Origin of the sequence: Paenibacillus sp. R14(2021), assembly GCF_019431355.1 — a bacterium.
Taxonomy (GTDB): domain Bacteria; phylum Bacillota; class Bacilli; order Paenibacillales; family Paenibacillaceae; genus Paenibacillus_Z.
This window is the reverse complement of sequence record NZ_CP080269.1, coordinates 2,475,560-2,533,230: the sequence shown is the minus strand read 5'-3', so window position 1 is coordinate 2,533,230 and position 57,671 is coordinate 2,475,560. Positions and strand designations below refer to the sequence as shown.

Below are 57,671 nucleotides of genomic sequence, written 5' to 3'. Positions count from 1 at the left end.
CTTTACAAGCTACAAAGAAATTCTGACCGACCGCGAAATATTGCATGCCGTGTGGGTGACGGTGGCGCGGACGCTCGTCGGCACGCCGTTGACGGTAATCGTGATCAGCTTGCTCGCCTATCCGCTGAGCAGCCGCGACCTCGTTATACGGCGGCCGGTAACGCTCTATTTCATCTTCACGATGTACTTCGGCGGCGGTCTCATTCCTTATTATATGGTGCTGAAGAACCTATTCCTGATCGATACCTTCTGGGTGTTCATTCTTCCGGGTCTCATGAATGTGTTCTATATGATTCTCATTCGGACCTTCATCGAGCAGCTCCCGCAGGAAATTACGGAATCGGCCAAGATAGACGGCGCCAACGACCTGCACATTTATTTCCGCATTATTCTGCCGCTTACGGTGCCGGTACTGGCGACGATTGCGCTGTTCACGGCCATCGGCCATTGGAATGCTTGGTTCGATTCTTATGTGTTCACCTACAAGTCGAGCTTGAAGACGCTGCAGGCGGTGCTTGTAAAAATCTTGAATCAGTATCAGACAGGCGCGATGGTGTCGGATGCCCAGAAGCTCGCCGATTCCAGCAAGCGGCTGGCCGTCTCGTCGGATACGATCCGGATGGCCGCGACCATGGTCGCTACGCTGCCGATCGTCATGGTATACCCGTTCCTGCAGCGCTATTTCGTGAAAGGCATGACGCTCGGCGCCGTGAAGAGCTGAGCTGGATCTTGTTCAGTTCCTTGAGAGGGGGGATGGCCGGCCAGCGTACGCACGGCCTGCTGCATGCGATCGTAAACAGCTGTCATCCAATATGCCAATAGGGGGAAATGTTCTATGAAGAAAAAACAAGTGCTGCCGCTGATACTGGCAATGGCCCTTACGCCGGCGCTGCTTGCCGGCTGCGGAAGCAATGGATCGAACGATGCGAACAATACGGGGAATACGGCTGCCGCGAATACGAACACGAAGAACGCGAATACGGGTACGGATGCGGCAAACGCGGATACGGCAAACGCCGATAAACCGTCGGAGCCGATCACGCTGACCTTCTTTGATAAAAATACAGGCGCCGCTTTCGACAATCCCGTGGCGCAGGAAATTATGAAGCGCACTGGCGTGAAGGTTGAAATTCAGCAGCCAACGGGCAATCCGTCCGAGAAGCTGAACCTCATGCTGGCCTCGAACGACCTGCCGGACATCATCCTGATGGACCGCGGCGGCGACATCGTGAACAAATACATCGCGGCTGGCGCGATCATTCCGCTTAACGAGCTGATCGACAAGTACGGACCTGACGTGAAGCAGCAGTACGGCGATATTTTGCAGAAGACGCGCTTCAAGGACGGCAAGAACTATTACCTCTCCAACTGGTACGGCATGGACAACGACCCTGTATTCGGCGTGCAAATGCGTAAAGACTTCCTGAAAGAGCTTGCGCCTGACAAGGCCGAGGGCGGACAGCCCTTCACGACAGACGAATTCGAGCAGCTGCTGAAGGATTTCAAGGCGAAGTATCCGAACATTGACGGCAAAGCCTCGATTCCGCTCATTCTGAACGCGGAGAACATGGGCGCCGTGCTGGGCTCCTTCAAGGGCATGTGGGGCATGAAGCCGTATTTCGAGGACGGAGACAGCCTGAAATTCGACGTGAAGGACCCGAAATACCGCGAGATGATCCTGTACATGAACAAACTGTACCGCGAAGGCTTGATCGAGCAGGATTGGGCCGTGAACAAAACGCAAACGTGGGAGCAGAAGATCTCGAACGGTATCGCCTTCTCGACCGTATCGGCGTACTGGGATCTCGGCGGCGCGAACGGCGCGCTTAAGAAGGGCGGCAGTGCCGACAAGCAGCTGTTTGCTTATAAAGTCGTAGCTCCTGGCACCGACCCTGCGAAGACAACGTACGGACCGCGCAGCCCGCTCGGGTGGGATGCCATCGCCATCACGAAGAAGAACAAGCATCCGGAAGAAACGATGAAGTTCATCAACTTCCTGGCGAGCGAGGAAGGCCAGTATCTGCTTATGTGGGGCGTTCAAGGCCAAACTTGGGACGCCAAGGACGGGAAGCACACGCCGAATGCGGATGTACTGAAGGGTCTGAAGGACGATTGGGCTGGGGAAACGAAGAAGACAGGTATTCGGACATGGACGTGGTTCATCAAGAACGGCCTTGGCTCCGACGGCACGCCGTACGATATTTCCAAGCTTAACAGAGGAGAGATCGAGCAAATGGCAACGAAGAACCTGCTCGATTCCGTCTACGACACGTCGCCGTACGACAATTTGAATCCGGAAGGCGGCACGCCGGTTTCGCTAAGCTACCAGAAGGTGCAGGATATTATGAAGCAGTCCCTCACCAAGATCATCATTTCGAAATCCGAGCAAGACGCCAATGCCGGCTTCGACAAGATGCTGTCGGAGATGAAAGCGGCGGGCGACGAACAAGTTGAGCAAGCGATCACGGACAATTACAAGGCCCGTCTGGAGCTTTGGAAATAGGTTGCAGCGAAGGGGGCAGTCATGCCCCCTTTCATCCATTTAACTGGGAGGATGGGGAAGATGAACGTGGAGCATGGCCCGATCGAAACGAAGACGGAAGAAACGGTATTGACGGTGGATAACGGTTTGCTGGCGCTGCATGTGAACACGGAAGCGGGAACCTACGAGGTCAAATGGCGCGACGGCTCGGCGCTCATCGGCGCAGCCTCGGCCTACGATTGGCAGGAGGAGCACCGGTTCACGACGGATTACCTCCAGCATGAGGCTGGGTGCGAGACTGTTCGGGAAGCGCTGGGTCATGGCAAGCGCGTAACGATCAGGCATTCGTCGCCGGAGCTGCCGCTTCTGATGCAGCATTTTACCGTATATGAGGGGAGGCCGTTTCTCACGGTATCCTTCGAGCTGGAAGCGCCGGAGGGTGAAGGGCTGGCATCCAGTTACATGGCGCCGCTCATCAGCTGCGAGGAAGCGGGGACGCTGAAGCTGGGAGCGGCTTCAGTCCAATCGGAGCTGCAGGCGCTGCTGGTGCCGTTCGATAACGACAAGTGGGTACGTTACGAATCGGTAGAGATGCCGGGCACTCTGGAGAGCTATGAGGTCACCGCTGTTTATGAGCCGCGGTCCAGAAACGGAATCGTAATCGGTTCAGTCCTGCACGACACATGGAAAACAGGGCTTAAATTATCGAGCGGAAGCGGCGCGGCCATCGAGCGCATCGAAGTGTACGGCGGAGCAGCGGGGGAGCTGACGCGGGACAGCATTCCTCATGGCACGGTGAGCGGAACGGTGCTGACGTCGCCGGTCATCTGGATCGGCGCTTACGGCGATTACCGCCGGGGTCTTGAAGCATTCGGGCAGGCCAATGCCGCGGTTACGCCTGCTCTAGCGTGGGAGCACGGCGTGCCTTTCGGCTGGAACAGCTGGTCCGCCGCAGCTGACAAGCTGGATTACGAGCTGTACGTGTCGACGTCGGATTTTCTGAGTCAGATGCAGAAGGAAGGCTTTCATAATCAAGGCGACGTATATATCAACTTCGACTCGTTCTGGACGAATTTATCGTCGGAGCAGCTGGAGCAGGCGGTAGCGCATGTCCATGGGAACGGCCAGAAGGCCGGCATCTACTGGACGCCCTTTGCCTTCTGGGGCAGGGATACCGGGCGTGCGGTCGAAGGTACGGACGGTCGCTACACGTATGACGAGCTGCTCCTGCGCGACCGCGAAGGAAACGTACTGCCGGACTTGGACGGCGGGCTCGCCATTGATCCGACGCATCCCGGCAGCGTGCTGCGGACAGCCTATTGTCTGGACCGTTTCGTGGAGCTTGGCTTCGCGTATGTGAAGCTCGACTTTCTCGGGCATGGGGCGCTGGAAGGCCGGCACTACGACAAGTCGATTCAGACGGGCATTCAAGCGTACAATCTCGGCATGGAGACGATTCGCCGGCGGCTGGATCCTGAACGAATCGGCCGGCCCTTCCATATTAATCTGTCGATCGCGCCGCTGTTTCCCTATCAGTACGGACATAGCCGGCGCATTTCATGCGATGCCTTCGGCATGCTGGCAGATACCGAGTATATGCTGAATTCGCTCACCAATGCCTGGTGGGCGAGCGGGGCGCTCTACCGGTTCAATGATCCCGATCATACCGTTCTGTACAAGAGCTTTAATCAAGAAGCAACCTCGGATCAGGAAGGAAGAAGCCGGTTGAACGCGTCCGTTATCAGCGGAACGGTTCTGCTGCTCGGAGACGATTTCCGCAAGGAAGAGGCAAGGGCAAGAGCGGCGGAGTGGCTGCCGAACGCGGAGGTCATAACGCTGGCGCGGCGCGGGGAAACCTTCTTGCCCATCGAGGGAGCTTACGGCTCGGGGGCAGCGGATATGTTCATGCTGGAAGCGAAGGAAGACGGGGAGCACGTGATCTATCTGGCCGTATTTAATTATGACAAAGGATCGCCTGCGCTTAAACGCGTCCTGCTCGATCGTGTCATTGCAGGCGGGAGCACGCATGCATATACGCTCAAAGATCTATGGGCGGGCACAGTTGCCGAGGGCAGCGGAGATATTGAGCTGCCGCTTGCGCCCGCGGAATCCGTCCTATTGAAGCTGACTGGATTGTCGTAAGCGCCGATGACGGCAAGGGGATTGACTAGGAGGGCGCCTCGGATTTACCGGGGTGCCCTTCTTGTTCTGCCCAGCAGGCCGCGTTCGGGACCGTATGTCCCGCAGCAATCGGCCTGCGCCCTTGGCGTGTCCGCTATTTTTTGTTACAGTAGTAGGTAATAAGGGATAGGAGAAACAGACAGGAGAGATGACGAATGAGCGATGAACATCATAACGAAGGCGATCATCTCCACGTTCGCGAACACTGTTCGACTTCGATCAGCGCAGAAGAGAACGCCAAGGAAATGCTCGCTGCCATGACGCGTAACGGCTGGCGGATTACGGACCAGCGCAAATCGATGGTCATGATCATCTCGGAGCATGGCGGTTATCTCTCGCCGAAGGACGTTTACGATAATATGGTACTTACGTATCCGAGCATGAGCTTTGATACCGTGTACCGGAACCTGCGGATGATGAGCGAAATGGGTGTGTTGGAGCAGTTCTATTCGATGGACGGCGGATTGAAGTTCAAGGCAAACTGCTTGTCGCATCACCATCATCATCTAATCTGCGTGAACTGCGAGAAAACGCTCAGCTTCGACTATTGTCCAATGGAGCAGGTCCATGTGCCCGGCGGCTATAAGATCTTGAATCACCGGTTTGAAATTTACGGCATTTGCGAGGCCTGCCAATAACGAAGGAAACCGGAGTACCTGAGGCACTTCGGTTTTTTTCATAATGTCGGCGCAGCCCAGCTGAATTTGAAAATATTCACGGGAGGGAACGAAACGATGAATACGAAACGTGTGGACAATGTGCAGCTGCTTGAGGAAGGCGGCCAATGGGTCGTTGTACTCGAGCAAACGCTCGAGCATGCTTGCGAGGAAGTCTGGGCTGTCCTTACCCAAGCCGAGAAGATTCCAAGCTGGGGACCGTTTAAGCCTAATAGGGATTTAACCGAGACCGGGGAGGTTCGTCTGACGCCAGTCGGCGTTCCGGAGGCAGAGGAAGGCGAAGGCCGCGTCATGGAAGTCCAAGCGCCGCATGTGCTCGTATTCAGCTGGGGAACCGACGTATTGCGCTGGGAGCTGAGCGGCGAAGGCACAGCGACAGTCCTTACGCTTCGTCACACCTTCACGGACCGCAAGCAGGCAGCTTCCTATGCCGCGGGCTGGCATCTCTGTCTGGACGGATTAACCGGCGTTGCTGCCGGCAAGGATATGCCCTCGATGGCAGGGCTTAATGCTTATAAATACGGCTGGCAGGAGCTCCACGATCGTTATGCGGAGCAGCTCGGTTTGAATTCGGCGACTTAAGCGTCGCGTAACCTAATAGAAGCGGCAGACGAGGACTTACAAGGTCCACGGCTGCCGCTTTTTTCGTGCTGCGTATTTCTTAGCCGGCCTCCGCCCTCGATGACGGTCATGCGTCTAATGGGATTCTTTCGCCTATCCCTATTTCTTTGGCCTATCTCTTCTCTATACGTTAAGCCATGCTTTGATTGTGAATAAGTATCCGCTTGAAGTGAGACAATGAACGTGAGAGTTGAAAATTGGAAAAGAGTGATCAGAATGGATGCAGTCCCCCGTTTATGGAAGGAGCTTAGTGAATCATCGGATTTTGTTTGCTACGAGCATCAAACGAAGAATGAGCCTTATTACATCGGCTATTATAAATCTTCTACAGAACCAAAAATCTTGCATCAACATATTCTGGGCTGCCTGAGCAGAGATTCGGACATCTCTTTCGCCGATTTGTATCAATCGATCCCGATTGCGGAAAAAGAAATATCCTTCGATTGGAATCATATTCAAAACAAAATCTTACGGGGAAATGTCGCTATTCAATATGGATATCAAAGCCATCGATGTATTCTAGTCAATGCCGCCGCATTCAACGGTCGCAGCGTAACGATACCTGAAATCGAGTTCACCGTGGAAGGACCGAAAGAAGCCTTCGTTGAATCATTGGACATCAATCTTAACTTGATTCGCCAGCGAATTTCCGTACCCGAATTGCGTATCAAAGAACTCAGTGTAGGGAGCATATCGAAGTCGAGAATTGCGGTTTGTTATATAGAGGGAATAACGAACGAACGATATATTCATACATGCATGCAGCGCATCGCGGGCGTGCAATTCGATCAAATCACGGATACCACCTTGCTGCAGCAAATGATTGAAGATAATGCCAACTCCATCTTTCCGCAGACGCTCGGAACCGAACGGCCTGACTACGTTGCCTGGGCCTTATCGTCGGGACAAATTTGCGTTCTCATGGACGGATCCCCAACTGCGTTTATGGCGCCAGTTAACTTGTGGTTATTTTTCATTTCGTATGAGGATTACTATTTACCGTGGATTATCGGGTCTATAATGAGGCTGATTCGCATGTCTGCAGTCATGTTCTCCGTCTTTGCCTCACCCTTATATGTGGCGGTCATGACTTATCACAGTCAGGGCATTTCGAACGTCTTTTTGCCCACGATCGTTTCTTCGCGGATCAATGTCCCGTTTCCTCCTGTCGTGGAAGTGCTCATTATGGAGCTTGCCATCGAATTGCTGCGAGAAGCCGGCGCCAGATTGCCTTCGAAAATCGGTCAAACCATTGGCATTGTCGGAGGTATCGTGCTTGGTACGGCCGCCGTTCAAGCTGCGCTTACAAGCAACTTTTTATTGATTATTGTGGCTTTGGCGGCGCTTGCTTCTTTCGCTACGCCTGTTTTTCGAATGAGCGCTACCATTCGGGTGATTCGGTTTCCCTTTATCTTCGCAGCTCAATTATGGGGATTATTGGGAATCTCAATTTGCACGCTTGCCTTGTTTGCGCATCTGCTGCGATTAACGTCTCTCGGGATGCCGTACTTGGTTCCGTTTTATCCTTTTCGCACTTCCGATTTGTACGATACCGTCATTCGCCCTCCATATGCCAAGTTTCATCATCGGTTCAGCTTCTTCCGATCGCCCAAGCCCGTAAGATTCGAGAAGGATAACAAAAGGAAAAAACGAGATATAGACGAATGAACCGGCTCGGGGGTGATGCAAAAATGAAATCAACGGAACATCTGCGTTTGACTATATCGCCTTTCCTGGTTTTTATCTTATTTAATTCGATGCAAATCGGAAACGAATACCTCTCCATGTCGAACAAGCTGATTCAAGCCGCCGGCCAAGATTCGTGGATCAGCGTCATTCTATGCGGGATTAGCTTCCACGTCATCATTTGGATGATATACGACATTCTCAACCATCATGAAACCGATCTATTCCGGATTCATCGCCTTTTTTTCGGAAAATGGGCAGGAGAGAGCCTGAACGTGATTTTTATCGCGTACTTCCTGACCGTTGCATGCTTTTATTTGCGGGAGTTTATCGAAATCATACAAGTATGGCTGTTTCCCGAGCTTGTAACATGGGCATTGGCATTGGTTCTGCTTCTGCTTGCTTATTACATCACAGCAGGCGGATTTCGAGTTATCGTGGGCATTTGCGTGGTTTGCTCCGTGCGTTATCTTACGGTGATCGTCGTGTTTTTTGCAGCCGGTTTTTTTCATTTCAACAATTTAACGCCCGTGCTAGATCATTCGCTTGGCGCGATCATCCAAGCAGGGAAGGGAATGACGTTTCCGTTTATGGGCGTGGAGATGCTTTTTTTCTGCTACACGTTCATTCGAACGCCGAACAAATCGCAAAAATGGGCACATTGGGCTAACTTGCTTACGACAGTGACTTACCTGATTATTATTTTCTTCTCCTTGTTATTGTTCAAGCCCGAACAATTATCGAAGGAAATATGGCCGCAATTAACCAAATATAAATTCGTCCAATTTCCTTTTATCGAACGCTTCGAATTCGTCGGCGCCGTTTCGCAGATCCTCTCGGTCATTCCGATCATCTGCTTCTGCTTGTGGGCTTCCAGCCGCATGTTGAAATTCATGTTTACCGTGAAGCAATTGACCGTCCTGCCGTTCTTGATCATTATGGTCTTTATTGCCGTATGTCTGATCCCGGACCGTCATCGAATCGAGGACGTGCAAACGACGTTAACCCAGTTCGGTTTTTATATGATTTATGCGTATGTTCCGTTCCTGTTTATCGTCAATAGAATCAGAATGATGGCGAGAAGAACGATATGAAGCGGATTCTCTTCCTCCTGCTTGCCATCTGTTTTCTGTTAACGGGGTGCGTGAAGCAGCAAATTGTCGATCGCATTTCCCTGTTCATGGTCTGCGCCATGGATGAGGCGCCGAACGAACAAATCGAATTAACGATGGCGATGCCCAAATTTCAAGCCGGGAAACCGGGTGCCGTGTCGAATCTATTGCAATCCAAGGTCGGCCACACGGCCAAGACGATTAAGGATTTAATGGACATGCAAGTCGATCGGCCCATTAATTCCGGTAAGCTATCGGTGTTGCTATATGGGAAAGATCTGGCGGCGAAAGGGCTGGCTATAAATTTGGATGTGGCTTTGCGAGACGCTCAAATTTCGCGAAGGATGTATTTGGCCATTGTCGATGGCAATGCAAAGGAGCTGCTGCAGGCGAATTTCAGTTCCGATGCGGAGAAAGGGATCTTTTTGTATAACCTGCTCGATACGAACGTGCGAAGCGGGTTAGTGCCGAGGCAAACCCTGCACGAGTTCGAGTACGCCTATTTGGGCAAAGGCATGGACCCTTTTCTGCCTCTCCTTAAATTGCAAAATAATCAAGTCATGATAGCCGGATTGGCTTTATTTAAGGACGATAAATACGTGATGGCGCTGAACGAGAAGCAGATGCGGCTCATGAAGCTCCTTCTAGGCAAGGTGAAGGAAGGTGTCCTGGAGGCCAAGCTGGACGATGGATCCTACGCTGCGCTTCAAGACGTGGGTTCGAACGTAAGTTATCACGTCAGTAAACAAACGAAGCCTCCGAAAATCACGATAAACCTGAGCCTAAGCGGCGAATTGATTGAATCGAGAGGGCTTCGATTTCCAATGGAAGCGAAGCAGCGAATCAAAGACCGTTACGAAAAGGATCTTACCGCGAATGGAATGGGTCTCATCCAATTGTTTAAAGAAGCAGGGATCGATCCGCTTGGATTAGGGGATTTCGTAAGGAGTAAAACGCGAAATTGGCATGAAGATGAATGGAAGAAAGAATATCGAACGGTAGACGTTAAATTGCATGTTAAGGTGAAGCTTAGAGAAATGGGAATCAGAAAATGAAGTCGTACAGCAAGGGCCGGGACACCGATTACGAGGTGCACCCGGCCCCTGCAGTGTATAGGGTTGTCGATGTTAATTATTTGAACAGGTATTTACCGATATTCTCCAAAGGGATCTGCAAAATGCTCATCGGATTAAACATGAGTTTTGCTTTCAGGGTCACAACGGCATACATGAACACGACAACAATCATTACCGCAATGTACGTCATGGATGTTTTCCGCTCGTTTTTGCGAATGAGTCTGCGAACTTGAATGATCGTCGCCGCGGAAACCAACGTAGAGAATAACAGAACGTTCAGGATCTCCTTCATTTGACCTCTCCTGAGCTTTCGTTTCGGTACAGCGGCATTTTCGCGAAGCCGCTGCCGATAACGGATATTTGGGTATGAACGGTTACGTCAACTTGCGGATATAGGGTTGACCAAGGAGCAGAGAGCTGCTTCCATTCCTGCGGATGCGCGGCGTGGAAAATACGTCCGAACCCGAAGACATCCGCCTTGTAAAGCTGCTGGGTTTTCTTCACGGAATTTTCGATGGATCGCTTCACTGTCGAAGAGAGGATATCATTCACGAGCTTTACGTTTTCAGGTCGACTAAAGTCGAGATCGGTACCATCTTCGATAAGCTCGCATTCACCTGATACAGAGACGTTCATTCTTATCGTCTTGCCTAATACTTTTGAATGAATGGCTCGCTTAGCCCCCAATATGTGCACGCTGACATTACCGTGTCCTTGCGGAATGTACGTGGTCAGGTAAGAATCGGTGATATTCCCTGTGATCCAGTTCAAGGCACGGGTTTCTTCGTCATTCAGATAACCGACCAGCTTCAATTTCTTGAATATCCCTACGCCGTAAAGTTTGATGCGCGGCTTGGGAGCCGTTGTTTGAGAAGTCGCCGATTCGTCAGAGGAATGTTCTTGAACCACCTCGAATGCACCCATAGTCGGATCGATGCCTTCGGAAGATGCCGTCGCATCGAAATTCATAATCGTTGTCGATCTGCCCGAGGGTTGTAAATGCAGATACCGAAACTGATCGGCTGGAATGGATTCAAGTGTTACCGGAGATTTCAGCATCGCAGCGGCATCCGTTCCTTTGGTTACGAACACCATGTTCCTCATCCGCATGTCAATTTCTCGATGAAAGCTGTCAAGCACTTGTTCCAGTCCGTTTCTCGCCATTTGCTCGCCGATGATGATCACTCTGCGATGCGAATAATACAGCTTAAGATGTATGGTTTGCTGCAAATGCTGGCGCGTATCGGCTAAGGTTTTTCCTTTGGCTGAGATGACGAAAAAAGTTTTTTGATCATTGCCGCCGCCGCTGGCTTGCGTCGTCGGTGACGGAATCGCGATCTGAACGCTTTGCGTATACGTACCGTCCTTGTTGTAGTCTAGGCCGGTTGCCGTAACAATCGCCAAATTTTTGACTTCTTGTCTGTCCCAGCACCCAGTGGTAATAAGCGAGCATACGACAATGATCGCACTCGCCGCGGCGCACTTGTTAATCATGTGCGACCCTCCAAGCTGAACGAATCCAATCAATGCCTAACAGAAGGGACGGAATTAGATTGGCAGCAATGAAGCTTGCGACGGGGAAGGAATAGAAGTAGAACTGCAAGAGAGCATCCATTCCCGGCGCGCTCTTCATCGTCCAAAGCGTTCCGACAAAAATGACGAGCATTACCGGCAGGGTAACCGTTCTCTGGTTGTTCACGTGGCAGATCCGACTGAGACAGAGACAAGTGACAAAAAGAAACGTAGCCAGTTTAAGGAATCCCGCGGAGACCCAAATCGGTAAAAAAACGGGGTCGATCCGTTCTAGCACGTCACCTAAACTTATGTAGCGGATAACCGCCGCGTAAGGGAACGGGAATTTCGAGACGAGCGGGCCTTCGACAAGCGTACATTCGAGTACGGTTTTCAGCATAAAAAGCGTAATGATAACCGTCGTGTACAGCGATGCCTTACGGGCCTTTCCGGGTTGGTTCAGCAGCGGAATCAAGAACGCCGTAAGCATGAGTTCGCCATGCCATCCGCTGGGCACAGCGGCACCCCGCAAAATCGGAAGCAGCCCGTGCTCCGCAACAGGGCGAAGATATAGGGAATCCCAATCTCGGATCGTAAACAATAAGATCAAGAGAGCGATGACGATCATGATCGGAAAAATGATCTCGCCGCATCGGCCGATGACTGCTATTCCATACCAAGCAGCGATTCCGCAGACACTGAACAGCATGATCAGTATGACAACATGAGGGGTGAGCGGATGGGAAATCAACACGATCAAATCGATGATGACCTTTGAAATGACGCAAGTGTATACGAAAAGCACGCTCAAATAGTACATTTCCACTATCTTACTTAACCATTTTCCTAAAATGCGCCTGCTGTACTCGATAATTGTCATGTTAGGGTAACGGGCAGCGAGCGAGGTTGTAACCAGTATGCACCAAACCCCCGAAATCGGGGCAATCAAGACGGACAACCATGCGTCCTGCTTGGCGAATTGTGCAGGGAAGGCAGCGATGTTAAAGATTTCCGTACCCAATACCGAGACACACGTTATAATGATAAATTGCCACGGCGAGAGCTTCTCTGTTTTCATATTACGGGCCCCCTCATTCTAATCCCCTTTGTTGCGTTGATCGGGCTGCTGTTCCGGCGGTATCCTTAAGAGGTTATTTTGAGCCGCCGAGCTTGGTCGTAAGTTCATACTGAACCACGCCTTACGAAGAAATACGTCCTTTAATCCAACCATCGACAGAGGTGCCACCGGAAAGAGGTAGGGCAAGCCAAAGGAACGGAGCGCAGCTAAATGAATGATAATCGCAATAATGCCAATCATTAACCCGAAGAAGCCCATGAAACCAGACAACAGAAGCAGCGGGAATCTTAACAAACGGAAAGCCAGTCCGAAATTATACCGGGGAATGATGAACGATGCGATTCCCGTAGTTGCGACAACGATAACCACCGGGGCTGAAATAAAGCCCGCCTGAACGGCCGCTTGTCCGATGACGATTCCGCCGACAATGGTGACTGCGGAGCCCACGCCTTTGGGAAGTCGTACCCCTGCTTCGCGCAAGGCTTCAAACGTGATCTCCATTAGAAGCGTTTCGATGATAGCCGGAAAGGGGGACAGTCTCTGCGACGATGCGATGCTAAGGAGGAGATTGGTAGGCAAAGCCGGATGGTCATAACTCACTAGCGAAACGTACATGGAAGGAAGTAATAAGGATACGGACGTAAATAATATGCGCAGCCAACGAATAGGCGTCGAAATGAACGATCTTTCGTAATAATCTTCGCTCGCCTGCAGCCCGGCCCAAAAAGTCATTGGCAGTATCAATGCGATGGGGGTACCGTCGGTTATAATGGCTACCTTTCCTTCAAGAAGACTCCCAATCACGACGTCAGGGCGTTCTGTGTTTTGAATTTGGGGGAACGGCGAGTACGGGGCATCCGCGATAAATTCCTCGATATATCCAGACTCCAGCACCCCGTCGATTTGGATACGATTTAGTCGGTCACGAACGTTGTTCACAAGCTCATCTTTCGCAATGTCTTTCAAATAAACGATTGCGACCTCCGTACGGGAGAGCTGTCCGATTTCAGACATCTCGATTTTTAAATTGGCGCTCCGCAGCCTTCTGCGCAACAAGCTTGTATTTGTCAATAAACTTTCCACAAATCCCTCGCGAGGGCCGCGAATGACCGGCTCCGAAGGCGGGTCTTCAATCGCCCTTCTTTCATTACCTTGAACGGATACCGCAAGGCCATGCTCTTCTCCCTCAAATAGAAAAACGACTTCGCCTCCTAAGACGCTATCAACGACGTCGGATAGTAATGCTACCTTCCTTGACATGCTGACAGGGGTAAAATTCTTGTGAAACGCCTGTTGCGGGCTCTGCGAGTCGGAGCCGATGAGGGAGTTCAGGATGATATCATCCAAATGCTTCGTATCGGGCAAGCCGTTGATGTATAGAGCGAGCGTTTCGGTATGCATGGGCGTTGGAGTGGAATGGAACACGACATCGGAGCAATTTTGGAAGATCCCTTTTAAGAGTTGTTCATTTTTCGAGAGGGTTGACACGATCGGAATATCGCAGCCGGCATGAGGAGCATGTAGAACAGGTTCTGTGGCAATCCTTGCGGAACGATATTTACGGAATTTCAATGAAATGCGCTCCTTTGGCTAAAGTAATGTTAATACCTTATCCAAAATCATCCGTTTTATCCAAAGATGTCCCCGGTAAACATTGTTGGTTAAGCGAACTGCTGGTTCGCGAGTATTCCGCGCTCAGCATCCAGGAAGAACAACAAATAAAGCCCGGCAATATCATGCCGGGCTTACGATACGTCCTGCTGCCATATCGGATCGGCATCATCCGAACAATCCGATTTACTTGCTTTGAATGTAATAGTTATTAATGGCAGTCAGTTCTCCGATTACAGAAAGCTCTTTAAACGGTTTATTTGCTCTTGGTTCATCCAATTCCCCACTACTATTAAAACCTAGGCCGTAAAGCTTTCCATTTTGTTTCATAAAGATCATATTATTGCTGCTATCCGGCTGCTCTGCAAGCGCCTTCCAATCATGATCCGTAGAGATGCTTTTGATTTGTACCCCAGAAAGCACGCTACGAGTAACACCTGCTTGCTTTTTTTCCATGCTTTGCTTTGTAATGGTCCATAATGTGCCGTCTTCCTTGATCGCATAGCTAGGTCTTCCGAATTCCGAAGATCCGACTGCAACGTCCTTCCATTTCTCATTGCTTATTCTAGTAAGATTATAGGCGCTGCGCTTATAATCGTATCCCCAGCCCCACAAAGTGCCGTCTTTCTTGATGAACATGGTATCTTGCGAGCCGATGGACATTTTTTTGTAATTCAGTTTATCCACTATTTTGAGCGGCTTCGTTACAGCCTTTTTACCCTTTGTAGCATATTCTGCATTTATTATGCTGGCCCAAGTATTCCCCCAGGCCCATACGCTTCCATCGCGCTTCACAGCTACGGTATTCCAGGTTCCGGTATATACTTCTATCCAATCTGTAGCAGTACCTACCCTCGTCGGGACATGTCTGTTCGTTAACGTGCCGTCGCCAATCTGACCTCCACCGTTCAGCCCCCATGTCCATAAGGAGCCGTCTTCGGCAATTGCCGCCGCATGGGCATATTCGCTCGTTACTATTTTCCATTTCTTGTTCTTCCCGATTTGTCTCATTTTTTGGCCCGTATCCGTATCGCCAGTTCCTAATTGCCCGACATCGTTAAATCCTGATGCCCACATCGTCCCGTCATTTTTTATGCCATATATCGCACTTCCCGAAGCCGTTATATCCTTCCAGTTGCTATTCCCGTTACTAAGCACGCCAAAGCCATGTTTATCGTAATGCTCAAGAAATCCTCCGCCTCTTATCACGAGCGTGCCGTCCTGCAGCAGAATAAGACTACGACCGCCTCCGGCAATCATTTTCTTAACGGGGTTTACCGCCTCTGCATATAATAGATTTGCCAATAGGGATGTTGCGAAGATAAGCATTAGTACAAGCAGACCTGTTCTTTTGATCGTTCGCATAAGTTCACTCCTGATGTTTGACTAGAATATGTACAGAAATAGGAAAAATATGACTGTAGCTTGGTTTAGCATAAGTGTTGGGGACGCTTCTGTAAAGCAGTTTTCGATCGTTCCCTCGTTGAGATCGTTCACTTTCGATGGCGATACTTCTGTAGTCGTTGTGGTGGCGTGCAGCTGCAGAATCAGCGTGGATCGGAGATCGAAGCAAGGAGCCCAAATGGCTCAATAGCTAAAAAGTTGCCAAGCATAGCTCTCCCCCGTTCGGCTAACGCTATTATCGGGCCGCATCAGTACGGTTCAGATGATGAAACGGAGGATGAGACGATGCAGCGGAAGTGGGCGATGCTGGCAGCGGGAGCGATGATATCGACGGTGCTGGCAGGTTGTAGCAGCAATCACGGCGAGCTTGGCAACCGAAATATTCGTGGCAACAGCGTGGAATACGACATGAACGGCAACCGGATTTTGAATACCCGTTTTGCCAATGATCAGATGAACGAAATGAACCGCGTGGATGGACACCGGCTGAACAGCAATAATTTGGTCGGTCTCCACAAAAATTATCGGCTGGAAATGAGCAGCGCCATTGCCGAACGTATTGAACGTATGCCGGAAGTGAACAAAGCTTATGTCATGCTGACCGACGATAATGCTTACGTGGCCGTTTCCTTGAAGGACCGGGCAGATGCAAAGGGACCTAAATCGATGAGCTTGACTGCGCCAACGCCGCTTAGCCGGTCGCAGCAGGCTTACATGCGGCCTTATATGTCGAATATGCATACAGGTCCGCGTGCAAGCTCCATATCGACCAATGTGCCAAGCGTCGGACGCATGCTGTCGAAGGGTATGAACGACATGGGCCGGGTGATCGCAAACGGCGTGAACGATGTGAACCGAGTGATCGGCAACGGCGTGAACGATGTGAACCGCATGACACGAACTGGCGTGAACGATGTGAACCGTATGACACGAAACGGTGTAAGCGACGTAAACCGCATGATGCGAAACGGCGTTAACGATGTCGGCAACGTGATGCGCACTGGTGAAAGGGATGTGAACCGTGTGACGGGAAACAGCCCGATGGTCGGCCGTTCTTTACCGCAAACGATGAACGGTACGAATAACGGAATGTATGGCAGCACGAACAATGGCCAGAATTACGGTACCAGCATGAACAGTGCGATGAACCGTGAGCTGCCGATGTCAAGAGGCATGTCAACGTACAGCGAGAACAGCACGGAGATGAGTAACGCGGCACCGGGGTCCCTTAAAGATCGAATCGCGCAGGAAGTGAAGCGCATGTCACCGCAAATCAAAGAAGTCTATGTATCGTCGAATCCGGACTTTGTTAATCGGATGACGGCATACATGAACGATGTGAGGCTTGGCCATCCGATTCAGGGCTTCATTGCGGAATTCAACGCCATGGTCGACCGGATCTTTCCCCATCGAGTCCAGCTGAAATAATGGCATCATCATCCTTACTATAAGCCAGATCCGAACAGTTGATTCACGGCCCAGCCGCGGATCGACTGTTTTTTTGTTACTAAAGCGACATACTTCGTTTGGCCGGTCACTTATACTTACAAGTATGAAGCATTCTAAATCGGAATGGGAGCGATTGCGGATGGGGCTGACCGATGTGAATTTACCGATTATCGATGCGCGACTACAGGCAAGCATAACCGAAGAACAGGCGCAGTTTTTCAGAGATAACGGCTTCTTGGTCATACGGAATGTGTTGGTCGGCGAAGAGTTGAAGCAGGTGCAAGCGGACATGCAGCGACTGTACGAGCAAGGAGCGGCAGGCGTGGCTGACGATCCGGATTATATGTACGGCATTGGTGTGAAATCAGGCCAATCGGTGCTGCGGCGGGTTGAATACGTCATAGATAAAAGCGATTCAATGAAGGTTATGCTCGCCCATCCGTTTATCCTGCGTTCCGTACAGATTCTGCAGGGCCGGAACTTTATCCCGACGTGGGATTCCATGGTGCTGAAGGCGCCGAACGAAGGCGTGATCGTTCCATGGCACCGCGATGCGGCCGTGCCTGCCGGCTGCACGGATCCGCGTCCAATCTTCAACGTGGATTTCTATCTCGACGAGGCCGATTTGCAAACCTGCTTATGGGTGATTCCGGGCAGCAACAAATGGACGAAGGCAGCGGCTGATTCACGCTGCGCACAGCCGGGCTTCATGACGGAAGATGCAATTCCGGTGCCGATGCAGCCCGGCGATGTCATCTTCCATGATATCGAGGTACTTCACGGTTCCCCAACGGGCGACGGCAATCCATTGCGCCGTACGATTTACTTCGAATTTCGTCCCGGCGAGATCGAAGCGGGCTTCGGTCCGCATACGCTGGAGTACCTGGCGCTGAAGCAGCATATGCTGCTGGACTGCATCGTGCGCCGCCAAGCTGCGGAGTACGCGAAGGATGAGACGCCGTTCGCATACAAGCCCGAAGGCGGATTCGCGATCTGTTCTCCGAAGCGGCCGGAGCAGTACCGCTACCCGCATGAAGCGTATTGGCGGCGGTAGCTGGTACAGGCTGAACATTGTTAATGAAGACGATAAGATTCCATATATGCTCTTACAAAGGGACGCCGACTCGTCATCGCAAATGACGAGTCGGCGTCCCTTTCGTATGCTGCAGCAGCATGTTTGCCCAAGAGCGTCCCGGTGAAGATATGCAGAGCGAACATGAGGATTCCCGCCCATTTTTACGGATAACCGCACCACTGCATTCGCCCCTTCATATGATAAGTTGACTGTATCCCTTAACCTTGTTAAACCATAAAAACCCGAGCAAGGAGGGGTGACAAACATCAATGGGTAGCGACCAGAAGAGCAAGTTCTTATTAACTCATCGTGAACGCGAGGTATTCGAACTGCTGGTACAGGACAAAACAACGCGTGATATAGCGCAGCAGCTGTTCATCAGTGAGAAGACCGTTCGGAACCATATTTCTAATGTTATGCAGAAATTAAACGTAAAAGGTCGTTCACAAGCGGTTGTCGAGCTTATAAAGCTTGGGGAATTAAAAATTTGACCACTTCACTGCATACCTTGCTCTGCCTTCTGGCACCGTTTCCGCTCGTCGGAACCGATGCAAGAAGGTTTTTTGACGATTGGCCTCGCTTCTTCCGATGCATCTAAACGGCTAGGCTAAGGATGACCTCGTGATACCGTAGTATGCAGCGGAATAAAGGAGGACGCTTCTGCAGGCAGCCGTTAGGCTGACACGCTTGAAGCGTCCACTTGTCGTTTGCGAGCGAATTCAGTTTATTTATCGATGAAGAATAGTCTTGAGTAATAATCGACATACTGCTTCTGAAGTTCTTCGAGCGTCAGTCCGCGCTCCTTCGTGAAGTAGAAGTACGTGCTGGGACTGGACGATACCATCGTAAAAGCAGCAAATTCGGTATTGAACGGCCGCGAGACGCCGCTCTGAACCGCCTCGTCCAAGAGGTGCTTGAACGTGCTGGTTACAAAGACGAAGGGCTCCGAGTCATAAACGCTCATATCATCTTCTGTACATAATTCCCGCGGCTTGATCGCGTTCAACCATTCGATATCTTGGTCGGTATATTCGACCCATCTATTGAGGAAGCCTTCAATTCGTTCCCTCACGGGGGCTTCGGCTGTTTGGGTCAGATAGACCTCAATAGAGGTTGAGAATCGGCGAAAGCTGTCCATGAGCAATTCCAAGCATAGCTCGGCTTTGGAGGAATAGCGCCTGTATAACGTGCCCTGTCCCACGCCGGCGGATTTGGCGATTTGGTGCATGCTGACGCTTTCTACGCCATGTTCATGAAACAACTGGGAAGCCGTATCTAAGATGAGTTCACGGTGTCTGGCGGCGTCTTTGCGTTCGCTGCGCTGCTGCATGAGCCAATAACCTCCTAAATAATATTGCAAAAATTCACATTGTCTTTCATTGACAACGAGGGCGTTGTTAGGTAAGCTTTAAAGTATGAAACGGACAATTGTCCATTTATAAAAAACCGTTCGGTCCGGCAAGCTTGCGATGCCTTCATTGTACGCTCTGGTATGACTGAGGGTCAATGTAAGGTTTAACAGGCCTTGTTCCGACACGGGAATTATGGAGTAGGAGGGAATACATGTCTGCACAAGCAACATCTGCTGTGAGCAGCGAGGAATTTTCGATTAAGAAAATTTTAGCTCCGCTTGCGGCCATCATTATCGGTATTTTCATGGTCGTGCTGGACGGTACGGCGGTCAACGTGGCTATTCCAGGTCTAATTGAAGAGTTCCATTCCAGCTTTAAAGTCGTAGGTTGGACGGTTACGGGCTATGCGCTGGCACAAGCGGCTGCAATTCCGCTTGCTGGCTGGCTGTCGGATCGTTTCGGCGCAAAGCAGGTTTTTCTGATTTCGGTGTTTCTGTTTACGCTGGGTTCGCTTCTTTGCGCTTTCGCGAGTTCGATTGAAATGCTCATTGTCTTCCGGATTATTCAAGGTCTCGGCGGAGGCATGGTGCTTCCGATCGCAATGGCCTTCACGTATCGCCTCAGCCCGCCAGAGAAAGTCGGCCAGGTCATGGGGATGATGGGGATTCCGATCCTGCTTGCTCCCGCACTTGGTCCTGTACTTGCTGGCTGGTTGATCGACTACGTCACTTGGAAATGGCTCTTCCTCATCAATATTCCAATTGGTATCGTCGGCATAATCCTCGGTATCCGCACGCTTCCGCGCATTGAGCGCAAAGCCGTTGCAGCACTGGATCGACTTGGCTTTATTCTCGCTCCAATCGCATTCGCGGGTCTATCCTACGGCGTAAGCGAAGGCTCGAACGGCTGGGGATCGGCGAAGACGATTACCGGTATCGTTGTAGGCGCGGTCGCATTGATTCTGTTCGTCATTGCCGAGCTGTCACGCCAGGAGCCGCTGCTGGAGCTTCGCGTATTCCGCTCTTCGGATTTCACGCGCGGCATTATCGTACAGTGGATTTCGCAAATCGCGCTGTTTGGCACGATGTTCCTCGTTCCGGTGTTCCTGCAGAACGCGCATGGCAAATCCGCGTTCGAGACGGGTCTCATCATGCTGCCGCAAGCAATCGCAGCAGCGGTCTTCATGCCAATCGGCGGTAAGCTTTTCGATAAAATCGGTGCAAGGCCGCTAGTCTTCATCGGACTGCTGCTCGTTACGCTGGCTGCATTCATCTTGTCTCATGTTAATGCGGAATCTAGCACGACGACTATGATTATGGGCCCGCTGGCGCTGCTCGGCGCAGGAATGGGATTGTCCATGATGCCGCTCAACACGCATTTAATGCAGGCTGCGCCGCGCGATCTCGTCAGCCGCGTAACGTCGCTGACGAATGCCGCGCAGCAGGTCATGACATCTTTCGCGGTAGCAGGGTTGTCCACGATTCTTGCCAAACGGATGACTTTGTACTCGCCCACGCACAAAAATCCATTGGATGCATGGTCGTTGTCGTTCGGGGATACGTTCCTTGTGCTCACATTCATCGCCGTTTTCGGAGCTGTTCTGGGTCTCATGCTTCGCAAGCCTGCGAAGGTAGAAGGCGAAGAGGGCAGCCAGCCCGAAATGATGATGCACGTCGGCTAATCGCACGCATGAATACAAACAAAACGCTCGCCCGGTTCATTAACCTGGGCGAGCGTTTTGTTGTTTAGAAGATGGACCAATTCAAGGAGCTTGACATCGTCTCCAGCAGATGAACGCCGGAGGTGCTGTTACCCTTGCTGCCCAGCGACGGACCGATAATGCCGATGCCGTACCGGCCGGGAACGAGGGCGAGAATACCGCCGGACACGCCGCTTTTGGCAGGAATGCCGACCTTGACGGCGAATTCGCCGGAAGCATTGTACATGCCGCACATCAGCATGAACGATTTCGCGATCTGCACGTATCTGCGCGGAATCAACTGCCGGCCGCTGATCGGGTCAGTCCCGTTAAAGGCCAAAACAAGCGCCATGCGGGCAAGCTGGACGCAGGTAATCTCCACGGCGCAGTGCTGGAAGTAGACGCTAAGCACATCCTCGACGTCGATTTCTTCGCCCAGCACTTCATTATCCTTCAGGAAATAAGCGAGCGACCGGTTGCGATGCGCCGTTGCCGATTCGGACCGGTAGACATCGGCATTAACGGCCAGATCGGCGCCGCCTGCCGCATGATTGAAGAAAGCGAGGATGCGTGCCATCTTGGCTGCCGGCGTATCGCCGCTGATCAATGAGGTGACCGCAATAGCCCCCGCATTAATCAGCGGATTGAACGGCTTGCCCGGTTCCACGAGCTCCAGCTTGAGCATGGAATTGAAATCGTCGCCGGTCGGCTCCATCCCGACCTTGGCGAATACGCCTTCCTCCCCGTTGTCCATCAGCGCGAGCATGAGCGTAAACACTTTGGATATGCTTTGCATCGTGAAGGACAGACTGCTGTCCCCTTCGGCTAGGAGGCTTCCGTCTGGTCCCATGACCGCAATGCCGAGTGCCTGCTGGGGCGCCTTGGCAAGCTCCGGGATGTAGGAGGCGACGCGTCCTTCGCCGGCGTGCAGCCGGCTTGCTTCCACCCATGCGGGCAGTATATTTCGTATTTCATCCATGCTGATCTTCCATCCTTCCATTTCCATTTCCTTCTGCTGTCTACAGTGTACGTTTCTCCGGGCCGCATGCGCAACTCTCTTGCAATTATCGCTTTGCGCCTAATAAGAGTTCGTGTACAATAATGGAAGGTTTTCCAATATGCAACGATCTGCAGGAGGTAACATGATTAAAGTCTTATTATTCGGATTGTTATGGTGGCTCACAGGAAGCCCGATTCTGGCCGTAATCGTACTGATCGTTATTTTCTATGCGCTGGAACGCAGGTTCATTGGATTAACGCCGAGTATCGTGCGGCCGATCCGGCGTCTGCGGACAATCGGACGGCTGCGCCAGCAAATTCGGATGAATCCGAACGATATTCCGGCCAAGCATGAATTGGCCAGACTGCTCATCGAGCGCAAACACGATAAGGAAGCGAAGGGATGGCTGATGCCGCTGCAGGATGCACTGGAAAATTCGGCCGAGTTCTGGGACGATCTCGGCACCTCTCTAATGCATCTAGGCGAGATGGAGGCGGCGGAAGCTGCAATCGGCAACGCCTTGTCCATTAATCCGCGAGTCAAATACGGCACGCCTTACCTGCGGCTCGCGGCTATATATGCCAAGAAGGATCCGCAAAAGGCGGTAGGTCATCTCCAAGCGTTCCGCGCCATCCATTCCTCTTCCATTGAAGCCTATTACAAACTTGCAGGTTTATACGAGCTGCTGGGCCAGAAGGAAGAAGCGCGGCGCTCGCTTGCGGAATGTAAGGAGATTTATCGCGCGCTGCCTCGTTACAAACGGCGGCAGGAACGCAAATGGGCAATCCTTGCCTTGCTGAGAAGGATGAAATCATAGCCATCTTCGAATTCGCTCACCGCTGGAGGGCGAATTTTTTCGCTTTCTTTATATGATTCTTGCCAGTATTGTTCAATTCTCTCATTGTCACTCTATCAAAAATCGTTCATAATTATAGGAGCTTTGCAGGTTGACTTTATCTGCGAAGCTTGTGTAAAATTCGGAATTTGATCGGAGCGTCCAGGGAAATGCGTCGTAAAGTTTGGCTGTTGGTTATTATTTTAATTGCTTTGCTTTTAGGCGTGAACAACACGATTTATTATGTGACGACCAAACATTCGCTCGAAGTCAGTCTTCAGCATGAGCTTGAAACCGCGGCGAAGCAAATCGGCGTCTCGATCGAAGTCTCGCGCCGCGGATCGGAGAAATACCAAGAAGAGATCGGGCGGGAACTGCGCGCCGCTTCCATCGCCTCGCAATACGCATTAAATCCGGATGTCGAGAAGGTAACGAACAGCCAGCTTGAAGAACTGGCCAAGAAGCTTGAGCTTGTGGATATTACGCTGCTGAAGCGGACGACGGACAGCATTGTGCTGTATAAATCGTCGGATCCCAAGGAACGGTCCGGCTACCGGACGAACAGCTGGAATCCATGGTACACCGCCTTTAATCAATTGTTCGACGATAAACAGGTCACGGTCAATTGGGGACAGAGCTTGACCAATTTCTGGACAGGCCCTTTCGAATTCTCCTCGACGACCACGGATAAGATTCACAAGTGGGGCTATTATTACGACGGTTCTACCAATTATTTAATCGATCCATACATAAGCTATGCCAGCAGGCAGCTGGATTACGATCAGAGTACGGGCGTAACAAGATTGATTAACGAGACGTTAGCCGAGAATCAGTCACTTCAAGAAATTACGATCATCAATCCGGCGACCTTCGAGGACGGTGAGCATCTGACCATTACGGAGAACGGCGAGCAGCTGAGTCATATGACGCAAAGCCCGATTTCGTACGGCAGCTATACATTCAAGCACGCGCACGACGGGAAGAATGTGAAGCTGGCCGTGAGTACGAACGAGAAGGTGTACCAGGACGCCGTTATTAACGGCAAGCACGTCATCAAGCTGTTTCTGCCCGTCGATGTAAGCGATACAGCCAAGAGCATGCTTGATGGGGAAGGCCAGCCGATTCAGCGCTATGTATTGTCTGTGGTCGCCGATTACAGTACGGTGCAGCAAGCGCTGGATATGCAGTTTAGGAACATTGCCTTCATTATGACCGGGGTAACCGTGCTTAGTCTGATCTTTCTCTATTGGGTCGTTACTTCCTATCGCAAATCGCAAGATAAGCTTGTACGCAAGGCGCAGGAAACGTACCTGGATGAAATCAATGGACTCTTCCAATCGATTCGGGCGCAGCGGCATGATTTCATGAACCATGTGCAGACGATCCATTCCCTCGCGGAGCTCGGCAAGACGGAGGAGCTGAAAGCATATGCCTCGGAACTCACCGGCGAAATTCGTCAGATGAACGATATTATCAACATCGGCGATCCGGCCATCGCGGCGCTGATCCGGTCCAAAATGCTGCAGGCGGAAGTATTGAAGGTGGATTTCACCTGCGAATTCAGCGAGATCAACCGGCTGGAGCTCGGCATTAAGTCGCTGGACATGACGAGGCTGCTCGGCAATTTGATCGATAATGCCTTTGACGAAGTGATGACGCATGAGGAAGGCGATCGCCGCGTTCATATCGCAGCAAGCCATAAAGCGGGTTACTTCCAATTCTCAATCAGCAATACGTGCTTCCGTATCGAAGAATTGAAGGGCAAGCCGTTGTTTAAAGCCGGCTATTCGTCGAAGAATAACAGCCATTCCGGTCTCGGGCTGCATATCGTCAAATCGATTGTCGATAAATACAAGGGCTTTATCTCCCTGGACATTCATACCGCGGATAAAATCGCATTCATTATTAAAATTCCTTTTTAATCGAAAGCAAGTGCTGCCAGATTGGCACTTCGCGTAAACAGATGGCCTCCGACTTGTCGGGGGCCATCTGTTTTTATGTCTTCTATTGATAGCAGCCTAGCAACACGCGCTAGATCGTTGAATAGAGTATATGACAAGTTTTGGAGGGATCGAAGGGAGCATGGAATGAGACTGCTGATTATTGCACCTGAGCAAATTCCCGTACCGCCGCCGAGAAGCGGTTCTGTGGAGAGCTGCATCTATCAAATCACAAAGCGAATTTCAAGCGAGCATCAGGTTACGGTTGTAAGCCTGCTCCGAAAGAATTTGCCTCGCGAATCCGTCATGAACAACGTCGTCATCCAGCGAGTGTCCGGCGGCTCAAAGCAGGCTTATTTGAAGAATGTGCTGCAGAAGGTGAGAGGGAACAGCTACGATATGATCCAGATCGACAACAGACCGAGCTTCGTCAACGCGGTTAGACGTGCATTCCCGGGTACGCCGATCTCCCTGTTTATGCATTCAATGACCTTTGTCTCAAGTCCGATGACAACGACGCGCAAAGCGAATAGCGACATGATGGGGGCGGATGTCATCGTCGGCAACAGCATGTCGCTGCAAAATTCGTTGATTCGGCGTTTTCCGGCGCATAGCGGCAAAATCAAATTCGTTCATTTGGGCGTCGATACGACGAAATTCAGTCCGGCCAAACGAACCTCCTCCGGCTCGCTGCATCTGCTGTTCGCGGGTAGACTCATCCCGAGAAAAGGGGTCCCTACCCTGTTAAAGGCGTTCAAGCTTGCGCGCAAATCCGTACCCTCGCTTCAGCTGTCCATCGCCGGAGGTTCAACCAAGCCGGCCTACAAAGCCTATTTAGAGAGGACCGCGCGCATGCTTAAGGTCCCCGTTTCTTTCAAGGGCAATCTATCCCGCACGCAGATGCCTAAGTTTTATCGCTCTGGCGATTGCTTCGTTTGTCCGTCGCAGAAGCATGAAGCATTCGGACTCGTCAACGTGGAAGCAATGGCCAGCGGACTGCCCGTCATTGCTTCGAGAATCGGCGGCATACCGGAGATCGTCCATCATGGACGCAACGGGCTGCTCGTCGACACCTACGGCAAGCCGGCCGCCTTTGCTTCCCAAATCGTCAAGCTGGCGAAGGATCCGGAGCTCTGCAGCCGGTTATCCGCCCAAGCCAGGGAAGATGCAAGGAATCGGTTCAGCTGGAAACTGACCGCCGCGAGGCTCATGGAGATCTATCAAGGAGAACTGAAGTAGAAGGGGGTTCCTATGTCGCGTTATGTAGGGAGTAAATGGAGAAAAACAGCCGCAATCGAGCGAAACGCTCTCTTGGCCCAGTATGTGCCAGAAACCTTGAAGATGACAGGGGCATCGCTCTCTCAACTATTGCAGCGACATGGCATGGTCTACGTCAAGCCCGATCGCGGAACATACGGCAACGGTGTCATACGGGTCGAGCGTTCGGGCGAAGGCTACAACTATCAAGTCGGGAAAAAGATTCGTAGGTTCGATCAGTTCGCCTCGCTCTATCAATCCATTCTTCGTCAAACAAGAGGCAGAAGGTATCTTGTGCAGAAGGGGATTCATCTGCTCGAATACGAAGGCAGGCGGTTCGACATCCGGGTCATGGTTCAATTCGCGCCGGGCAGATCCTGGGAAACGACAGGCATTATCGGAAGAGTCGCAGCCAAGAACAAGATCGTCACGAACTACCACAGCGGCGGCAAAATCGTGTCGGCGGATGTCCTGCTCCGCTCCAATACAGATCAAGTCGCAGCGAAGCTGCTTGCCCTGTCGAAGCTCGGTGCGCAGGCAGGCAAAGCGATGCAGACCGCTTTCCCCGGCGTCTATGAGATCGGCCTTGATATTGCGATGGACAAAACGATGCATCCTTGGATACTCGAAGTTAATACGAGACCAGACCCTTATATCTTCAGGAAGCATAAAGATCCCAAGGTGTTCCGGCGGATCATGCGGTATGCCAAAGCCTATCCCGGTAAATAGCAGTCAGCGGGATGGAGGGAAAACGGTCTTGCTGTGTCCGGGGTAAATGTTACTCACTGCTTTCGCTGGTGCAGTCTTTAGGCGGGCAGGGAGAGGCAGCTGCTCCAAGGTCCGGTCCACATGCGTTTTGAAATCCGGCGTGAAAATGATCGTGGCGCCTTTCGACGCGAGCAGCTGCTGCTCGGATACTTTCCACGTATGCGACTTTCGGTTCGCGCGGCGGTAAGCGGCGAAGTTATAGGAGGAGCTTGTGTAGACCTTGAACCCTTTGCGCATGCTGGTTTGAACGAACCGAGCATCGGTTCCGAACGGAAGCTTCGTGTTGAAGGCGACCTTCTTGAAGACGCGCTTGCGGAACATAATGGTTGCGCCGGCAATGCGGTTGCAGCGTCCATAGGGTTTTACGGTCGTCTTGCGCAGCAGCAGGACCGAGCGGTGCGGGAAGAAGAAGTAGCAGGAGCGTTTGCCGATGATGTCCGCGTTCGTCTTGGTGAAGAGGAGCATGGCTTCATCAAGGTAGCAGGGCGAGTAATAGTCGTCGTCATCGAATTTAGCAATGCAGCCATAGCGCGCGCGGGCAACACCGTAATTGAGGCAAGCACCGAGATTCTTGCTTTCATCCACGCGGAAGATGCGAACATGATCATACTGCGCCGCGAGCGCTTGATAGGGAGCCAGATCGATGCTGTTGTCGTTCACGATCACGATTAGTTCTTTGGCCGCCCACTGCTGGCGCTGATAGTTTTGGAAAATATCGAACATACGATTCTTACGGATCGTTGCGGTAATGATGGAAACGCCTGTGCCCGAATTGAGTATCATAAGTATCGCCCTCCTCATGAAAATAGTAAATGTGATCCAGGCTATAAGCCTGTGCCGGCTGGAAGCAAGATTCATATCTTATAGAAGTGAGCTGTGCTTTGGAAGGAGACAACAAAATGGTAGCGTTTAGCCAGGATACGGAGAAGGCGCGGACAGTTGGCATCATTGGTCTTGGTTACGTTGGATTGCCGCTTGCCATGAATTTCATTGCGAAGGGGTACCGCGTTGTCGGCATCGATACTGACCCGCGCAAGCTTGAATCGCTTCGTGCCGGGAGAAGTCATGTTCAGGACGTTTCCGATCAGGAGCTCGGCAGCTGCTTGGCGGAAGGAATACTGATGATCACCGGACATTATGCCGATGCAGCCAAGGCGGGGACGATCATTATTTGCGTGCCGACGCCGCTCGCGCCGGACCATACGCCGGATTTGGGCTTTCTGCTCGACGCCTGCCGTCGCCTATCCGCTCATTTGCAGCCCGGTCAGCTTGTGATTGTCGAGAGTTCGACCTACCCGGGGACGACCACGGAACAGGTGCAGCCGCTGCTGGAGGGGGAAGACAGGAAGGCCGGCCGCGATTTCTATCTGGCGTATTCCCCTGAGCGCATTGATCCCGGCAACCGAAGCATTAGCTTCCATCAGATCGCGAAAATCGTCAGCGGCGTAACGGAAGCCTGCTTGGAGCGGGTTCAGTCGATCTATCGGAGCGTGTTCGAGACCGTGATCCCGGTGTCTTCGACGGCAGCCGCAGAGACAATGAAGCTGCTCGAGAATACGTATCGCTTCATTAACATCTCGTTCATCAATGAAATGGCGATGCTTTGCGATCATCTTGGCTTAAACGCATGGGAAATCATTGCCGCTGCCGCGAGCAAGCCCTACGGCTTCAGCGCCTTCTACCCCGGTCCCGGCGTAGGCGGGCACTGCATTCCTGTGGATCCGTTCTACCTCCAGTGGAAAGCTGCCCAGTCGGGCCAAACGAGCCGCTTCATCGAGATCGCCCAGCACATTAATGATGGCATGCCTGCTTATTTGGTGGAAGAGATTCGGAAGCATCTGCCCGAAGGGAAATCCCTCCGAGACGCACGAATTGTCGTGTACGGCGTGACGTATAAGCAGAATATCGCCGACGTCCGGGAGTCAACCGCGATCGCGATTATCGAAGCGCTCAGGGAGCAAGGCGCCGATGTCGGCTATTCCGATCCGTATCTTGCGAAAATCCGGCTGACGGACGGGAGCGAACTGGAGCGTGCCGAGCTTACGGCGGAATCGCTGGAGGTCGCGGATTGCCTGGTGATCCTTACGCATCACAGCTCCCTGCCGATCCGGCTGATCGCCGATCACGCTTCCTTTGTCTACGACACGCGCAATGCCATCACCGCGCTGCGGCCCGGCGCGAAGCTGGTTACGCTAGGGAACGGAGCGCGCCCGGTGCAGTGAGCCGGCAATAAGGCGCTAAGGTCAACTCGCGACATCGGGTTGACCTTGAACGGTTCCTGTTCAAGCCGGGCATTATTTTACATAACGTTTGAAATTATTTGTTCTGCGAACAAATTTGCAGTGGGACATATAGAGCCGCGTGCTCTTTCTTTGTGTATGGCTGCTTGAGTTCTTTCTGCGGATGCAAACATAATGCCTCTTGGATAAGGAAAGGACGCGATATCCTCTCCGAACGCATCTTCCCACCCAGCTGGAATCCGACCCGGCACGCCTGAATTCCGAAAATTTGACCCGGTTCCAAACCGACCGCCGAAAGACCAGCGTGCCTCCTTTAATGCTGCGCTGATATTTCCATTCTTTACCGCGGCGAAAGATCATCAGCGTTCTTTTCGATGTAAAGTAAATATAGGAGGTATGTTTGCCGACTATAGCAGCTCTGCCGCGTTTGATGGCCCGGCCGGCTTCCCGCAAATATTTAGGTCCATAATAATCGTCGTCATCGAACTTGGCAATGATGCCGTTCGCGGCTTGAGCGATGGCAAAGTTCATGCATTTGCCCAGCCTATACCGCTGTGGCAGCTGGAACACTCTGACTTCGTTCTCCGGATATTGGGCCGCCCGCAGCTGGTACTGCTCGATATCCATTTTGTCATTGTTCAGAACGATGATCATCTGTTTATCCTTCCACAGCTGCCGGTCATAGTTATCGAAGACATTGTCGATATATGCGGGTCTCATCGTACATGCAATAACGGTAATCATGAGAATTGCTCATCTCCATTCAAAGAGGACTTGGACTCTAGCTGTGCCTTTCGATTATTCCAAACGGAATTTTTTTTGATTTTGTACAAGTTTTTTCTCAGGATCTTGTTGTAGAGCTTTAGAAACTCATTGGTCATAATGATATCCGTGAAACGGTTTCTGACATATCGCCGGCATTTGTGCGCACTCGGAAATCGTTTGCGCGACCTGACCTTCGCGATCATGTTGTTCGTATTGCTGCACGTCAGCTGGGGCAAGCCCTTGAGCACCTCGGCTACACCGCTTTTGCGAAAGCCGAGCACCGGAGTGCCGCTTGCCAGCGACTCGACCAGGACGAGTCCGAACGGTTCATCCCAGACCGACGTGAACAGCACGCAGCTGGCATTGGCTAGCAGCTCGCGCTTGCGCTGTCCGCCGACGGCGCCGACGTAGCGAATTTTTTTGCCGAGATGCGGTTTGATTTTGGCCCGATAGTACGATTTGTCGTTCATCGTGCCTGCGATAATGAGCTTCTTCCCTGTTTTCTTGGCCACCTGGATCGCGACATGAACGCCCTTCTCCTTGATTAGCCGGCCGAGGAACAAGAGATAGTTTTTCTTGGTTTTGCTGAACGTGTAGTCTTCGAGGCGGATGCCGTTGTAGACGGCGTAGCCCCGTTTTTTGCCGTATTTGCGCAGAATGAACTTGCTTACGTAGACCGGAATTTGCACGGCTCCGCTGCGGATGGTTTTGGAATGGGATTGATGGATCGTGGGGATGGGCGGATTGGTCTTGGCGACGATGCCGTAATGGTCATGGATGATGTCCACGTCGTCCGGCATGTTCTTGATGATGAAATCAAGCTGCTTCGAGCGGTCGTTAGATTCATATTCGAACAGCTGGGTCGCCTTGCAGGTTGATCCTTTCTTCGCGAATAGGATAACCTCATGGCCGCGCTTTACCAATTCCTCCGTCAAATAATGAACGTCTCGCTGTGTGCCCCCGTATTTCTTCGGCGGGACAGTGATCGTATTAGTTGATATCTGAACAATTTTCAATCGTCTCACAGCTCCTTAGGTCGATATCTTCAATAGGCATTCTATGTAGGATATGTATGGACATCTGTGCAGGACACGGCGCTTTCATCATATTCGTAGGGTGCTTCGTCTATCCGTATAAAAGTATATTTATACGTTATCCGTACTTGGCCTATACCAATAGAAAGCTATTTTCATAGAATAATAGCAGTTAATGGAGAGGGGAGAGAGGCTTTGAAGGGATTAATACTCTGTGCAGGGAAAGGAAGCCGATTATATCCATTTACGCGCAATCGGCCGAAAACGCTAATTCCTGTTGCAAACACGCCCTTGCTGCAGCTATCGATCGTCAAATTATTGGAGCAGGGAATCCGTGAGGTCGGCATTGTCATCCATCCTTCCCAGGAGTCCGATATTCGGTCGCATTTCGGTGAGGGAGAAGCGCTTGGCGTCGCGATCACGTACATCTATCAGCATGAACCGAAGGGGATTGCCGATGCCGTGAAGCAAGCGCAGGCTTTTATTGCAGAAGAAGCATTTCTATTGCTGCTTGGCGATAATTTGATATCCGCGCCTTTGACGGCATTGAAGCGGGATATCGAGCTTGGCGGTGTACAAGCATCATTGCTGCTCGCGGAGGTCGCGGCTCCGAAGGATTACGGCATCGCGGAAATACGGGAATCTCGCATTGTCGGCTTGGAAGAGAAGCCGGCGATTCCGAAGTCCAAGCTGGCGGTCTTAGGCGCCTATGCGTTCACGCCGGAAATCTTTCATGCGGTTCATCGCATCCGGCCATCCAAGCGGGGCGAGTACGAAATTACCGATGCGATTCAGTGTTTGATTGATCATGGGCATGTCGTGACGTACCATGTCACCGATCAGCTGAACTTGGACGTCGGCACGATGGATCGCTGGCTGCAGGCTAACGAGCGGCTGCTGGGCGAAGAAGCGCAGGGGAACCGGATTCACGAATCGGTGGTGCTGGAGAATTGCACCATTACCCAGCCAGTTGCAATTGACAAGAACAGCGTATTGAAGAATTGCCATATCGGCCCTTACGTGTCCATCGGCGCGGAGGCCAAGCTGATGAATTGCCGGATTGCGGACAGCATCGTTCTGAATGGCGTTCATCTAGAGAATCTGCCATCTCCGCTTAGAAATGTGATTATTGGCAGTCATTCCATTATTGCCGGCGTGTTTACTCATGGAGAGGTGAAGGATGTATGAAGATTTTAGTCATCGGTACAGGCTATGTCGGGGCAACGACCGCTATGGTTTTTGCCGAAACAGGATGGCAGGTAACCGGACTTGATATCGATGCCAACAAGATCGAGCAGCTGAAGAAAGGGAACCTGCATTTTCACGAGCCCGGCCTTGAAGAGCTGATCGCCAAACATGTGCAGAGCCGCAGAATGCTGTTCACGACGGATAAGAAAGCGGCCATTGCGGCGCATGACGTCATATTTATTTGCGTTGGGACACCGTCGCGGCCGGATGGAAGCGCAGATCTAAGTTATATCAAGCAGGCGGCTGAGGATATCGGCAGACTGATGACGACGTATAAGCTCGTCGTTACGAAGAGCACCGTTCCGGTGGGCACGCAAGAGCAGATTACGTCTTGGATCGCAGGCGCGCAGCAGGAGGCGTATCCGTTCGATGTCGCGTCCAACCCTGAGTTTCTGCGGGAAGGCAAGGCGGTCGAGGACGCCCTGCATCCCGATCGGATCGTAATCGGGGCAAACAGCCGCCGGGCAGCGGAACAGCTTCAGGCGCTCTACCGCGGATTCGCGTGTCCGTTCGTCGTCACGAAGCCAAGAACGGCGGAGCTGATCAAATATGCATCCAACGCTTTCCTGGCTGCGAAGATTTCCTATATGAACGAGCTTGCCAAGCTCTGCGACGAGCTTGCCGTCAATGTTAAGGAAGTTGCCGCAGGCATGGGTCTCGATCATCGGATCGGCGCGAACTTTCTCCATGCCGGTCTTGGCTACGGGGGATCCTGTTTTCCAAAAGACGTATCGGCGCTTGTAAATACCGCTCACAAAAATAATGTGGAGCTTCATATATTGGAACAAGTCATGGAAGTTAACCGCACGCAGTTCGCTTATTTGCTGGGCAAAGCGCGGGCGCGTCTCGGAAGCTTCACGAACAAGTCCATCGCGGTTCTGGGGCTTGCCTTCAAGCCGGATACGGACGACATCAGGGAAGCGCCGGCGTTACGCGTGATGGAGCAGCTGCTGCTCGAAGGCGCACAAGTTCGTTTGTACGATCCGATTGCTGCACTGCCGAAGGGAGCGGCGTACAGCGCCGTTCATGTCTGCACCAGCGTGGAAGAAGCATTAAGCAGCGCAGAAGCCGTACTGCTGTGTACGGAATGGACTGAATTCGCGCAGACGGATTGGGGTCATATGAAGAATATCCTTGACCAGCCTAATTTCTTTGACGGACGAAATTTGCTGGATGCCCGCCTTATGCGGGACATGGGGTATTTCTATCAAGGAATCGGCAACGATGAGTAAGACGGCCTAATAATGAAATTGGCAGCTCGCAGAAGGGTTCCTTTCCGAAGGATCACCTCTGCGAGTTTTTGCGATGGCTTGCGCGGCTGCGGAAGCTTCTTCATGCTTGCACGTGAAAACGCCGGTCATTGTGGTATAATGGTTGGAATGGTTATTTAGGATCGGAGGGCGCGCCATGAGCACATTTTTTCGGCTGGATGACGGGCGGCTGCAAGCATTGGAAGCTGCACTAGCAAGCAGCATTCCGCTGGATGTGCTGGAACGAGGCTTTGATTATTACCGCCGCGAGAAAGTACTCTCTATCCAGGTTATGGAAAGCTCATCGATATACGGCGTTGTCAAGGGGACAGCGATCTATGCGGTGACGCTGGACAGCGATGATTTTGGCTACAGCACCTGTACATGTCCTGCCAAGGGATATTGCAAGCATATGGCAGCCGTATTCTATGCGTATTACGCCTATGCCGGCTTAAGCCCGGATGAAGTGCACAATCGTCTGCTTTACGGCGATGTGCTCGCCTTGGCGGAGAGCCCGGCTAAGCGAGGTGTCGAGAAGAACGCGGCGTCGACTGACGGTGCGGGACCGCGCCCCGGGCAATGGCTGCTCGAGATGGAAGCCAAGCACGGCGAAACCTGGCGGTTGTGCGGACATTCGCTGCATCCGCTGCAGTCGGTGTTGACGGCCGTGAAGGCAATCTCTAAATCATGGAGCGAAGGCATGCGGCGTCTGCACTGGATGCATGGCATTATCTTCGTGCTAGAACAGGCAGAGCGTGCTTATTCGAATACGGATAGCTTCAAGCGCTATTATAGCGAGATGGCGTTCACGCGAATGACGGAGCCGTGGCTGAATCAATATTACGAGCTTGCCGGGGAGATCGCGCCAGCAGCGCTGACGCAGGAGGAGCGGGCTGGCCTGAACAGCTTGATTGCCGTCTTCCATGATCGGGAGATGGATCGCGAGCTTCAGCTGCACCGCTGGGAGATGCTGTATTTCTCCCTCTGGTCGTCATTGATCGAAGATGAGCGGCTAAGAGAGCAGGAAGAGGCTTATCTGACGGAGCAGCTCCATCAGGCCGGCAGCAAAGCGCATATCGGGTTTTTCATGCCGATGGCGCTCGCTTATTTGGCATTCGCGGATGGTCGCGACGGCGAAGCGATTGAACTGCTTAGCAGAACCGCGTTTAACCGGACGGCGCTGCTTGCCTGCGACTGCGCGCTGCAGCGGTTGGAAGATCGCAATTGGAGCAAGCTGGAGGATTGGATTGGCTATTTATTCAGCGGGCTCTCCGTAGAGCGCAAATCCAAGGCATTCGGGCCGTTCTTGACGATGTGCCGGCTCGCGGACCGGCAGCAGCCGGACAATCCGCGCTGGCAAACATACTTAGTCTCGTTCCTTCCGTATTCCTATGCTTCGCTCACGGAGCATTGGCTGGATATCCAGCAATATACGAAATGGGCGGATCTCCAGCTGCTCTTCGGCATTGAGCCGGATGATATCGATGTACAGCTCATGCGCGAAATCAGCAAGGCCGCGCCGCAAGTGCTCTATCCGATCTATCATCAGGCGATCGACGGCGCGATCCGCTCTCGCAACCGGCAAGGGTACCGGCAGGCGGTGAAGTTGATGAAACGGCTCGAGAAGCTGTATAAGGCGGAGAAGCAAAGCGAAGCGTGGAGCCGGTTCGTGGACGGAATCGTTCGGAAGCATCAACGGCTGCGCGCCCTGCAGGAAGAGCTGTGGAGGGGAAAAATCATCACATGAGAGGATACACAGGCACAGAGACGGTTCTGTTAGACGGGTTTTGGAAGGAAGGCGAAGGGATCGTGCTTGCGGCAGGGCATGCCGCCGGCTTAACGCTTCGGCTGCGCCGGCTGCTGTTCGCTTGGCATAAAGCATCCTGGTACGGCGCGGAAATCGAAGAATCGAGCAATGAACGGCTGAAACGGACGGAAATGGTGCTTCCGCCGGCAATCGCGATGGATTACCTTTTCTCGCCCGAGCCTGTAACGCTGCTGCAGGTGGAGTGGACGGAGCGGCTGCAGCGGCTGTCTGAGCTTGCGAAGCTGCTTCGACAGGCGCTTATGAACGGCTGGTATGCGCCGGATTGGTCGCGCTGGCAGTCGGAGTCGCGCGCATGGCGGCTGGATGTGCCGCAGCGCGAGGCGGAAGCGCTGGAAGCTTGGCGGGCGCTCGTTCCGCAGCTTGAGGCGCAGGGCGATATTCATGCGGCGCAAGGCTGGCTCAGCGGCATCGTGGAAGAGCTGATCGCGACCCGGCCAGCGGCTGGAGACGCCTGGCGCAGCGCGGCCTCCGCGACCGGTGAAGGCGCCCTGCTGACGAAAGCGGCGGATGAAGACGACTGGCTCGTCGCCATCGGCCTGAAGCAGGATCATGTGCCGTTTCGGATTGCCATTCAACTGCTCGAGCCGAACGAAGGGCATGGCTGGCAGCTGCGTCCTGCGGTGCAGGACCGCACGGATGGAGGCCGCTGGCTGACGCTTGAGCCTGTATTGGAAGCCGGGCAAGCTGAGCTTCTCCGGTTCCAGCTTCCTGCCGATGTGCCGGTGGAATGGCTGCCGCATTTCGCAAGCCGAATGATGAAGGAAGAAATGAAATGGGCAGCTGCTTTGCCGGAATGGACGCCAGAAGGCGCGGAGGCTGACGGCGAAGCTGGTCCGGGCCAGGGACTGGTCACGACAGACTTGACCGACGGTCAGGCGTGGGAGTTCCTGGAGCACGCGAGCGTCAAGCTGCTAGCGGCAGGCTGCTCCGTGCTGCTTCCTGCATGGTGGGAAGCGGCGCGCAGCCGCAAGATGCGCCTGAAGGCGAAGGTGAAATCGTCGGTCGGCTCTGCCGAGCAGTCGATGTTCGGGCTGCAGCAGATCGTCGATTTCGATTGGAAGCTCGCGGTCGGCAATGTCGACATGAGCGAAGCCGAATTCATGAAGCTGGCCTCCGAGAATAAGCGGCTGATGCATATCGGCGGCGAATGGGTGCATCTAGACCCGGGCGACATGGAGCGGCTGCGCAAATGGCTGAAGAAGAACGGCGGCAAAAAAGGCTTTACGATGCGGGATGTGTTCGAGATGCATCTGCGCGGAGAGACGGAGCTGGTGCCGGAGAGCGAGCTCGGCGAAGCGCTGACCGCGGAGGTGGAGCTGAACGAGCATTTGGCTGGTTGGATCGGCAAGCTGAACGAGTCTGCGGATCTGCCGCTCATCGAGAAGCCGGCGGCTTTCCAAGGCGAGCTGCGGCATTATCAGCTGCAAGGCGTGTCGTGGCTTGCCTTCCTGCGTCGCTTCGGGCTAGGGGCTTGCCTAGCCGACGACATGGGGCTTGGCAAAACAATTCAGTTCACCGCCTACCTGCAGCATGTCATGGAAACCGGCGGGCTCGGGCCGTCGCTGCTGATCTGCCCGACATCCGTGATCGGCAACTGGGAGAAGGAATTGGAGCGATTCGCCCCTGGGCTGCGGGTACTCGTTCATTACGGGCCGCGGCGCGCGCATGGCGATGCCTTCCAGACCGCAGTCTCGGAGGTCGATCTGGTCATCACCTCGTACACGCTCGCGCCGATCGACGAGAACGAGATGACATCCGTATCATGGGACGTGGTCTGCCTAGACGAAGCGCAGAACATCAAAAATTATTACACGAAGCAGTCCTCCGCCATTCGAAGCTTCCCGGCGAATCATCGCATCGCCTTGACAGGAACACCGATGGAGAATCGGCTCACGGAGCTGTGGTCGCTGTATGATTTTACGAATCCGGGCTATCTCGGCAGCTTGAATGAATTCCGCAAGGCGGTTGTACTTCCGATCGAGAAGGAGCGCGACGAGGAGCGGATCGCGGAGCTGCAGCGGTGGGTGAAGCCGTTCATGCTGCGGCGCCTCAAGAAGGATCCTGCCATTCAGCTGTCGCTGCCGGAGAAGAACGAGATGAACACCTACTTATCGCTCACGGTGGAGCAGGGCGCGATCTACGAGAACATCGTTTCCGAGCTGATGAACGGCCTTGAGAAGGCGGGAGGCTTGCAGCGGCGCGGTTTGATTCTCTCAACGCTGACGAAGCTGAAGCAGGTTTGCGATCATCCCAGCCTGCTCTTGAAGGAGGATCGTGATTTCCTGCCTAGTGCATGGGATCCTGAGCGTTCTAACAAGGTGCTGCGGCTTCTGGAAATGGTCGAGGAGATTGCAGCCGAAGGCGAGCGCTGCTTGATCTTCACTCAGTACGTGGAGATGGGCGCGACGCTCAAGCGGCTGCTGGAAGAGCGAATCGGCGTGCCGACGCCGTATCTCTACGGCGCGGTGCCAAAGGCGGATCGCGATGCGATGATTGCTTCCTTCCAGGACGAGGCGGAGCAGCGCTGCGCGTTCGTGCTCTCGCTCAAGGCAGGCGGAACGGGGCTTAACCTGACGGCAGCGAACCATGTCATTCACTTCGACCGCTGGTGGAACCCGGCCGTCGAGAACCAAGCGACGGACCGAGCGTTCCGGATCGGTCAGCGGCGTAATGTACAGGTGCACAAATACGTTACCCTAGGTACTTTGGAAGAGCGGATCGACGATATGATTTCGCGCAAGCAGCTGCTGAACGATCAAGTCGTCAGCGGCTCAGAGAATTGGATTACGGAACTGTCGACCGACGAGCTCCGCGAGCTGTTCTCGCTGCGCAAGCACCGGTTGAAGGGCTGAGCGTGGAAGATTGAACACGTGCAGCACTAACATCAGAGCGGGGAGGCCTGCACGATGGCGGAAGAATTAGTCAACAGGAAGAGGATGCCGGCGGCTTCAGCGCAAGAAGCCGAACGGGAAGCTAAGCAGGAGCAGGAGCTGCCGGCTGACACGGCCGAATTGCCGGCGAAACCGCAGAGCGATGAGGCGAACGACGCGGAAGATGCGGCAGCTGCGGACGGAGAGAGGCTCGGACCGCCCGGCGCTGCGCCGCATTGGCGGGAATTCTACCGCGCCATCCGAGATGCCGTCACGGACATGCGGGCAGATAAATAAGACTTTGTGACATTCAATTGTGACGGCGACTTCCTTATAATAAGGAGAGGGAAACCTTTCCTTATTTTTTCATGCTTACTTACTGCAGTACGGGCGATATGCCTGCCGTTCATGTGAGTCAACGAAATGAAAAGGAGCTGTGAACACGGAATGAAGGTTGCGTATATGGGACGATCGGGCATGAAGGTCAGTCAGCTATGCCTGGGTACGATGAATTTCGGCGTCGATACGGAAGAGCAGGAAGCCTTTCGCATCATGGATGCGGCGCTTGACGCCGGTATTAACTTCTTCGATACGGCAAACGTCTACGGGTGGGGCGAGAACGCAGGCCGCACGGAAGAAATCATCGGCCGCTGGTTCAAGCTGGGCGGCGGACGCCGCGAGCGTACGGTGCTGGCGACGAAATTTTACGGTGACATGAGCGACAAGCACGACGGCCCAAACCGCGATTCAGGCTTGTCCGCTTATAAGCTTCGCCGTCATTTGGAGGGCTCTCTGCAGCGACTGCAAACCGATCATATCGAGCTTTACCAGATGCACCATGTCGATCGAAACGTGAGCTGGGACGAGCTGTGGGGCGCATTCCAAACCGCGGCGAATCAAGGCAAGATCGGCTATGTCGGCTCAAGCAACTTCGCGGGCTGGGACCTCGCCGTCGCGCAGGGTGAGGCGAAGGCGCGCGGCATCCTCGGACTGGTCTCGGAGCAGCACAAATATAATCTGCTCTGCCGTCTGCCGGAATTGGAAGTGCTTCCGGCTGCCCAAGGTCTTGGCATCGGCGTTATTCCGTGGAGCCCGCTCGACGGCGGCCTGCTCGCAGGCAACATCCGCCGCGGCGGAGCCGGTAAACGCAGCGGCGACGTTTCGCGTCTGGAGAAGCATGCCGCCCAGCTGGAAGCATACGGCGCGCTGTGCGACGAGCTCGGCGAGCGCGAGGACGTTGTTTCGCTCGCGTGGCTGATCGCGAACCCGGCGGTAACCGCGCCAATTATCGGCGTACGGACGCTGGAGCAGTTCGAGCGTTCGCTGCGCGCGGTAGAGCTTGAGCTGGACAGCGCGACGCTCGCGCGGATCGACGAGATCTTCCCGGGACCGGGCGGCGATGCGCCGCGCGCTTATTCGTGGTAGGCTTGGTTTTGCTGAGATATAGAAGTACTTGGAACTCTTAGATCAATCAATGAAGCACGGCCCGCAGGAGCATTTCTCCTGCGGGTTGTTTTGTGTGAAATGCGTGAGCGAGATTGTCAGAAAATTTGTTTCCTCAATTATCCATGATTATATAATGCTAATTAACGTCAAATGCAGCCAGTGGATCGTTCAGGCTGTTTACAGGGGAGAGGTCGCTTGCATGTTCACACAGAAGATAACGCTTGAACTCAGAGATGAGGTCTTTGAGGAATACCGAAGGTGTATGCGAATGTAGAAAAGGCGATGAAGTTCGCGATTGATTCCTGGAATACGATACGAGAAGAGTCGTTGAACGAGCTGATCGGTTTCTTTACGCTGGAGGAGTTGTCATTTTTCATAGAATTGGTTCATGGCGAGAAGCATTCCCCCGCCACTGAAGTCAATACTTATTTGGATGTATTGCATGTTGAAGGAACCGAGTATTATGACGATAAGGTAGCATCGCTCCAAACAAAATGGCTTGTCGAGCTGGACGCATTCCAAGCCAAAGCAAAGAAGCTTCCATTTGTTCATTCCATGTCTTTCGCAGATTGGGCGCATTCGTATTGGAGGGAGGGCACTTCCGAGCATCAGTTAATCGAAAGCTACGCGCAGGCGCTCCTTGGGTCTAAAAGAAGACCGATGTTCGATCTTGGAGAACGAATCAATAACATCATCTCCGAAAATCGACATCTTAGTCCTATTCAGTTAAGCCTATTAATAGATGAAAAAGTCCCTCAAGCCGACGACTTAAAAGCGATCAGCGATTAATTTGGCTCGTCTGAATAAGGTTGTTCATACAAAAAGAGCAAGAGGCGCGTCGCTCGCGCTTCTTGCTCTTTTTCACTACCCGACTACAATCTGTTCAAGCTCCAGCTCATACCCAGCCGGCGCCGCAATGTCCAGCTCGACCTCAACCGGCGACACGACGCGTAGCTTCATGCGCTTCGCGGCTTCGTCCAGCCGCCACGAGACGTCGATGCGGCCGCTGCCTGGCAGCGGAACGGATCCGCGCGCCCAAGCGAGGCCTGATGGCTGCGGTGCGATGCGCACCTTCGTCCAGCCCGGCGTCAAGCCGCGGACGCCAAGCACCTCCGAGCCGAGGAAGTAGACCGGTCCGGCGGACCAGGCATGGCAGTGACTGCGGGTCAGCATGTTCGGATTGTGCGTAATCCCGCTCGTCGGGTACACCTCCCAGACGGTCGTCGCGCCGTTGTCCACCATCGCGCCGTACTGGGTCAGAATGTCCTGCGTCATGACGCGCTGGCGGTTCAGCTTCGCAAGCGCCTCATGGTAGAAGAACGACATGAATGGGCTTCCGATCTGGACGAACGAAGCCGGCGGCTCCACGATATAGCCTTCGAGCACCTCGGCCCGCTTGCCTTCCGCAATGCCGCACAGGCTGGCGACCACCTGTGTCTGCATGCTGGTCGTCTCGGAAGGGCGTCCGTCAATGTGGATGCAGTCGCGATAAGCCTGACGGCCTTCATCCCAGAGATGAAGATTGATCGCTTCGCGCAGCCGATCTGCTGTCGCTTCGAACCGAGCCTGCTGCTCCTTATACCCCGCTGCAGCCGCAAGCAGCGCCGCGTCGCGAAGCGCCTTCACGAGGAACATGTTCTGCGGCGATACGACGCCGTCGCCCGGCTGCTCGAAATTCGCCCAGTCGAGCAGATTCCAGCCCTTGATCTTGAACAGCCCTCGTTCATCGATTTTCTGCAGGTAATGCTCCAGCGTAAAGCGGACATGCGGCCACAGCTCGCGCGCGAAGGCTTCGTTGCCGGTATAGTGATAATGCTCCAGGCAGGCCGTCACCCAGAAGAAGGTCCAGTTCGGAATGGCGCTGCTCCAGCCGCTCGGTACTTGATCGCCGTACAGCGGCGTCTGGAAGGCCGACTTCGGCACGAGCCGAAGGATGCGCTCGACGATTTCAGATGAGCCGAACGCGTAATAGTTGATGAGCGACGCGTTCCGCGCATCTCCGACCCAGAAGGTCTGCTCGAACGCCGGACAGTCGACGAACGTATCCTCCATGCACATCCGCGTCGTATCCCGGCTGATCCGCCAAATTTCGTTCAGCATCGCATTGCTCGAATGGAAGGTGCCTGCATTCGCGACAGGAAAATTGCTCTGCAGCAGCTTGATATCGTAGAGCTTCACCGGTCTGGAAGCGCTGCGGACGGTAACGGCCAAATAGCGGAGCCCGCGGCGGACGACGGACGTATACGACTGTCTGCCCTCGCGCGCCGTATAGCGCAGCGTGTTATCCAGCTCGTACGTATACTGGCGCCAGCCGTCGCGCATGTATTCGAAGCCGTACGCATCAATGATCGTCCCCTCGCCGGCATCGAGATCGAAGGAGATATAACCGGTTAATTCACGGCCCAGATCGATGATGATTTCCGTATCCAGCTCCGAATGCACCGGAATGACGCCCGCATCGGCGCTTGCCAGTACAGCGCGCTGCAGGGACGAAGGCACTCGCTGCGGCTGATCGACAACGCGCCAAGCGGTTTGCGTGTAGACATCGTCCGTATGGTACAGCTGCCGATCGATCGGACGAACGAGCGCTCCGAATTCTGCCATCAGCTGCTGTTCGGAGACAGAGCCTTTCACCTTCTGGTACTCGGCCGGATTCCGGTCGATGATCTGATCCGGCTGATGGTCGATATGCTCCGCCCAGCCGAACGGTCCTATAGCGGCAAAAGGCACGTCTTCGCTGACGCGCTGTCCTTGACCGTCAAGCGGTGAACGGATCTCGAACGGAACATCGCTGTCCAGCCCCAGATGATAGGCATGTCCGTGCATGCCCCGGTTCAAGTCGAGCAGCATCAAGTGCTCGCCGGCTGCGAGCCGAACCTGCACGAACTCCTGCGGGGCTTCGCCATAATAATTTTCTTCGGCACACCAGCGGCCCCCGAGACTGACGCGCAGCGGCATGCGGCCATTGTCGACGCTGCCGATTGTCAGGACGCCGTCCTGCTTCATCGTCACGACGGCGGCCAGCAGGCCGATGATCGTCACGGGATTGGCGTGGTTGACGCTCTCCGGCACCATGATTGTGCGCACGTCGAACACTGCGCTCCAAGGGACGGGCTTCACATAGTTCATTTCCTCCACGCGTGTAGGATAGATCGGCTCTTCCGTCAAATACGGAATCGGACGCGGGACGATGGAGGTCCAAGGCGCCATGCCGGGCTTGCCGATGACGGCGGCTTGCTCCCAAGCGGAATCATCGAACCCGGCGACCGTCCAATCGGCGCTCCAGCTGCGGCTGTCATAGCGCTCCGTGAATGCAAGCTGGCAGGAGATGCGCTGGGAAGTCGCATCGTAGCCGCCGTGCAGCGCGGTTGTCCATGACGCGTCTGAATGCACAAGCGTCTCCGGTTCAACGCCGTCTTCGGCATATTGGTCGACCTGCAGCAGCAGCCCGCCGCGGCCGCGCAAATATTGGAACGTCGCGAGGCCGTAGTGCATGACGAGCACCGCGATCGTATTATCTTCCCCTGCGTTCAGCAGATGGCCGATTACATATTCATCGTAAGGCAGTTCGGAGGGGAAAGACCGGATCGGTCCACGGCCGACCTGCACCCCGTTCACGGTTAGGACGTAGCGGGAATCCGCGGTCAGTCTCAGCTTAGTCTCGCTGCGAGGGGCAGCGCCCTCGTAATGGAACGTTTTGCGGAAACAGCGCCATTCATTCCGGGGACTTGCTTTGCCTTCGCCCCATATCCATGATGCTTGCCACATCGATAATTGCCTCCTTCATCGGTTGCGTTTCCCCTTCATTGTAAGGGAGAACGGAATAATCGACAGGGGGCGTTACAGACATAATTACTGGCTGATTACGACATTTTAACTAGGGATAAAGCGCTTCCACGTTCGTCAAGCGAAACCAACCGTTCTTATTGCAACCGAATAGACAAGAAAGAGCGGTTTTGCCGATCAAATCCATCATTAAGGAAGCATATGGGTTTATTTGGCCCTTAACGCGCAATAGGAGAAAATTTCCAAGGGAGAGCCTGTGATACAATGACTCCAAGCTGAATGCGGCTTTACCTTAGGGAGGACTTTAAAGCGATGAGAACGGGCATTGTGCTGAAATGGAATAACCTGCGGGCCAGCAGGGCGGTAACACCGGAGCGGCGTCTCGGGAAGGAAGCGGTCACCGCGCTAATTATACACGGGTGCTTCCAGTTCGGTGCCTCGATGTCGGGTTTGTTTTTGAATTTGTATTTATGGCGGCTTACGCAGAATCTGCATGTTAACGGTGTCTACAATATCATCGTGTTTTTCTTTACCCCCGTTGCTTTCGCGCTGGGCGGCTGGATCGCCAAACGGAAGGACCGGATGGTTACTTATCGGCTCGGAATCGTGACGATTGCGCTGTTCTATCTGCTGGTCGTCATTGCGCAGGAGAAGGTCGCGGAATGGTATTACCTGTTCGCGGTCTTTAACGGCATGGCGGCGGGACTCTATTGGACCGGCTATCTGGTCCTCATGTATGACGTATCCACGGAGCTGAACCGCGTTCGGTTTCTGGCGATTAATATGGTGGTGTTCAACTCCGCCGGCCTTGTCGGTCCCGCGCTGGCAGGCTTCATTATTGGCATCAACGACGGGCTGAGCGGATATATCATTACGTTCATGGTTGCTTTCGTCATGTTTGTGGTAGCTTCCGTCATCAGCTTCCGCATTCCTACCGTCGTCTCCCACCATAAGGCCTACTACTTGAAACTCATGGGACTTGTCATGCGCCGGAACGCGCTGTGGGTCAAGGGTTTGGCGGCGTTCTTCATCCTCGGGCTTTTTCAGGGGATCATGCTGTTCCTTCCTAATATCTTACTCTTCCAAACGGTCGGCAGGGAGGATCTCGTTGGTTATTTGGGCGTGTTCTTCTCGTCGCTGACGGTAATTACGGGGTATATCATCTCCAGGCGGGCGAAGAAGGAGCCGGTACGCAAGTTCGTGCTTTATTCCTCCAGCGGCATCGTGCTCGGCGCCGTGTTCATGCTCTACGATGTGACGACGTGGACGGTGCTTGTATTTATGATCGCCTTCTCCATCTGCAATCCGCTTGCGGTCAATACGCTCACTTCCTATTATTACGGCCTGATCGGAACGCTGCCGCTGAAGGGTCAGTTGAAAGTGGAATCGGTCGTGATGCGGGAAGTATTCCTGAACGCGGGCCGCGTGCTATCCATTATCGTGCTGCTGTTTTTCTCACAGGATCTCTCTTCCATCTGGCTGCCCGTCGTGCTGATCAGCGCAGCCGTGCTGCAATTTGTGTTATTTTGGCTGATCCGCGAGTAGCTGTCTGGCTGTTCGCATAATTCATACCCCCTGCTCATACTAATTAGTCTCTGTATGAAGGGGGTGCTTGGCATGGACGTCTGGAAGGAAATGAAGCGTCTGCACGTGGAACAAGTGGTATTCTGCCAAGAGGAGCAGGATGGGCTGCAAGCGGTTATTGCCATTCACAGCACGACAAGGGGGCCCGCGCTCGGCGGATGCCGCATGTGGATGTACGATTCAGAGGATGACGCTGTCCTCGACGCGGTTCGGCTCGCGCGGGGCATGACGTACAAAGCGGCCGTCTTCGGCCTGCCCTATGGCGGAGGCAAGGCCGTTATCGTGGGCAACCCGCAGACGGACAAAAGCGCAGCGAAATTCCGCACCTTGGGCCGCTTCATCGAACGGCTGCAGGGGCGTTATGTAACCGGCGTCGATCTCGGCACGACGGTACGGGATATGGATTGGATTCGCCTCGAAACCGCCCATGTGACAGATACGACGGGCACGATCATGGCGGCGGGCGATTTTACGGCCGAGATGACGGCATACGGCGTGTTTCTGGGCATGAAGGCTTCGGCTTATTTTCTGCTGGGCAGCGGGGATTTGAATGGTCGGACGGTAGCCGTGCAGGGGCTTGGCAAGGTCGGATTTCTGCTGTGCGGCATGCTCCGCGATGCCGGCGCGAACCTCGTTATTGCGGATATCGATAGCAGTAGAGTGGAGAGAGCGGTGAAAGCCTACCATGCGAAGGCCGCGGCACCGGATGATATTTACGGCGAGAGCTGCGATATTTTCGCCCCGTGCGCGCTTGGCGGTGTCTTGAACGACGTTACGATTCCGCAGCTTCGGTGCAAAATCGTCGCGGGCGCGGCGAATAATCAGCTGCTGGAAGAAATACGGCATGGCGAAGAGCTGGAGAAGCGAGGCATTCTGTACGCGCCGGACTATGTGCTGAATGCGGGCGGACTCATTATCACGGCATGCGAGCTGCAGGGGCTTGCTCAAGCGGATATGAAGCGAAGCGTGGAGCGGGTTTACGGTACGCTGCTGCAGGTGTTCGAAATCGCGCAGCAGGAAGGCCTGCAGACCTGGCAGGCAGCGAACCGGCTGGCGGAGCAGAACCTTCTGCATCCGTGATAGCTGCGCTTACGGCAATGCGGACCAAACTGCAGCCTGGCCGTGATGCTGGCCGCGGATTGTCCCTAAGCCTCCTCATTTATTCTGCTATACTAATCAAGAAGAAATGGCAGAGAGGAGCATACGGACATGACAACGGAATTGGAGAGACTTCGGTACCCGATCGGAACGTTTGACCATACGGGCGATATTTCCGAAACCCAGCGGAAGGCCTGGATCGAGGAGGTTGCCGCGCTGCCGGCTGGGCTGCGCGGCGCTGTGACGGGCTTGTCGCCGGAGCAGCTGGACACTCCTTACCGGGATGGCGGCTGGACGGTTAGGCAGGTCGTTCATCATGTGGCGGACAGCCACATGAACAGCTTCGTCCGCTTCAAGCTCGCGCTGACGGAGGAGCATCCGACCATTCGGCCCTATTACGAGGAACGCTGGGCGGAGCTGCCGGATTCGCTGGATACGCCGGTTGAGCTGTCATTGACCTTGCTGGACGCGCTTCACGAGCGGTGGGTCAAGCTGCTGAGCCGCATGAGCGCGGCGGAGTACGCGCGGGGCTTCCGCCATCCGTCTTCAGGCGAGGACATCCGGCTCGATTATAATCTCGGCAGTTATGCATGGCATGGGAAGCATCATCTGGCTCACATTACGGAGCTGGCGAAGCGTTCTGGCTGGAACTAGACGAACAATGGGACCGGAGCGCCTTGCATAGGCGCCCGGTCCCATTGTTCGTTCAGCTGTCGCCTCGCCATGCAGCAGCGCAGGCTGCGGACAGTTGTGCGCGAAGTCCGTCGCAGGACTCGGAAGCAGGACCGCGGCCTTTCTCCTTTATTCCGACAGCTCATCTAGCGTCTTGCTGAAGCTCGGCGCCATTTCGGATAGGAACCAGTCGACCTCGGGCATGTCGAGCGCGGTGAGTTTCCCTTCCGTCTGGCCTTTGGCCACGGTGAATTCGCGGTTGCCGGAGGACAGCTCGGACAAGCATTTCATATAGGCGTCAAGCAGGTCGGCTGCCTTCACCATCTTGAGCAGCTCGGCCTGCTCGGCGTCCGGCGATGAGCCGATGATGAGCGGCTCGTACGCATCCTGCAGCGGCTCCGGCACCATGCCAAGCAGCCGCTCCGCGGCCAGCGCCTCGATCTCGCGGAAGTTCGCGAGCATCTTGGGGTTGTGATGCTTGACCGGCGTCGGAATATCGCCGGTGAATACTTCCGCGGCGTCGTGGAACAACGCCATCGAAGCTGCGCGGTCTGCGTTCAGCGACCGCCCGAAGATGCGGTTGCCAATCTCGCAGAGCATATGAGCAAGAAGCGCAACATGATAGGAATGTTCCGCGACTGTTTCGCGGGTTGTATTGCGCATTAAGCTCCATCGCTCGATATAGCGAAGCCGGTACATATAAGCTGTAAAATGACTCTCCATGCTTACAGAATGCTCCTTCTTTGTAGGAAATAGGAGGCGGCGGGCGGCCTCGAATGCGTTATGTTCACTAGGTAGGTTTGTGGTATGATAGATTGTAGTCATTATAATATAGATTATATAGGTAAAGTAGATTCGCGAACAGAGAGAGGAGCCATATTGGACTCATGCAGCACTTTGAACAAAGCGTTTATGACCTTATCGTAGAAACGTCAACGAACCTTCCGGGTGATGTCCGCAAGGTTATTCAGTCCGCCCAGGAGGCCGAGGACCGGGCGACGCGCGCAGGCCTGTCACTATCAACCATCGCAACGAATATCGAGATGGCCGAAACCAACGTTTCGCCAATTTGTCAGGATACAGGGATGCCGACCTTTATCGTTCACACGCCCGTGGGAGCGAATCAAATCGTCATGAAGCAGCAGATCCGCAGCGCGATCGCGCGCGCGACGAAAGACGGCAAGCTCCGCACGAACTCCGTGGATTCCCTTACTGGCGCCAACACCGGCGATAATCTTGGTCCGGGTACCCCCGTTATCCATTTCGAGCAATGGGAACAGGACACCATCGACGTTCGTCTTATCTTGAAAGGCGGCGGCTGCGAGAACAAGAATATTCAATACAGCCTCCCGATGGAAATTCCGGGTCTCGGAAAAGCGGGGCGCGATCTGGACGGCATTCGCAAATGCGTGATGCATGCTGTCTACCAAGCGCAGGGTCAAGGCTGCAGCGCCGGCTTCATCGGCGTAGGCATCGGCGGCGACCGGACGACAGGTTACGAGCTTGCGAAGCAGCAGCTGTTCCGTCATACCGACGATACGAACGCTATTCCTGAATTGGCTCAATTGGAAGACTACGTCATGGAGAACGCCAACAAGCTCGGCATCGGCACGATGGGCTTCGGCGGACAAGTGACGCTGCTCGGCTGTAAAGCCGGCGTGATGAACCGCTTGCCGGCAAGCTTCTTCGTCTCTGTTGCGTATAACTGCTGGGCGTACCGCCGCCAAGGCGTGCTGCTGAACGCGGAGAGCGGCGAGATTCAGTCCTGGATCTATCCAAGCGGCTCCGATACGCCGATGAAGAACGGCGCGGCCGACGAAGCTGCGGAAGCGGTAACCGAGCGCGCCGAGCGCCGCGAGGTCGTCCTGAACACGCCGCTGTCGGAAGAAGATGTGCGCAGCCTGAGAGTCGGCGATATCGTCATCATTAACGGCGAAATGCACACGGGCCGCGATGCGATCCACCATCATCTGATGGAGCACGACGCGCCGATCGATCTGAACGGCTCGGTCATTTATCACTGCGGTCCGGTAATGATGAAGGATGAAGCGGGCTGGCATGTGAAAGCGGCTGGACCGACGACGAGTATCCGCGAGGAGCCTTATCAAGGCGATATCATTAAGAAGTTCGGCATCCGCGCCGTCATCGGTAAAGGCGGCATGGGACCGAAGACGCTGGCGGCGCTTCAGGAGCATGGGGCTGTGTACTTGAACGCCATCGGCGGCGCAGCGCAGTATTATGCGCAGTGCTTCAAGAACGTCAACGGCGTCGATTTCATGGAATTCGGCATACCGGAAGCCATGTGGCATCTGAAGACGGAAGGATTCGCGGCTGTCGTGACGATGGATGCTCACGGTAACAGTCTGCATGCAGAAGTCGACAAGGATTCCTTTGCGAAGCTGGAGCAGTTCAAAGCACCGGTCTTCAAATAAGCAAATCCGATCCGAAATAGACAAAAGAGGGATGTCTTACGCGCAGCTTTGGGCTTGCCTTCAATCAGAAGTTTGAACAATGGATGTTTTTTATTATCCCCGGATCTCTTGTCCTGGGATTCTTTTTTTCTTCGCATCTGCAGCGGCTGGTGCCTGCCGTCCCGTATATGTTCGCCTACGTGACGCTGACGATGGCCCTTGGGTGCGGCGTCGCCCAGCTGCGTGCGGTCATCAGCCGTCCCGGCGTGATGGTGCTCACGTTTCTGCTCGCGCATGTGCTGTCGCCCTTGATCGCCTATGGGCTCGGCACCATGCTGTTCGGCGCGGATTCGCCTTATGTCGTCGGTCTGGTCTTGTTTACGATCATACCGCTCGGCGTCTCCACCGTGCTGTGGGTCGGCATGTCTGCGGGCAGCGTACCGCTCATTCTCGCGATGGTCGTCATCGACTCCGCGATCAGCCCGTTCATCGTGCCCGCAGGCATTCATCTGCTGTTCCATCAAGCGGTACAGACGGATTCGGCGCAGATGATGAGCGATTTGCTTCTCTTAATCGTAGCGCCGACGATCCTTGGCGTTGCGCTCTATGAATGGACCAGGGGCCGTATCCAGCAGGCCGTGAAGCCTTACGCAGCGCCGCTGTCCAAGCTGTGCTTCGTAGGCGTCGTGCTCTTGAATGCAGCTGCGATCGCGCCATATATGGCGACGATGAGCGGAGATTTGCTTCGGCTCGTACCGCTTTCCATCGGGATGGTCGGCATCTGCTACGCGGTCGGTTATTTCGGTACGATGCGGTATCGCAGCCGTGAGCTTCAAGTGACGGTATCCTATGCAACCGGGATGCGCAACATATCGCTTGGCATCGTGCTGGCGATGGGGTATTTCAGTCCGCTGACCGCGGTCCCCGTCGTCCTGTCTATCCTCATTCAACAGCCGCTTGCAACGCTGCATCATTATTTTTTACAAAAGCTTAATAAACCAGCGGCTGGCGCTGAAGGCTAAGTGGAAGTACGATGGGGAGTGAAGGAAACAGCCCAGGGGGTAAACGAACAATGAATAGCTTTCGCGTGCGGCTGACACTAATCATGATCACCATGATCGGACTTGCGGTACTGGCAGCCGGATTATTTATGGGCAAAACCTATCGGGACAACCATTTGGAAGCCCTGCAGGACAATATGGTGCGGGAAATGAGAATCATCCTTGATCATATGGAATGGAAACAGGGAGATCCAAGCGAGCTGTTCGGGTACTATACGCAGCAGGCGCAGCAGCTTAAGGAAATTACGGATACGCGGATTACGTTCATTCGCGGCGACGGGACCGTGCTCGGCGATTCCGACCATGCTCCCGGTACGATGGACAACCATTCAACGCGTGAGGAAGTCATGCAAGCGAAGAAGGAAGGCATCGGACAGACAACTCGTTACAGCGATACGCTGAAAGAGAATCTGCTCTACGTGGCGATGCTGGTGGATCCCAAAAATCCGAATTCGGATATCATTCGCCTGGCGCTCAGCCTGGAGAAGGTGGATGAGAGCGTACAGCGCATCTGGATGACGCTGATCATAGGGCTGCTCATTCTGTTTATTCTTGCCGCGATTATCAGCTACCGGGTCGCACGAGGACTGACGCGGCCGCTGGAACAGATTACGCGGGTATCCAAGCGGATTAAGAACTTGGACTACAAGGCAAGGGTTGTCGTGAAGCGAAACGATGAAATCGGCGAGCTGGGGATGGCCATCAATGCGATGGCGGACAGTCTTCAGGTGCAGATGACCCGCATTCATCAGAATGAAAGCCAGCTGGCGAGCGTGCTCGACAACATGATTAACGGCGTTGTCATGATCGACGCCAACGGGACGATTGTGCTGTTCAACCGAATGGCGGAGGAGATTCTCGGCTTCCCGGCACGCGAGATCATCGGCCAACATTATGCGTCCGCGAAGCAGCAGTATGAGCTAACGCAATTTATTCAAGAAGCGCTCGAGCTGCGAGAGCATCTGCGGGACGAAGTGACGTTTTATTTTCCGACGGAACGTCTCCTTGATCTGAATCTGGTGCCGATCTTTGAAAACGATGAGGAGTTCGAAGGCGTACTGCTCGTCCTGCAGGATGTTACGGCAATTCGCAGGCTGGAGCGGATGCGGAGCGAATTCGTGGCGAACGTATCCCATGAGCTGAAGACGCCGGTCACAGCGGTTAAAGGCTTCGCCGAAACACTGCTCGGCGGCGCAGTTGACGATTCGGAAACGGCCCGCTCGTTCCTGCAGATCATCTATGATGAAAGCGACAGGTTGAACCGTCTTATCGGGGATATTCTGGAGCTGTCGAAGATTGAATCCCGCCGGGTGCCGCTGCTCTATTCGCCTGTTGAGCTTTCGTCCTTTGTCAACAAGACGATGGAGCTGATGAGCGCGGAGGCGGTGCGCAAGCAAATTCGGGTCACGGCGAAGGTCGAACAGGGACTATACGTAGAAGCAGACGAGGATCGTCTTCGGCAGATCGTTATGAATCTGCTTGCGAACGGCATCGCCTATACGGCGGAAGGCGGCTGCGTCAGCATCGTCGTGGAGCCGGTGCATGATCCGAACGCGACGCTGGACGAGTTCGGTCAAGAAAATTACGAGCACATCCGCATTCATATTTCCGATACGGGGATGGGAATACCTAAGAAGGACCTGCCGCGCATCTTTGAACGCTTTTACCGCGTGGACAAAGCCAGATCTCGGAGCTCAGGCGGTACCGGACTCGGACTCTCCATCGTCAAGCATTTGGTGGAGCTGCACAAAGGAACGATCACTGTGGAGAGCAAGGTTGGCAGCGGTTCGACGTTCACGATCGAGCTGCCAGTCATTCAATAGAATTCGTTCGCCTGGCGAGGGGTTTACCCTTTGCCAGGTCAATGCTATGATAGGATTTAGAAATGCGAAACCATGTGCGGCATCTGCCATGGTAGCCTGGGGGTCAACATGACACAAAAAGTGTTGGTCATTGAAGACGAGCCGACTTTGGCAAGACTGTTATCGTATAACCTTTCGCAGGAAGGATACGATACGACCGTTATCGATCATGGTGCGGAGGGTTTGCAAGTTGCGTTGCAGCGTTCATTTGATCTCATTATTCTCGATATTATGCTGCCCGGCATGAATGGGTTTGAAATTTTGTCACGCCTGCGGCAGAACGGCAACCGTACGCCGGTTATCGTTCTTACCGCGCGGAATGCCGAAGAGGAAGTCGTTCAGGGTCTGAAGCGCGGCGCGGACGATTACATGACGAAACCGTTCGGCGTTGCCGAGCTGCTGGCCCGCGTATCTGCCGTGCTGCGCCGGACGAATCATGACGACGCCAAACTGACGGAGTCTACGGACAAGGTAATCACGGCCGGCGATCTGTCCATTTACCCGGAGCGGTATGAGGTCATTCTGAACGGCGAGACAGTTCCGCTTCGGCCGAAGGAGTTCGAAGTGCTGCTCTATCTGGTTCAGCGTCCGGGTATGGTCATTACCCGCGATGATCTCATGAACGTCGTATGGGGCTTCGATTATATCGGAGGCCAGCGTACGGTGGACGTTCACGTCAGCTCGCTTCGCAAGAAGCTCGAGCTTGGCCAGCAATCCGTCGAAATCGAATCGATTCGCGGCGTCGGCTACAAGCTTGTCATGCCGAAGAAACTCGGATCTTCCAAATAGGAAGGTCCGTTTTTTTTGTCCATATCGGGGGAATTACGCACCTATACCGCCTTCAGAAGCTTTGTCTTGACGAAGCATCAAAAAATGGTACCATTCATTTACATACAAATGGAGGTGTCTGGAGATGATTTCATATGGATGGTGCAGAGGGATTGAAGATGCAGCGCTGCTGAAGGATTTGGGGTTTGACTATATCGAGTGCGCGGTCGTATCGCTTCAACTGGAGAATACGGCTGCTCATCGAGAAGTGCTTCCGGCGTACGTAGACAGTCCGCTTCCTGTAAGCGCGTTCAGTATCTTCTTCCCCGGCGATTTGAAGCTTGTTGGCCCTGAGCGCGATGGGGAACGGCTGCGGAGATACGTCCATTCGGCGGCAGAAGCATTGCACAGGATTGGTACCCGGACGGTCGTACTCGGCAGCGGCCGATCACGTACATTGCCGGATGGCTGGGAACGGGGCAGAGGCGAGGATCAGATGCTTCATACGTTGAACGATATTGCCGAGGCGTTCAAGGGGACCGGCTTGACGCTTGCTATCGAGCCGCTGAACCTGAAGGAATGCAACTATATTAACAGCGTCGGCGAAGCGGTTCATCTAGCGAAGCAGCTGAATGATCCGATCATTCGCGTGCTTGCCGATTTCTACCACATGGATGAGGAAAGCGAAGCGCTTGATGCGCTGACGGTACATAAGGAGTGGCTGGCGCATATCCATCTGGCGGATACGGGCCGCATGTCGCCTGGCACTGGGGAGTATCCGTATGCGGAATTTGCCGCGAAGCTGAAGGAAGCGGGATACAGCGGTATGATTTCCGCAGAATGCGGGCTGGGCGAGCCGGGCAAGCCGGAGAAGGAGCTGGCTGCAAGTCTTGCTTTCATGAAACAGACATTCGGCAGCCTGGCTTAACATGTGATATGACCGGTGTTTGGGCGAGCGCGATTGTTCGTGCGCTTACGCCCGGTTCCAGTCCAGCATTTTGCGTTGAAACTGTTTTGGCGAGCAGTTGTTGTATTTCTTGAACATCTTATAGAAATGCGCCATATTCGGCATGCCGATTCGGTCGCCGACCTCTGAGATGCTGAGGTCCTTGGTCAGCAGGATCCGTTCCGCCCATTTGATCTTGCGGTAATTGACGTATTCCGTGAACGACAGTCCGATGGCTTTCTTAAAGAACTTAACGAAATAGTAATAGCTCATATTGGCCAGCTTCGATACCTCGTCGACTTGGATTCGGTCCGTTAAATGCTCTTCGACGTAGTCAAGCACGCCTCTTAGGCGGGCGCGGTCGAAATCCTCATGGTCCGCAAGAACGCGCCTTGTATCGTTGCGGATGAGCAGCAGCAGCAGCTTCTTGATGAGCATGCTGACGGCCAGCTCGTAGCCGTTCTGCTTCGCGGTCACTTCTTGGAGAATCGTGCGGATGCAGTCCTCGGCATCAGAACGGGCGGCCGCATTTTCCTGAAAAATATAGTTAGCCCGGCTGAGCGGGTTCTTGGTTTCGGAGAAAAATCGCATATAGGGCATGGAGCTTTGATCGATGAACTGCTCGATGTCGAACTGCAGGACGATGTAATCGACCGGACTGCGCACGCTGCGATCGCGATGGAGCTGTCTTGCGCCGATGAGCGCGATGTCGCCTTTTTGAAGCCGTACGGCTTCTTCCTCTATATTTACGTCAAGCTCGCCGCTTAGCACGAGCAGCAGTTCAATCTCCCTGTGATAGTGCCAATTAATGAACAACTCGTCATGGCGCTGGGATTGAAACACTTTAATTGACAAAAGAGGGTTTTCATAGACGACCTTCTCATTATAGAATTCCACGGTACCACCCCTTCAACAACAAAATCACATAAAAGCAGACCTATTCTGCCCCTATTATTTTGAACGAATCTTGCACTATACTGATACTAGCATGTGTCTCTATGTCTCAAGCTGTAACTCTTGAGCACACATACTACAAATTATATCATTTCCCGACATATGGAGGTAGAAATTTAATGGCAAAGGCTCGTGTAGGTATTATCGGCTGCGGCGGTATCGCCAACGGGAAACATCTTCCAAGCTTGGCGCAAGTAAAAAATGCTGAAATCGTAGCATTCTGCGATGTCATCGTTGAGAAAGCCGAAGAAGCGAAAGCGAAATACGGCAGCGAAGAATCTAAAGTATATGCTGACTATAAAGAACTTCTGAAAGACGCGTCCATCGACGTGATCCACGTTTGTACGCCGAACGATTCCCACGCTGTCATCTCCATCGACGCGCTGGAAGCCGGCAAACACGTACTTTGCGAGAAGCCAATGGCGAAAACAGCCGCTGACGCGCGCAAAATGCTGGAAGCTGCAAAACGCACAGGCAAAAAACTCAGCATCGGCTACAACAACCGTTACCGTGCGGACAGCCGCTACCTGAAACAAGCGGTCGAAGCCGGCGAGCTGGGCGAAGTTTACTTCGCGAAAGCGCATGCGATTCGTCGCCGCGCCGTTCCGACATGGGGCGTATTCCTGGACGAAGAGAAACAAGGCGGCGGTCCATTGATCGATATCGGCACGCACGCGCTTGACCTTGTTCTGTGGACGATGGACAACTACGAGCCGGCAGTCGTACTCGGCCGTACGTACCACAAGCTGTCCCAAACGGAGAACGCTGCGAACGCATGGGGCCCGTGGGATCCTGCGAAATTCACGGTTGAAGATTCCGCTTTCGCCATGATCACGATGAAAAACGGCGCGACGGTTATCTTGGAATCCAGCTGGGCGCTGAACTCCCTTGAAGTGGACGAGGCTAAAGTATCCCTGAGCGGTACGAAAGCCGGCGCGGACATGAAAGACGGCCTTCGCATCAACGGCGAGCAAAACAGCCGTCTGTACGTGAAAAACATTGAGCTGAACAGCGGCGGCGTTGCTTTCTACGAAGGCGCAAGCGAAACGCCTGAAGTACTTGAAGCTGCTTGGTGGATCGATGCCGTATTGAACGACAAAGAAACATTCGTTAAACCGGAGCAAGCGCTCGTGGTTTCCGAAATTCTTGAAGCGATCTACGAATCGTCCCGCACAGGAAAAGCGGTATACTTCGAATAGTCATTACGAACTGCCGATAGAGCCGGAGATGGATAACCATCTCCGGCTTTTTGCTGTATTTAGGCATGAAGCCGGCAGGGGGCCGATTTTGTTGGGCGAGCAGGAAAATTTCATCATATTGATCGGCAATCAGGCATACATATGCTTAATGCGACCAGCATGTCCGATCATGAAATGTGGTTAGGCAAGGGAGGAAGAGAAGAAATGAACCAAGCAGATGCATCCATTGCGATTCTGGGAATCGGAACGGCGGTACCGGAATATCGTCTCGATCAAGCGGATACCTCGCGACGATTGGCTGAGGCATTAATAGAGCGACCTGATTCCGCGCGCTGGGTCAAGCGGATCTTCAAGCAGTGCGGTGTCGAAACACGCTATACCTGTGAACCGGATCTGCTGCAGCCTGCCGAAGCCTGCCGTTATTTCTCGGCGCAATCCAATCGCTCGTATCCGACTACTGCCGAGCGCATGGCGACTTATAAGAGAGAGTCCATACCGTTAGGACTGAGAGCGGCAAGAAGGGCGCTTGCGGATGGCGAAGCCGCCTTGTCCGACATCACGCATCTGATTACGGTCAGCTGTACCGGACAGTTCCTTCCGGGGCTCGACGCTGAGCTGGTTAAAGGGCTGGGGCTTGCTCCGACGGTCAATCGGATGCCCTTGACCTTCCTGGGCTGCGCCGCAGGTTTAAAGGCCGTATGTTTAGCGAAGCAAATCGTTAGCGGCAATCCAGCTGCGAACGTATTGATTGTTTGCGTTGAGCTTTGCACGCTGCATATTCAGCCCTCTAGCATGAGGGAGGCGCTGTTCGGCGCTTCATTCTTCGGTGACGGGGCTTCGGCTTGCATCGTAGGCACGGCGGGAGCCGGACGTCACGGCATTTTTCAATTGGGCGGCGATCATTCCGCGCTGATGCCCGACTCCGCGGAAGAAATGGTATGGGAAATCGGAAATTACGGCTTCGAGCTGTATCTCTCGACGAACATTCCGAAGCTGATCGGCAGATTCATTCCCGAACAAATCGAGCAACTGCTGCGTGGTGGCCAGCAGCCCGAGTTGTGGGCCATTCATCCCGGCGGCAAAGGTATTATCGACACGCTGGCGGAGATGTACGCGCTGACGGACGAACAAGTGCAGCCGAGCCGCGGCGTATTGAGCAAGTATGGCAACATGTCCTCCGCCACGATTTTGTTCGTGCTTCATGAGATGAGGCTGGAGCTGGAACGCCGAGGCTCCGGGCCTGTAAGCGGCTTGTCCCTCGCCTTTGGGCCGGGGCTTACGTGCGAAATGATCCAGATTGGATACCTTCCTGGCGCTTCGCTTCCAGAGCGGCTGCGGGATGAAGCGCATGCTTAAGCGGCTTAAGGAGCGAGCGACCGAGCTCGAGCTGATGGATGACTTTACAATGGGAGGCGCTGAGCTGCGCGAAGCGCTGCGGCAGCTTCGCGTCCTTAACCGAATCTTCGCCGCCGCGGCGCCTACGCTCTATGGCGTACACCGATTATGGGCAGCGGCGGACAAGCCTAAGCGCTTCTCGGTGCTTGATATCGGATCCGGTTCGGGGGATGTGAACCGAAGCCTGCTGCGCTGGGCAGACGAGAACGGGATTGAGCTCTGCATCACGCTTGCTGACATTACAGACGAGGCCTGCGAAGAGGCTAGGCTGCTGTATCGAGGCGAACCGCGAATCAATGTCATGCGCCGCGATTTGTTCGAACTGCCAAGCGGCTGCGCGGATGTTATTACGGGAACACAATTCCTTCATCATTTTGAAGAGAGCGAACTCCCCTGCGTCGTAAACCGCATGCTTGCAGCGTCTCGCATAGGAGTCGTA

The 57,671-nt window shown here is 53.8% G+C and carries 48 protein-coding genes (2 of these 48 running past the window's edge); 35 read left to right on the top strand and 13 right to left on the bottom strand.

Going from position 1 to position 57,671, the window contains the following annotated elements:
- The 8 genes from KXU80_RS11950 to KXU80_RS11915 all read left to right on the top strand — a co-directional run.
- A protein-coding gene (locus KXU80_RS11950) for a carbohydrate ABC transporter permease (protein ID WP_219838387.1) crosses the window boundary here: on the top strand, positions 1 to 721 show its 3' portion. 170 nt of this gene lie to the left of the window's left edge; the window shows 721 of its 891 coding nt (coding positions 171-891); its start codon lies beyond the left edge, outside the window; its stop codon occupies positions 719 to 721.
- A 114-nt stretch (positions 722 to 835) separates the two neighbouring features.
- Positions 836 to 2,503 (top strand): extracellular solute-binding protein, encoded by a 1,668-nt coding sequence (locus KXU80_RS11945; RefSeq protein ID WP_219838386.1) that lies wholly within the window; start codon positions 836 to 838, stop codon positions 2,501 to 2,503.
- Between the two features lie 60 nt (positions 2,504 to 2,563).
- Positions 2,564 to 4,624 (top strand): alpha-galactosidase, encoded by a 2,061-nt coding sequence (locus KXU80_RS11940; protein ID WP_219838385.1) that lies wholly within the window; start codon positions 2,564 to 2,566, stop codon positions 4,622 to 4,624.
- Positions 4,625 to 4,818: 194 nt separating this feature from the next.
- Complete coding sequence (locus KXU80_RS11935) at positions 4,819 to 5,301, top strand: Fur family transcriptional regulator (protein WP_219838384.1); 483 nt, start codon at positions 4,819 to 4,821, stop codon at positions 5,299 to 5,301.
- Positions 5,302 to 5,397: 96 nt separating this feature from the next.
- Positions 5,398 to 5,922 carry an SRPBCC family protein gene (locus KXU80_RS11930; protein ID WP_219838383.1) on the top strand — a complete coding sequence of 175 codons (525 nt, stop codon included), beginning with the start codon at positions 5,398 to 5,400 and terminating at the stop codon, positions 5,920 to 5,922.
- Positions 5,923 to 6,177: 255 nt separating this feature from the next.
- Positions 6,178 to 7,629 (top strand): spore germination protein, encoded by a 1,452-nt coding sequence (locus tag KXU80_RS11925; RefSeq protein WP_219838382.1) that lies wholly within the window; start codon positions 6,178 to 6,180, stop codon positions 7,627 to 7,629.
- 23 nt (positions 7,630 to 7,652) lie between these two features.
- Complete coding sequence (locus KXU80_RS11920) at positions 7,653 to 8,741, top strand: GerAB/ArcD/ProY family transporter (RefSeq protein ID WP_219838381.1); 1,089 nt, start codon at positions 7,653 to 7,655, stop codon at positions 8,739 to 8,741.
- Positions 8,738 to 9,814, top strand: coding sequence for a Ger(x)C family spore germination protein (locus KXU80_RS11915; RefSeq protein ID WP_219838380.1), 1,077 nt, complete (start codon positions 8,738 to 8,740; stop codon positions 9,812 to 9,814). The genes KXU80_RS11920 and KXU80_RS11915 overlap by 4 nt, the downstream gene beginning before the upstream one ends.
- A 76-nt stretch (positions 9,815 to 9,890) precedes the next feature.
- On the opposite strand, the gene KXU80_RS11910 is transcribed toward KXU80_RS11915, so the two are convergent.
- The 5 genes from KXU80_RS11910 to KXU80_RS11890 all read right to left on the bottom strand — a co-directional run bounded on the left by KXU80_RS11910 (position 9,891) and on the right by KXU80_RS11890 (position 15,401).
- Positions 9,891 to 10,127 carry a hypothetical protein gene (locus tag KXU80_RS11910; protein ID WP_219838379.1) on the bottom strand — a complete coding sequence of 79 codons (237 nt, stop codon included), beginning with the start codon at positions 10,125 to 10,127 and terminating at the stop codon, positions 9,891 to 9,893.
- Entirely contained in the window at positions 10,124 to 11,329 is a 1,206-nt protein-coding gene (locus KXU80_RS11905) for a Ger(x)C family spore germination protein (protein ID WP_219838378.1), read from the bottom strand. The genes KXU80_RS11910 and KXU80_RS11905 overlap by 4 nt, the downstream gene beginning before the upstream one ends.
- Positions 11,322 to 12,425 (bottom strand): GerAB/ArcD/ProY family transporter, encoded by a 1,104-nt coding sequence (locus KXU80_RS11900; protein ID WP_219838377.1) that lies wholly within the window; start codon positions 12,423 to 12,425, stop codon positions 11,322 to 11,324. The genes KXU80_RS11905 and KXU80_RS11900 overlap by 8 nt, the downstream gene beginning before the upstream one ends.
- An 18-nt stretch (positions 12,426 to 12,443) precedes the next feature.
- Entirely contained in the window at positions 12,444 to 13,997 is a 1,554-nt protein-coding gene (locus KXU80_RS11895; protein WP_258171363.1) for a spore germination protein, read from the bottom strand.
- Positions 13,998 to 14,222: 225 nt separating this feature from the next.
- On the bottom strand, positions 14,223 to 15,401 hold the full coding sequence (locus tag KXU80_RS11890; protein ID WP_219838376.1) for an RCC1 domain-containing protein: 1,179 nt from the start codon (positions 15,399 to 15,401) through the stop codon (positions 14,223 to 14,225).
- A 324-nt stretch (positions 15,402 to 15,725) separates the two neighbouring features.
- Here KXU80_RS11890 and KXU80_RS11885 point away from each other — a divergent pair, with 324 nt between their 5' ends.
- From KXU80_RS11885 to KXU80_RS11875, 3 genes are all read left to right on the top strand, one after another.
- On the top strand, positions 15,726 to 16,868 hold the full coding sequence (locus tag KXU80_RS11885; protein ID WP_219838375.1) for a YhcN/YlaJ family sporulation lipoprotein: 1,143 nt from the start codon (positions 15,726 to 15,728) through the stop codon (positions 16,866 to 16,868).
- Between the two features lie 160 nt (positions 16,869 to 17,028).
- Positions 17,029 to 17,943, top strand: a complete 915-nt coding sequence (locus KXU80_RS11880; RefSeq protein WP_219838374.1) for a phytanoyl-CoA dioxygenase family protein — start codon at positions 17,029 to 17,031, stop codon at positions 17,941 to 17,943.
- A 290-nt stretch (positions 17,944 to 18,233) separates the two neighbouring features.
- A complete protein-coding gene (locus tag KXU80_RS11875) occupies positions 18,234 to 18,455 on the top strand; it encodes a helix-turn-helix domain-containing protein (protein WP_090641524.1) in 222 nt (73 codons plus the stop codon).
- 233 nt (positions 18,456 to 18,688) lie between these two features.
- Here the strand turns inward: KXU80_RS11875 and KXU80_RS11870 are convergent, their stop codons facing one another.
- Entirely contained in the window at positions 18,689 to 19,294 is a 606-nt protein-coding gene (locus tag KXU80_RS11870; RefSeq protein WP_219838373.1) for a TetR/AcrR family transcriptional regulator, read from the bottom strand.
- Between the two features lie 233 nt (positions 19,295 to 19,527).
- Here KXU80_RS11870 and KXU80_RS11865 point away from each other — a divergent pair, with 233 nt between their 5' ends.
- Positions 19,528 to 20,997: a DHA2 family efflux MFS transporter permease subunit gene (locus tag KXU80_RS11865; RefSeq protein WP_219838372.1), complete on the top strand. Its 1,470-nt coding sequence runs from the start codon at positions 19,528 to 19,530 to the stop codon at positions 20,995 to 20,997.
- A gap of 64 nt (positions 20,998 to 21,061) precedes the next feature.
- On the opposite strand, the gene glsA is transcribed toward KXU80_RS11865, so the two are convergent.
- Complete coding sequence (glsA, locus tag KXU80_RS11860; RefSeq protein ID WP_374987764.1) at positions 21,062 to 22,021, bottom strand: glutaminase A; 960 nt, start codon at positions 22,019 to 22,021, stop codon at positions 21,062 to 21,064.
- A gap of 136 nt (positions 22,022 to 22,157) precedes the next feature.
- Between glsA and KXU80_RS11855 the strand changes: the two genes are divergently transcribed.
- From KXU80_RS11855 to KXU80_RS11840, 4 genes are all read left to right on the top strand, one after another.
- The gene (locus KXU80_RS11855; RefSeq protein ID WP_219838371.1) at positions 22,158 to 22,832 is read left to right on the top strand and encodes a tetratricopeptide repeat protein; all 675 of its coding nucleotides are present in this window, start codon (positions 22,158 to 22,160) and stop codon (positions 22,830 to 22,832) included.
- Between the two features lie 188 nt (positions 22,833 to 23,020).
- Complete coding sequence (locus tag KXU80_RS11850; RefSeq protein ID WP_219838370.1) at positions 23,021 to 24,772, top strand: sensor histidine kinase; 1,752 nt, start codon at positions 23,021 to 23,023, stop codon at positions 24,770 to 24,772.
- A 165-nt stretch (positions 24,773 to 24,937) separates the two neighbouring features.
- Positions 24,938 to 26,029, top strand: coding sequence for a glycosyltransferase family 4 protein (locus tag KXU80_RS11845; protein WP_219838369.1), 1,092 nt, complete (start codon positions 24,938 to 24,940; stop codon positions 26,027 to 26,029).
- Positions 26,030 to 26,041: 12 nt separating this feature from the next.
- On the top strand, positions 26,042 to 26,776 hold the full coding sequence (locus KXU80_RS11840; protein WP_219838368.1) for a YheC/YheD family protein: 735 nt from the start codon (positions 26,042 to 26,044) through the stop codon (positions 26,774 to 26,776).
- Positions 26,777 to 26,779: 3 nt separating this feature from the next.
- On the opposite strand, the gene KXU80_RS11835 is transcribed toward KXU80_RS11840, so the two are convergent.
- On the bottom strand, positions 26,780 to 27,598 hold the full coding sequence (locus tag KXU80_RS11835) for a glycosyltransferase family 2 protein (RefSeq protein ID WP_219838367.1): 819 nt from the start codon (positions 27,596 to 27,598) through the stop codon (positions 26,780 to 26,782).
- A gap of 116 nt (positions 27,599 to 27,714) precedes the next feature.
- Here KXU80_RS11835 and KXU80_RS11830 point away from each other — a divergent pair, with 116 nt between their 5' ends.
- Positions 27,715 to 29,037 carry a nucleotide sugar dehydrogenase gene (locus KXU80_RS11830; protein ID WP_219838366.1) on the top strand — a complete coding sequence of 441 codons (1,323 nt, stop codon included), beginning with the start codon at positions 27,715 to 27,717 and terminating at the stop codon, positions 29,035 to 29,037.
- Positions 29,038 to 29,109: 72 nt separating this feature from the next.
- On the opposite strand, the gene KXU80_RS11825 is transcribed toward KXU80_RS11830, so the two are convergent.
- The gene (locus KXU80_RS11825; protein WP_219838365.1) at positions 29,110 to 29,799 is read right to left on the bottom strand and encodes a glycosyltransferase family 2 protein; all 690 of its coding nucleotides are present in this window, start codon (positions 29,797 to 29,799) and stop codon (positions 29,110 to 29,112) included.
- Complete coding sequence (locus KXU80_RS11820) at positions 29,796 to 30,836, bottom strand: glycosyltransferase family 4 protein (RefSeq protein WP_219838364.1); 1,041 nt, start codon at positions 30,834 to 30,836, stop codon at positions 29,796 to 29,798. The genes KXU80_RS11825 and KXU80_RS11820 overlap by 4 nt, the downstream gene beginning before the upstream one ends.
- A gap of 213 nt (positions 30,837 to 31,049) precedes the next feature.
- Between KXU80_RS11820 and KXU80_RS11815 the strand changes: the two genes are divergently transcribed.
- The 7 genes from KXU80_RS11815 (at position 31,050) to KXU80_RS11785 (ending at position 40,285) form a co-directional block, all read left to right on the top strand.
- Positions 31,050 to 32,042: a sugar phosphate nucleotidyltransferase gene (locus KXU80_RS11815; RefSeq protein ID WP_219838363.1), complete on the top strand. Its 993-nt coding sequence runs from the start codon at positions 31,050 to 31,052 to the stop codon at positions 32,040 to 32,042.
- Positions 32,039 to 33,334: a UDP-glucose dehydrogenase family protein gene (locus KXU80_RS11810; RefSeq protein ID WP_219838362.1), complete on the top strand. Its 1,296-nt coding sequence runs from the start codon at positions 32,039 to 32,041 to the stop codon at positions 33,332 to 33,334. The genes KXU80_RS11815 and KXU80_RS11810 overlap by 4 nt, the downstream gene beginning before the upstream one ends.
- Before the next feature lie 175 nt (positions 33,335 to 33,509).
- Positions 33,510 to 35,099 (top strand): SWIM zinc finger family protein, encoded by a 1,590-nt coding sequence (locus tag KXU80_RS11805; protein WP_219838361.1) that lies wholly within the window; start codon positions 33,510 to 33,512, stop codon positions 35,097 to 35,099.
- A complete protein-coding gene (locus tag KXU80_RS11800; protein ID WP_219838360.1) occupies positions 35,096 to 38,032 on the top strand; it encodes a DEAD/DEAH box helicase in 2,937 nt (978 codons plus the stop codon). The genes KXU80_RS11805 and KXU80_RS11800 overlap by 4 nt, the downstream gene beginning before the upstream one ends.
- Positions 38,033 to 38,086: 54 nt before the next feature.
- The gene (locus tag KXU80_RS11795; RefSeq protein ID WP_219838359.1) at positions 38,087 to 38,347 is read left to right on the top strand and encodes a hypothetical protein; all 261 of its coding nucleotides are present in this window, start codon (positions 38,087 to 38,089) and stop codon (positions 38,345 to 38,347) included.
- A gap of 150 nt (positions 38,348 to 38,497) precedes the next feature.
- Positions 38,498 to 39,475, top strand: coding sequence for an aldo/keto reductase (locus tag KXU80_RS11790; protein WP_219838358.1), 978 nt, complete (start codon positions 38,498 to 38,500; stop codon positions 39,473 to 39,475).
- A 348-nt stretch (positions 39,476 to 39,823) separates the two neighbouring features.
- Positions 39,824 to 40,285, top strand: a complete 462-nt coding sequence (locus KXU80_RS11785) for a hypothetical protein (RefSeq protein ID WP_219838357.1) — start codon at positions 39,824 to 39,826, stop codon at positions 40,283 to 40,285.
- Positions 40,286 to 40,360: 75 nt separating this feature from the next.
- Here KXU80_RS11785 and KXU80_RS11780 read toward each other — a convergent pair whose 3' ends face one another.
- Complete coding sequence (locus tag KXU80_RS11780; protein ID WP_219838356.1) at positions 40,361 to 43,264, bottom strand: family 78 glycoside hydrolase catalytic domain; 2,904 nt, start codon at positions 43,262 to 43,264, stop codon at positions 40,361 to 40,363.
- Between the two features lie 330 nt (positions 43,265 to 43,594).
- Between KXU80_RS11780 and KXU80_RS11775 the strand changes: the two genes are divergently transcribed.
- From KXU80_RS11775 to KXU80_RS11765, 3 genes are all read left to right on the top strand, one after another.
- The gene (locus KXU80_RS11775) at positions 43,595 to 44,827 is read left to right on the top strand and encodes an MFS transporter (RefSeq protein WP_219838355.1); all 1,233 of its coding nucleotides are present in this window, start codon (positions 43,595 to 43,597) and stop codon (positions 44,825 to 44,827) included.
- A 72-nt stretch (positions 44,828 to 44,899) separates the two neighbouring features.
- Entirely contained in the window at positions 44,900 to 45,946 is a 1,047-nt protein-coding gene (locus KXU80_RS11770) for a Leu/Phe/Val dehydrogenase (protein ID WP_219838354.1), read from the top strand.
- 129 nt (positions 45,947 to 46,075) lie between these two features.
- A complete protein-coding gene (locus tag KXU80_RS11765) occupies positions 46,076 to 46,618 on the top strand; it encodes a YfiT family bacillithiol transferase (RefSeq protein ID WP_219838353.1) in 543 nt (180 codons plus the stop codon).
- Positions 46,619 to 46,765: 147 nt separating this feature from the next.
- On the opposite strand, the gene yfbR is transcribed toward KXU80_RS11765, so the two are convergent.
- Positions 46,766 to 47,359, bottom strand: a complete 594-nt coding sequence (gene yfbR / locus KXU80_RS11760) for a 5'-deoxynucleotidase (RefSeq protein ID WP_219838352.1) — start codon at positions 47,357 to 47,359, stop codon at positions 46,766 to 46,768.
- 164 nt (positions 47,360 to 47,523) lie between these two features.
- On the opposite strand from yfbR, the gene KXU80_RS11755 reads away from it, so the two are divergent.
- The 5 genes from KXU80_RS11755 (at position 47,524) to KXU80_RS11735 (ending at position 53,666) form a co-directional block, all read left to right on the top strand.
- Entirely contained in the window at positions 47,524 to 49,068 is a 1,545-nt protein-coding gene (locus KXU80_RS11755) for a fumarate hydratase (RefSeq protein WP_219838351.1), read from the top strand.
- A gap of 83 nt (positions 49,069 to 49,151) precedes the next feature.
- Positions 49,152 to 50,069 carry a bile acid:sodium symporter family protein gene (locus KXU80_RS11750; RefSeq protein WP_219838350.1) on the top strand — a complete coding sequence of 306 codons (918 nt, stop codon included), beginning with the start codon at positions 49,152 to 49,154 and terminating at the stop codon, positions 50,067 to 50,069.
- A gap of 50 nt (positions 50,070 to 50,119) precedes the next feature.
- Positions 50,120 to 51,931 (top strand): two-component system histidine kinase PnpS, encoded by a 1,812-nt coding sequence (pnpS, locus tag KXU80_RS11745; protein ID WP_219838349.1) that lies wholly within the window; start codon positions 50,120 to 50,122, stop codon positions 51,929 to 51,931.
- Between the two features lie 108 nt (positions 51,932 to 52,039).
- Positions 52,040 to 52,759, top strand: coding sequence for a response regulator transcription factor (locus KXU80_RS11740; RefSeq protein ID WP_219838348.1), 720 nt, complete (start codon positions 52,040 to 52,042; stop codon positions 52,757 to 52,759).
- 124 nt (positions 52,760 to 52,883) lie between these two features.
- On the top strand, positions 52,884 to 53,666 hold the full coding sequence (locus KXU80_RS11735; RefSeq protein WP_219838347.1) for a sugar phosphate isomerase/epimerase family protein: 783 nt from the start codon (positions 52,884 to 52,886) through the stop codon (positions 53,664 to 53,666).
- A 45-nt stretch (positions 53,667 to 53,711) separates the two neighbouring features.
- Here KXU80_RS11735 and KXU80_RS11730 read toward each other — a convergent pair whose 3' ends face one another.
- Positions 53,712 to 54,581: a helix-turn-helix domain-containing protein gene (locus KXU80_RS11730; protein ID WP_219838346.1), complete on the bottom strand. Its 870-nt coding sequence runs from the start codon at positions 54,579 to 54,581 to the stop codon at positions 53,712 to 53,714.
- Positions 54,582 to 54,757: 176 nt separating this feature from the next.
- Here KXU80_RS11730 and KXU80_RS11725 point away from each other — a divergent pair, with 176 nt between their 5' ends.
- The 3 genes from KXU80_RS11725 to KXU80_RS11715 all read left to right on the top strand — a co-directional run.
- Positions 54,758 to 55,837, top strand: a complete 1,080-nt coding sequence (locus KXU80_RS11725; protein WP_219838345.1) for a Gfo/Idh/MocA family protein — start codon at positions 54,758 to 54,760, stop codon at positions 55,835 to 55,837.
- Between the two features lie 204 nt (positions 55,838 to 56,041).
- The gene (locus tag KXU80_RS11720) at positions 56,042 to 57,193 is read left to right on the top strand and encodes a type III polyketide synthase (RefSeq protein ID WP_219838344.1); all 1,152 of its coding nucleotides are present in this window, start codon (positions 56,042 to 56,044) and stop codon (positions 57,191 to 57,193) included.
- Positions 57,186 to 57,671: the 5' portion of a methyltransferase domain-containing protein gene (locus KXU80_RS11715; RefSeq protein ID WP_219838343.1), read on the top strand. The gene runs 225 nt beyond the window's last position; 486 of the gene's 711 nt are visible here — the first part of the coding sequence; its start codon is at positions 57,186 to 57,188; its stop codon lies off the right edge, out of view. The genes KXU80_RS11720 and KXU80_RS11715 overlap by 8 nt, the downstream gene beginning before the upstream one ends.

Excerpts from the sequence above, each read along its gene's own strand:
- KXU80_RS11945 (WP_219838386.1), top strand. The coding sequence starts at position 836 with ATGAAGAAAAAACAAGTGCTGCCGCTGATACTGGCAATGGCCCTTACG.
- KXU80_RS11940 (WP_219838385.1), top strand. The coding sequence starts at position 2,564 with ATGAACGTGGAGCATGGCCCGATCGAAACGAAGACGGAAGAAACGGTA.
- KXU80_RS11935 (WP_219838384.1), top strand. The coding sequence starts at position 4,819 with ATGAGCGATGAACATCATAACGAAGGCGATCATCTCCACGTTCGCGAA.
- KXU80_RS11930 (WP_219838383.1), top strand. The coding sequence starts at position 5,398 with ATGAATACGAAACGTGTGGACAATGTGCAGCTGCTTGAGGAAGGCGGC.
- KXU80_RS11925 (WP_219838382.1), top strand. The coding sequence starts at position 6,178 with ATGGATGCAGTCCCCCGTTTATGGAAGGAGCTTAGTGAATCATCGGAT.
- KXU80_RS11920 (WP_219838381.1), top strand. The coding sequence starts at position 7,653 with ATGAAATCAACGGAACATCTGCGTTTGACTATATCGCCTTTCCTGGTT.
- KXU80_RS11915 (WP_219838380.1), top strand. The coding sequence starts at position 8,738 with ATGAAGCGGATTCTCTTCCTCCTGCTTGCCATCTGTTTTCTGTTAACG.
- KXU80_RS11910 (WP_219838379.1), bottom strand. The coding sequence starts at position 10,127 with ATGAAGGAGATCCTGAACGTTCTGTTATTCTCTACGTTGGTTTCCGCG.
- KXU80_RS11905 (WP_219838378.1), bottom strand. The coding sequence starts at position 11,329 with ATGATTAACAAGTGCGCCGCGGCGAGTGCGATCATTGTCGTATGCTCG.
- KXU80_RS11900 (WP_219838377.1), bottom strand. The coding sequence starts at position 12,425 with ATGAAAACAGAGAAGCTCTCGCCGTGGCAATTTATCATTATAACGTGT.
- KXU80_RS11890 (WP_219838376.1), bottom strand. The coding sequence starts at position 15,401 with ATGCGAACGATCAAAAGAACAGGTCTGCTTGTACTAATGCTTATCTTC.
- KXU80_RS11885 (WP_219838375.1), top strand. The coding sequence starts at position 15,726 with ATGCAGCGGAAGTGGGCGATGCTGGCAGCGGGAGCGATGATATCGACG.
- KXU80_RS11880 (WP_219838374.1), top strand. The coding sequence starts at position 17,029 with ATGGGGCTGACCGATGTGAATTTACCGATTATCGATGCGCGACTACAG.
- KXU80_RS11875 (WP_090641524.1), top strand. The coding sequence starts at position 18,234 with ATGGGTAGCGACCAGAAGAGCAAGTTCTTATTAACTCATCGTGAACGC.
- KXU80_RS11870 (WP_219838373.1), bottom strand. The coding sequence starts at position 19,294 with ATGCAGCAGCGCAGCGAACGCAAAGACGCCGCCAGACACCGTGAACTC.
- KXU80_RS11865 (WP_219838372.1), top strand. The coding sequence starts at position 19,528 with ATGTCTGCACAAGCAACATCTGCTGTGAGCAGCGAGGAATTTTCGATT.
- glsA (WP_374987764.1), bottom strand. The coding sequence starts at position 22,021 with ATGGAAATGGAAGGATGGAAGATCAGCATGGATGAAATACGAAATATA.
- KXU80_RS11855 (WP_219838371.1), top strand. The coding sequence starts at position 22,158 with ATGATTAAAGTCTTATTATTCGGATTGTTATGGTGGCTCACAGGAAGC.
- KXU80_RS11850 (WP_219838370.1), top strand. The coding sequence starts at position 23,021 with ATGCGTCGTAAAGTTTGGCTGTTGGTTATTATTTTAATTGCTTTGCTT.
- KXU80_RS11845 (WP_219838369.1), top strand. The coding sequence starts at position 24,938 with ATGAGACTGCTGATTATTGCACCTGAGCAAATTCCCGTACCGCCGCCG.
- KXU80_RS11840 (WP_219838368.1), top strand. The coding sequence starts at position 26,042 with ATGTCGCGTTATGTAGGGAGTAAATGGAGAAAAACAGCCGCAATCGAG.
- KXU80_RS11835 (WP_219838367.1), bottom strand. The coding sequence starts at position 27,598 with ATGATACTCAATTCGGGCACAGGCGTTTCCATCATTACCGCAACGATC.
- KXU80_RS11830 (WP_219838366.1), top strand. The coding sequence starts at position 27,715 with ATGGTAGCGTTTAGCCAGGATACGGAGAAGGCGCGGACAGTTGGCATC.
- KXU80_RS11825 (WP_219838365.1), bottom strand. The coding sequence starts at position 29,799 with ATGATTACCGTTATTGCATGTACGATGAGACCCGCATATATCGACAAT.
- KXU80_RS11810 (WP_219838362.1), top strand. The coding sequence starts at position 32,039 with ATGAAGATTTTAGTCATCGGTACAGGCTATGTCGGGGCAACGACCGCT.
- KXU80_RS11805 (WP_219838361.1), top strand. The coding sequence starts at position 33,510 with ATGAGCACATTTTTTCGGCTGGATGACGGGCGGCTGCAAGCATTGGAA.
- KXU80_RS11800 (WP_219838360.1), top strand. The coding sequence starts at position 35,096 with ATGAGAGGATACACAGGCACAGAGACGGTTCTGTTAGACGGGTTTTGG.
- KXU80_RS11795 (WP_219838359.1), top strand. The coding sequence starts at position 38,087 with ATGGCGGAAGAATTAGTCAACAGGAAGAGGATGCCGGCGGCTTCAGCG.
- KXU80_RS11790 (WP_219838358.1), top strand. The coding sequence starts at position 38,498 with ATGAAGGTTGCGTATATGGGACGATCGGGCATGAAGGTCAGTCAGCTA.
- KXU80_RS11780 (WP_219838356.1), bottom strand. The coding sequence starts at position 43,264 with ATGTGGCAAGCATCATGGATATGGGGCGAAGGCAAAGCAAGTCCCCGG.
- KXU80_RS11775 (WP_219838355.1), top strand. The coding sequence starts at position 43,595 with ATGAGAACGGGCATTGTGCTGAAATGGAATAACCTGCGGGCCAGCAGG.
- KXU80_RS11770 (WP_219838354.1), top strand. The coding sequence starts at position 44,900 with ATGGACGTCTGGAAGGAAATGAAGCGTCTGCACGTGGAACAAGTGGTA.
- KXU80_RS11765 (WP_219838353.1), top strand. The coding sequence starts at position 46,076 with ATGACAACGGAATTGGAGAGACTTCGGTACCCGATCGGAACGTTTGAC.
- yfbR (WP_219838352.1), bottom strand. The coding sequence starts at position 47,359 with ATGGAGAGTCATTTTACAGCTTATATGTACCGGCTTCGCTATATCGAG.
- KXU80_RS11755 (WP_219838351.1), top strand. The coding sequence starts at position 47,524 with ATGCAGCACTTTGAACAAAGCGTTTATGACCTTATCGTAGAAACGTCA.
- KXU80_RS11750 (WP_219838350.1), top strand. The coding sequence starts at position 49,152 with ATGTTTTTTATTATCCCCGGATCTCTTGTCCTGGGATTCTTTTTTTCT.
- pnpS (WP_219838349.1), top strand. The coding sequence starts at position 50,120 with ATGAATAGCTTTCGCGTGCGGCTGACACTAATCATGATCACCATGATC.
- KXU80_RS11740 (WP_219838348.1), top strand. The coding sequence starts at position 52,040 with ATGACACAAAAAGTGTTGGTCATTGAAGACGAGCCGACTTTGGCAAGA.
- KXU80_RS11735 (WP_219838347.1), top strand. The coding sequence starts at position 52,884 with ATGATTTCATATGGATGGTGCAGAGGGATTGAAGATGCAGCGCTGCTG.
- KXU80_RS11725 (WP_219838345.1), top strand. The coding sequence starts at position 54,758 with ATGGCAAAGGCTCGTGTAGGTATTATCGGCTGCGGCGGTATCGCCAAC.
- KXU80_RS11720 (WP_219838344.1), top strand. The coding sequence starts at position 56,042 with ATGAACCAAGCAGATGCATCCATTGCGATTCTGGGAATCGGAACGGCG.